The organism is Volucribacter psittacicida, assembly GCF_004339025.1.
In the GTDB taxonomy this organism is placed as follows: Bacteria; Pseudomonadota; Gammaproteobacteria; order Enterobacterales; family Pasteurellaceae; genus Volucribacter; species Volucribacter psittacicida.
The window spans coordinates 113,265-169,535 of sequence record NZ_SMFT01000004.1 but is presented as its reverse complement, the minus strand read 5'-3'; the positions used below and the strand labels follow the sequence as shown (position 1 = coordinate 169,535).

Annotated in this window: 42 protein-coding genes and 3 pseudogenes (1 of these 45 cut by a window edge); 29 read left to right on the top strand and 16 right to left on the bottom strand. The window is 38.0% G+C overall.

What is annotated here, in order from left to right; translation table 11 throughout:
• The first annotated feature begins 314 nt into the window (after positions 1-314).
• Together EV694_RS08840 and sodA are read left to right on the top strand one after the other, a co-directional pair.
• Complete coding sequence (locus EV694_RS08840) at positions 315-2,582, top strand: NADP-dependent malic enzyme (protein WP_132691633.1); 2,268 nt, start codon at positions 315-317, stop codon at positions 2,580-2,582.
• A gap of 160 nt (positions 2,583-2,742) precedes the next feature.
• Positions 2,743-3,378 carry a superoxide dismutase [Mn] gene (gene sodA / locus EV694_RS08835; protein WP_132691631.1) on the top strand — a complete coding sequence of 212 codons (636 nt, stop codon included), beginning with the start codon at positions 2,743-2,745 and terminating at the stop codon, positions 3,376-3,378.
• Positions 3,379-3,581: 203 nt separating this feature from the next.
• On the opposite strand, the pseudogene EV694_RS08830 reads toward sodA, so the two are convergent.
• Together EV694_RS08830 and EV694_RS08825 are read right to left on the bottom strand one after the other, a co-directional pair.
• A pseudogene (locus EV694_RS08830) lies at positions 3,582-3,659 on the bottom strand (IS1595 family transposase); the annotation flags it as partial.
• An 80-nt stretch (positions 3,660-3,739) separates the two neighbouring features.
• A complete protein-coding gene (locus tag EV694_RS08825) occupies positions 3,740-4,480 on the bottom strand; it encodes an MIP/aquaporin family protein (protein ID WP_132691629.1) in 741 nt (246 codons plus the stop codon).
• 383 nt (positions 4,481-4,863) lie between these two features.
• Between EV694_RS08825 and glpK the strand changes: the two genes are divergently transcribed.
• A complete protein-coding gene (gene glpK, locus EV694_RS08820; RefSeq protein ID WP_132691627.1) occupies positions 4,864-6,384 on the top strand; it encodes a glycerol kinase GlpK in 1,521 nt (506 codons plus the stop codon).
• A gap of 151 nt (positions 6,385-6,535) precedes the next feature.
• Here the strand turns inward: glpK and hldE are convergent, their stop codons facing one another.
• A complete protein-coding gene (gene hldE, locus EV694_RS08815) occupies positions 6,536-7,963 on the bottom strand; it encodes a bifunctional D-glycero-beta-D-manno-heptose-7-phosphate kinase/D-glycero-beta-D-manno-heptose 1-phosphate adenylyltransferase HldE (protein ID WP_132691625.1) in 1,428 nt (475 codons plus the stop codon).
• A gap of 126 nt (positions 7,964-8,089) precedes the next feature.
• Here hldE and lpxL point away from each other — a divergent pair, with 126 nt between their 5' ends.
• Both lpxL and EV694_RS08805 read left to right on the top strand, forming a co-directional pair.
• Positions 8,090-9,037, top strand: coding sequence for an LpxL/LpxP family Kdo(2)-lipid IV(A) lauroyl/palmitoleoyl acyltransferase (gene lpxL, locus EV694_RS08810; protein WP_132691623.1), 948 nt, complete (start codon positions 8,090-8,092; stop codon positions 9,035-9,037).
• An 84-nt stretch (positions 9,038-9,121) separates the two neighbouring features.
• Complete coding sequence (locus EV694_RS08805) at positions 9,122-10,327, top strand: aspartate aminotransferase family protein (RefSeq protein WP_132691621.1); 1,206 nt, start codon at positions 9,122-9,124, stop codon at positions 10,325-10,327.
• 155 nt (positions 10,328-10,482) lie between these two features.
• On the opposite strand, the gene EV694_RS08800 is transcribed toward EV694_RS08805, so the two are convergent.
• On the bottom strand, positions 10,483-12,906 hold the full coding sequence (locus EV694_RS08800) for a tetratricopeptide repeat protein (RefSeq protein WP_132691619.1): 2,424 nt from the start codon (positions 12,904-12,906) through the stop codon (positions 10,483-10,485).
• Positions 12,907-12,944: 38 nt separating this feature from the next.
• On the bottom strand, positions 12,945-13,487 hold the full coding sequence (gene yjgA / locus EV694_RS08795) for a ribosome biogenesis factor YjgA (protein ID WP_132691617.1): 543 nt from the start codon (positions 13,485-13,487) through the stop codon (positions 12,945-12,947).
• A gap of 208 nt (positions 13,488-13,695) precedes the next feature.
• Between yjgA and pmbA the strand changes: the two genes are divergently transcribed.
• From pmbA to EV694_RS08780, 3 genes are all read left to right on the top strand, one after another.
• Positions 13,696-15,045: a metalloprotease PmbA gene (gene pmbA / locus EV694_RS08790; protein WP_132691615.1), complete on the top strand. Its 1,350-nt coding sequence runs from the start codon at positions 13,696-13,698 to the stop codon at positions 15,043-15,045.
• A 256-nt stretch (positions 15,046-15,301) separates the two neighbouring features.
• Positions 15,302-15,841, top strand: coding sequence for a hypoxanthine phosphoribosyltransferase (gene hpt / locus EV694_RS08785; protein WP_132691613.1), 540 nt, complete (start codon positions 15,302-15,304; stop codon positions 15,839-15,841).
• Positions 15,842-16,139: 298 nt separating this feature from the next.
• Entirely contained in the window at positions 16,140-17,129 is a 990-nt protein-coding gene (locus tag EV694_RS08780) for an amidohydrolase family protein (RefSeq protein ID WP_132691611.1), read from the top strand.
• A gap of 78 nt (positions 17,130-17,207) precedes the next feature.
• Here EV694_RS08780 and EV694_RS08775 read toward each other — a convergent pair whose 3' ends face one another.
• Genes EV694_RS08775 through ydiJ form a run of 4 tightly spaced genes read right to left on the bottom strand, consistent with a single transcriptional unit; the run spans position 17,208 to position 22,360 of the window.
• On the bottom strand, positions 17,208-17,891 hold the full coding sequence (locus tag EV694_RS08775; RefSeq protein WP_132691609.1) for a YoaK family protein: 684 nt from the start codon (positions 17,889-17,891) through the stop codon (positions 17,208-17,210).
• Positions 17,892-17,895: 4 nt separating this feature from the next.
• Positions 17,896-18,858 (bottom strand): ferrochelatase, encoded by a 963-nt coding sequence (gene hemH / locus EV694_RS08770; RefSeq protein WP_132691607.1) that lies wholly within the window; start codon positions 18,856-18,858, stop codon positions 17,896-17,898.
• Complete coding sequence (locus EV694_RS08765) at positions 18,855-19,274, bottom strand: hotdog fold thioesterase (RefSeq protein ID WP_132691605.1); 420 nt, start codon at positions 19,272-19,274, stop codon at positions 18,855-18,857. The genes hemH and EV694_RS08765 overlap by 4 nt, the downstream gene beginning before the upstream one ends.
• Positions 19,271-22,360 carry a D-2-hydroxyglutarate dehydrogenase YdiJ gene (gene ydiJ / locus EV694_RS08760; protein ID WP_132691603.1) on the bottom strand — a complete coding sequence of 1,030 codons (3,090 nt, stop codon included), beginning with the start codon at positions 22,358-22,360 and terminating at the stop codon, positions 19,271-19,273. Before ydiJ ends, EV694_RS08765 begins: the two co-directional genes overlap by 4 nt.
• Positions 22,361-22,873: 513 nt before the next feature.
• On the opposite strand from ydiJ, the gene ompA reads away from it, so the two are divergent.
• Positions 22,874-23,932 (top strand): porin OmpA, encoded by a 1,059-nt coding sequence (gene ompA, locus EV694_RS08755; RefSeq protein WP_132691601.1) that lies wholly within the window; start codon positions 22,874-22,876, stop codon positions 23,930-23,932.
• A 68-nt stretch (positions 23,933-24,000) separates the two neighbouring features.
• Here ompA and EV694_RS08750 read toward each other — a convergent pair whose 3' ends face one another.
• Positions 24,001-25,185, bottom strand: coding sequence for a pyridoxal phosphate-dependent aminotransferase (locus EV694_RS08750; RefSeq protein WP_132691599.1), 1,185 nt, complete (start codon positions 25,183-25,185; stop codon positions 24,001-24,003).
• A 277-nt stretch (positions 25,186-25,462) separates the two neighbouring features.
• Here EV694_RS08750 and EV694_RS08745 point away from each other — a divergent pair, with 277 nt between their 5' ends.
• The 16 genes from EV694_RS08745 to dnaE all read left to right on the top strand — a co-directional run bounded on the left by EV694_RS08745 (position 25,463) and on the right by dnaE (position 45,910).
• On the top strand, positions 25,463-26,290 hold the full coding sequence (locus EV694_RS08745) for an SDR family oxidoreductase (protein WP_132691597.1): 828 nt from the start codon (positions 25,463-25,465) through the stop codon (positions 26,288-26,290).
• Between the two features lie 176 nt (positions 26,291-26,466).
• A complete protein-coding gene (locus EV694_RS08740) occupies positions 26,467-27,795 on the top strand; it encodes an NAD(P)/FAD-dependent oxidoreductase (protein ID WP_132691595.1) in 1,329 nt (442 codons plus the stop codon).
• Positions 27,796-27,919: 124 nt separating this feature from the next.
• On the top strand, positions 27,920-29,254 hold the full coding sequence (gene argG, locus EV694_RS08735; protein ID WP_132691593.1) for an argininosuccinate synthase: 1,335 nt from the start codon (positions 27,920-27,922) through the stop codon (positions 29,252-29,254).
• Between the two features lie 95 nt (positions 29,255-29,349).
• Entirely contained in the window at positions 29,350-30,501 is a 1,152-nt protein-coding gene (locus tag EV694_RS08730; protein WP_132691591.1) for a 5-methyltetrahydropteroyltriglutamate--homocysteine S-methyltransferase, read from the top strand.
• 299 nt (positions 30,502-30,800) lie between these two features.
• Positions 30,801-31,763 (top strand): TAXI family TRAP transporter solute-binding subunit, encoded by a 963-nt coding sequence (locus EV694_RS08725; RefSeq protein WP_132691589.1) that lies wholly within the window; start codon positions 30,801-30,803, stop codon positions 31,761-31,763.
• 110 nt (positions 31,764-31,873) lie between these two features.
• Entirely contained in the window at positions 31,874-34,513 is a 2,640-nt protein-coding gene (locus tag EV694_RS08720) for a TRAP transporter permease (protein ID WP_132691587.1), read from the top strand.
• 81 nt (positions 34,514-34,594) lie between these two features.
• A complete protein-coding gene (locus tag EV694_RS08715) occupies positions 34,595-35,020 on the top strand; it encodes a universal stress protein (RefSeq protein ID WP_132691585.1) in 426 nt (141 codons plus the stop codon).
• Positions 35,021-35,202: 182 nt separating this feature from the next.
• Complete coding sequence (gene cmk / locus EV694_RS08710; protein ID WP_132691583.1) at positions 35,203-35,874, top strand: (d)CMP kinase; 672 nt, start codon at positions 35,203-35,205, stop codon at positions 35,872-35,874.
• 101 nt (positions 35,875-35,975) lie between these two features.
• Positions 35,976-37,622 (top strand): 30S ribosomal protein S1, encoded by a 1,647-nt coding sequence (gene rpsA, locus EV694_RS08705; protein ID WP_132691581.1) that lies wholly within the window; start codon positions 35,976-35,978, stop codon positions 37,620-37,622.
• Positions 37,623-37,813: 191 nt separating this feature from the next.
• Positions 37,814-38,092 (top strand): integration host factor subunit beta, encoded by a 279-nt coding sequence (locus EV694_RS08700; RefSeq protein ID WP_132691579.1) that lies wholly within the window; start codon positions 37,814-37,816, stop codon positions 38,090-38,092.
• 121 nt (positions 38,093-38,213) lie between these two features.
• Positions 38,214-38,504, top strand: a complete 291-nt coding sequence (locus tag EV694_RS08695) for a LapA family protein (RefSeq protein WP_132691577.1) — start codon at positions 38,214-38,216, stop codon at positions 38,502-38,504.
• Position 38,505: 1 nt separating this feature from the next.
• The gene (gene lapB, locus EV694_RS08690; RefSeq protein WP_132691575.1) at positions 38,506-39,693 is read left to right on the top strand and encodes a lipopolysaccharide assembly protein LapB; all 1,188 of its coding nucleotides are present in this window, start codon (positions 38,506-38,508) and stop codon (positions 39,691-39,693) included.
• Positions 39,694-39,714: 21 nt separating this feature from the next.
• A complete protein-coding gene (gene pyrF, locus EV694_RS08685; RefSeq protein ID WP_132691573.1) occupies positions 39,715-40,422 on the top strand; it encodes an orotidine-5'-phosphate decarboxylase in 708 nt (235 codons plus the stop codon).
• A gap of 106 nt (positions 40,423-40,528) precedes the next feature.
• Entirely contained in the window at positions 40,529-40,849 is a 321-nt protein-coding gene (yciH, locus tag EV694_RS08680) for a stress response translation initiation inhibitor YciH (RefSeq protein WP_207859816.1), read from the top strand.
• Positions 40,850-41,063: 214 nt separating this feature from the next.
• The gene (gene rho / locus EV694_RS08675) at positions 41,064-42,326 is read left to right on the top strand and encodes a transcription termination factor Rho (protein ID WP_132691569.1); all 1,263 of its coding nucleotides are present in this window, start codon (positions 41,064-41,066) and stop codon (positions 42,324-42,326) included.
• A 107-nt stretch (positions 42,327-42,433) separates the two neighbouring features.
• On the top strand, positions 42,434-45,910 hold the full coding sequence (dnaE, locus tag EV694_RS08670; protein ID WP_132691567.1) for a DNA polymerase III subunit alpha: 3,477 nt from the start codon (positions 42,434-42,436) through the stop codon (positions 45,908-45,910).
• A 144-nt stretch (positions 45,911-46,054) separates the two neighbouring features.
• Here dnaE and EV694_RS08665 read toward each other — a convergent pair whose 3' ends face one another.
• The 4 genes from EV694_RS08665 to pdxS form a co-directional block, all read right to left on the bottom strand.
• Complete coding sequence (locus EV694_RS08665; RefSeq protein ID WP_132691565.1) at positions 46,055-46,894, bottom strand: class II glutamine amidotransferase; 840 nt, start codon at positions 46,892-46,894, stop codon at positions 46,055-46,057.
• 139 nt (positions 46,895-47,033) lie between these two features.
• On the bottom strand, positions 47,034-47,960 hold the full coding sequence (locus EV694_RS08660) for a mechanosensitive ion channel family protein (RefSeq protein ID WP_132691563.1): 927 nt from the start codon (positions 47,958-47,960) through the stop codon (positions 47,034-47,036).
• A gap of 180 nt (positions 47,961-48,140) precedes the next feature.
• On the bottom strand, positions 48,141-48,728 hold the full coding sequence (gene pdxT, locus EV694_RS08655; RefSeq protein WP_132691561.1) for a pyridoxal 5'-phosphate synthase glutaminase subunit PdxT: 588 nt from the start codon (positions 48,726-48,728) through the stop codon (positions 48,141-48,143).
• 1 nt (position 48,729) lies between these two features.
• Positions 48,730-49,617 carry a pyridoxal 5'-phosphate synthase lyase subunit PdxS gene (pdxS, locus tag EV694_RS08650; protein WP_132691559.1) on the bottom strand — a complete coding sequence of 296 codons (888 nt, stop codon included), beginning with the start codon at positions 49,615-49,617 and terminating at the stop codon, positions 48,730-48,732.
• 101 nt (positions 49,618-49,718) lie between these two features.
• On the opposite strand from pdxS, the gene pdxR reads away from it, so the two are divergent.
• Positions 49,719-51,122 carry a MocR-like pyridoxine biosynthesis transcription factor PdxR gene (gene pdxR / locus EV694_RS08645; RefSeq protein ID WP_132691557.1) on the top strand — a complete coding sequence of 468 codons (1,404 nt, stop codon included), beginning with the start codon at positions 49,719-49,721 and terminating at the stop codon, positions 51,120-51,122.
• Between the two features lie 59 nt (positions 51,123-51,181).
• Here the strand turns inward: pdxR and EV694_RS08640 are convergent, their stop codons facing one another.
• Entirely contained in the window at positions 51,182-52,387 is a 1,206-nt protein-coding gene (locus tag EV694_RS08640; protein WP_243646016.1) for a type II toxin-antitoxin system HipA family toxin, read from the bottom strand.
• Positions 52,388-52,458: 71 nt separating this feature from the next.
• Positions 52,459-52,653, bottom strand: a pseudogene (locus EV694_RS08635) (helix-turn-helix domain-containing protein); the annotation flags it as partial.
• Positions 52,654-52,700: 47 nt separating this feature from the next.
• Here EV694_RS08635 and EV694_RS08630 point away from each other — a divergent pair.
• The 3 genes and pseudogenes from EV694_RS08630 to EV694_RS08620 form a co-directional block, all read left to right on the top strand.
• Positions 52,701-53,325 (top strand): annotated as a pseudogene (locus EV694_RS08630) (IS1595 family transposase).
• Positions 53,326-53,433: 108 nt separating this feature from the next.
• A complete protein-coding gene (locus tag EV694_RS08625) occupies positions 53,434-55,458 on the top strand; it encodes an HsdM family class I SAM-dependent methyltransferase (RefSeq protein WP_132691553.1) in 2,025 nt (674 codons plus the stop codon).
• A 17-nt stretch (positions 55,459-55,475) separates the two neighbouring features.
• Positions 55,476-56,271, top strand: partial view of a restriction endonuclease subunit S gene (locus EV694_RS08620; protein ID WP_132691551.1) — the 5' portion only. Its footprint extends 353 nt past the window's final position; only the first 796 of its 1,149 coding nucleotides appear in the window; the start codon lies at positions 55,476-55,478; its stop codon lies off the right edge, out of view.

Here is a 56,271-nt window from a genome sequence, read left to right as displayed (position 1 = left end):
GGGTCTCCCCATGTGAGAGTAGGTCACCGCCAGGTTATTAAATTGAAGAGACCCCTGTTGTTAGGCAACAGGGGTTTTTTGTTATCTAATTTATACTTTTTTTCATAAAAATTCTCAAGACGCACCGCACTTTGTTAACTACTTAGCTTTGTCTAATTCATAACCATTTACCACTGCAACCAGTAAGCTATACCAATATTGTGGCGTATATCACAAATTCTTTTTAAAATCAGTTTATAATAGTAAGGTTTCAATGTAAGAAATGGCATTGAATCGCAGATTATTCAATATTACACAAAAGAGAGGATTATTTTATGGATGAACAGTTACGTCAAGCTGCTCTTGATTTTCACGAGTTTCCTAAACCAGGAAAAATTGAAGTTACCCCTACAAAATCTTTAGCAACACAACGAGATCTTGCACTTGCTTATTCTCCCGGTGTGGCTGTTCCTTGTTTAGAGATACAAAAAGATCCATTATTAGCACATAAATATACCGCCAAAGGGAATTTAGTTGCGGTAATTTCTAATGGAAGTGCGGTGCTTGGATTAGGCAATATTGGTGCTTTAGCAGGCAAACCCGTTATGGAAGGAAAGGGCGTTTTATTCAAAAAGTTTGCTGGCGTTGATGTTTTTGATATTGAAATTGATGAGCATGATCCAGATAAGTTGGTGGATATTATCGCCGCCCTAGAACCCACTTTTGGGGGAATTAATTTAGAAGATATTAAAGCGCCAGAATGTTTTTATATTGAACAAAAATTGCGTGAACGCATGAATATCCCTGTTTTTCATGATGATCAACATGGTACCGCGATTATTAGTGCCGCAGCTATTTTAAATGGTTTACGCATTGTAAATAAAAAAATAGAAGATGTACGTTTAGTGGCTTCGGGAGCTGGTGCGGCTTCTATTGCTTGCCTAAATTTATTAGTGAGTTTAGGTATGAAGAAAGAAAATATTACGGTGTGTGATTCCAAAGGTGTGATTTATAAAAATCGAGATGAACGACTAGATGATACTAAAAAACACTATGCGATTGATGATAATGGACAACGTAGTTTAGCAGATGCAATACCTAATGCTGATATTTTCCTTGGTTGTTCAGCGGCGGGCGCATTAACGCAAGATATGGTGAAAACCATGGCGGCTAGCCCATTAATTTTAGCATTAGCCAATCCAGATCCTGAAATAACGCCACCGGAAGCGAAAGTCGCGCGTGCTGATGCGATAGTGTGTACAGGACGTTCAGATTATCCTAATCAAGTGAACAATGTGTTGTGTTTTCCATTTATTTTCCGAGGAGCCTTAGATGTAGGTGCGACAACCATTAATGAAGAAATGAAAATGGCTGCGGTATATGCAATTGCTGATTTGGCGTTAGCGGAACAGAGTGAAGTTGTTTCATCGGCTTATGGTGAAAGCGAACTTTCTTTTGGACCAGATTATGTCATTCCTAAGCCTTTTGACCCGCGTTTAATTATTAAAATTGCCCCTGCTGTGGCAAAAGCGGCAATGGATAGTGGTGTTGCAACACGCCCAATTAATGATTTTGATGCTTATATTGAACGTCTAACCCAGTTTGTTTATAAAACCAATCTCTTTATGAAGCCTGTCTTTGCACAAGCCAAAATGGATAGAAAACGTGTTTTACTTACCGATGGGGAAGAGCCACGGGTTTTACATGCGGTACAAGAAATTGCGTCTTTAGGCATTGCGGATCCAGTCCTAATTGGGCGATCATCCGTTATTGCTGAAAGAGCGAAATCCTTAGGGTTAAAAATTCAGCAAGGACAAGATTATGAAGTGATTAATATTGAAGATAATCCTTATCATGAACAATGCTGGAAAACCTATTACGAGTTACAAAAACGCCATGGTGTTACGCCTGTTTCTGCACAAAGAGAGCTACGCACTAATCCAACCATTATTGGGGCAACTTTATTGCAATTAGGTAAAGTTGATGCCATGTTATGTGGTTTATTAGGAAATTATGCTTCTCACTTAGATATTTTAAGAAATATTATAGGGATTAAATCAGATGTTTCCACCTTAGCGACAGTGAATGGACTTGTGTTAGCGAAGTCTAATTTATTTTTAGCGGATACCTTTGTTAATTTAGATCCAACGGCGGAACAATTAGCTGAAATTACATTGATGGCTGCGAAACAAGTGCGTGATTTTGGTATTGAACCGCAAGTCGCGTTGGTTTCAAGCTCTAATTATGGCAGTTCAGATACACCAAACGCCTTAAAAATGCGTCAGGTCTTAGCATTAGTTCAGCAACAAGATCCCGATTTAATTATTGACGGAGAAATGCATTGTGATGTCGCCTTATCACAGGCGTTACGTCAAGAAATTATGCCAGATAGCCCAATCAAAGGTGCGGCAAATTTATTAGTATTCCCTTCAATGGAGTCCGCACGAATTAGTTTAAATCTATTACAAGGGACAGCAACCCCAAGCACAATAGGTCCTTTACTTATGGGATTAAACAAATCGGCACATATTTTGACGCCTGTGGCTTCGGTACGCCGTATTATTAATATGGTTGCGGTTGCCGCTGTTAAGGCGCAGCATTAAGTTGTAATTGAGCGGAAAATTTTAATAAAAAATGGACCGCTCTTTTTAGGTAAAGTATTTATTTGTGTAATATTTAAACTATTGATTAATTTTAATGATATTAATCAAAATTTTTGCTAAACTATCCACGATTTTTAACCCTCAACAAAAGGAATTTATTATGGCTTATACTCTACCAGAATTAGGTTATGCTTATGATGCGTTAGAACCACATTTTGATGCTCAAACAATGGAAATTCATCATAGTAAACATCATCAGGCTTATATTAATAACGCCAATGCAATCTTAGAAACCTCGCCTGAATTAACTGCGTTGGCAGAAGCAGGATGTCCAGGATCTTTCTTACGTAATTTAGATAAAGTACCTGCGGATAAATTAACCGCATTACGTAACAATGTTGGTGGTCATGCTAATCATACATTGTTTTGGAAAAGTTTGAAAAAAGGGACAACCTTACAAGGGGATTTAAAAGCAGCCATTGAACGTGATTTTGGCTCCGTTGATGCTTTTAAAGCTGAATTTGAAAAAGCAGCGGCTACACGTTTTGGTTCTGGTTGGGCCTGGTTAGTTTATGAAAATGGAAAATTAGCAGTTGTTTCTACTGCGAACCAAGATTCTCCATTAATGGGGAAAGAGATTGCGGGCTGTTCAGGTTTTCCAATTTTTGGTTTAGATGTATGGGAACACGCTTATTACTTAAAATTCCAAAATCGCCGTCCAGACTATATTAAAGAATTTTGGAACGTTGTAAACTGGGACTTCGCGGCAGAGCGTTTTGCTAAAGCGATTGGTTAATTATTTTGGATTGATTCAGCCCTTAACTGAAAAATCTATATAGAATTATCTAGTTAATGGGGATTTTGGGTGTAATGGATAAAAATGTGGGAAAAAAGTGGGTTAAGACCTTATACTACCGGTATTATGTAGCAATTGCACAAAGTTAAAATTACCCATCAACTGTTAAAAATAAAAGCCTTTAGCGCAATAATATGCTAAAGGCTTTTCTTTACCGCAAAATGCGTTTGATGATTAATCCGATAATGTTTAAACTCACTCACATCAAGAACATCATAACTGCTAATCTATTTTAGCCCTTAATTTATTTTTTAAGGCTAAGAAAAATTCTTAGCCTTATTTTAAAGAGGAGCGACGATAATTACATAACAATATTATAGCCAATGACAGCAATAATAGCCCCTAAAACTGGACCTAATACGGGAATCCAAGCATAAGACCAATCTGGCGAGGTATTAAGTTTTTTACTGAGTAAGGCTAAGACAATACGAGGCCCTAAATCACGAGCAGGGTTGATAGCGTAGCCTGTTGTACCTCCAAGACTTAATCCTATTGCCCATACAAGTAATGCAACAGGTAAAGCTCCAATTGAACCCAAGCCAATAGGCGTAACACCAGTTGTGCCAGGAATAATGATTTCACCAGCAGTAATATAGAAAATAACAGACACTAATACTGTTGTTCCTATAATTTCACAGATTAAATTGCTCGAATAACGCCGAATAGCGGGTTCTGTACAAAAACAAGCACGTTTTGCGCCAGTATCTTCTGTAATTTGGAAGTGATCTCGGTAAAAGAGATAGACAATAAAACCACCAAGTATTCCTCCTATCAATTGTGCAATGATGTACCCGGGCACGAGCATCCAATTAAAGGCGCCATTGAGAGCAAGCCCTATTGTAACGGCAGGATTGAGATGTGCACCACTATATGGACCTGTAGCGACAACGGCAACATAGACAGCAAAAGCCCAGGCTGATGTAATAACTATCCAACCTGAATTATTTCCTTTGGTTTGCTTTAAGCACACATTAGCAACCACGCCATTTCCCATTAGAATTAATAAGGCTGTACCTAAAAATTCAGCGATATAAGCGTTCATAGTGATTCTCCTATGCAAATTAATTTAGTGCAATATTATGTTGTAAACATAATCTAAGCGAAAGTTGACTTGTGATGAGTTCGTTTAAATCGCAATAAATTCTTTTGATTGGAGTAGAAATATTACATTTAATATTATTATCTCCAAGATATAAAAATGCAATGTAGAATGAAAATGAATTTTTACTTTGTGAGCAAGTTCAAATAATCACATAAAAACTAGGGATATTTTTTGAAGTTCGTCAAATAATTGAAAAAATATATTTGTTACCTTGAGCGTTTTTGGTTATGTTATCGCCGTGATTTGTTCGTTTTTACTCAATAAATATTCTATTTGAATAATTTGGAGTATTTTATCAACCATACTTTCTTAGGGGGAAGTTTATGACACAGAAAAAATATATTATCGCTTTGGATCAAGGTACAACGAGTTCGAGAGCAGTTTTATTAGATCATGATGCGAATGTTGTGGAGATAGCTCAACGAGAGTTTACTCAGATTTACCCACAAGCAGGTTGGGTAGAACATAATCCTATGGAAATTTGGTCAAGCCAAAGCTCAACATTAAATGAAGTGGTTGCTAAAGCGGGGATTAGCTCAGATCAGATTGCCGCCATAGGGATTACTAATCAGCGAGAAACGACAATTGTGTGGGATAAAGCCACAGGAAAGCCTATTTATAATGCGATTGTTTGGCAATGTAGACGTACATCCGATATTACAGATCAGCTTAAAGCAGATGGGTATGAGGATTATATTCGTAAAACCACTGGATTAGTGGTAGATCCTTATTTTTCTGGTACAAAAGTAAAATGGATTTTGGATCATGTGGAAGGGGCTAGAGAAAGAGCGAAGAAAGGGGAGTTATTATTTGGGACAGTAGATACTTGGTTAGTTTGGAAACTAACTCAAGGGCGTGTACATGTTACAGATTATACAAATGCCTCACGTACAATGTTGTTTAATATTCATACTTTGCAATGGGATGATAAAATGCTAGAAATTTTAGATATTCCAAAGCAAATGTTACCAGAAGTTCGTAATTCTTCCGAAATTTATGGTAAGACCAATATTGGTGGTAAAGGAGGAGTACGAATTCCAGTCGCAGGAATTGCGGGCGATCAACAAGCCGCACTTTATGGGCATTTATGTGTTAATGCAGGACAAGCTAAAAATACCTATGGCACAGGTTGTTTTATGTTAATGCATACGGGAGATAAAGCCATTCAATCAGAAAATGGTTTGTTAACGACCATTGCTTGTAATGCCAAAGGCGAACCTGCTTATGCCTTAGAAGGCGCGGTATTTATTGGTGGCGCATCGATACAATGGTTACGCGATGAAATGAAAATTGTACATGATAGTTCAGATTCAGAATACTTTGCACAAAAAGTAAAAGATTGTAATGGTATTTATGTGGTGCCTGCTTTTGCAGGATTAGGTGCACCATATTGGGATCCTTATGCAAGAGGTGCGATTTTTGGCTTAACCCGAGGCGCAAATCGTAATCATATAGTGCGTGCAACATTAGAATCTATCGCTTATCAAACTCGTGATGTATTAGAAGCGATGCAAACTGATTCAGGACAAACATTGAAATCATTACGAGTAGATGGTGGTGCCACCGCAAATAATTTCTTAATGCAATTTCAAGCGGATATTTTAGCAACATCAGTTGAACGTCCTGTTGTTAAAGAGGTTACGGCACTTGGTGCAGCTTATTTAGCAGGACTTGCTACAGGGTTTTGGCAAAATCTTGATGAATTACGTAATAAAGCTGAAATTGAAAAGACCTTTATACCAGATGGCGATGAGCAAAAACGCGCGAGACGTTATAAAGGCTGGCGTAAAGCAGTGAAGCGTTCATTACAATGGGCTAAAGAAGATTTAGATGAAGAAGACTAGTTCATATCTTGATTAATAGAACTCGTGGAAAATGCCAGCAAATGCTGGCATTTTTGTAATACAGTAATTTCTCTGTTCTCAATAGTAGATTTAGATGAGGTCATTATCCATTAAGCAAAATAACATTCTATGCTTTTTCCTTAAAATTCAATTAGTTAAGCTCTTGAATTTTTTTTATCACATTAGTAGTTGAGCAGCCATTTTCAAAGTTTAGTACTTTTACTTCGCCGCCATTCGCCCAAACTTCTTGGCTACCTGCAATTTGCTCTGGGCGATAATCGCCACCTTTTACCAATAAATCAGGTAAAATCTCGCCAATAAGGCGTTGTGGCGTATCTTCCTCAAAGGCAACTAGCCAATCCACCGAACGTAAACCTGCTAATACGGCTAAACGAGTGTGTAAATCATTAATTGGGCGATTATCCCCTTTAAGGCGTTTTACAGAATCATCGCTATTTACCGCCACAATTAATCGATCACCCAGTTTGCGAGCATTGTCTAAATAAGAAACATGACCAGGGTGTAAAATATCAAAACAACCGTTGGTCATCACAATTTTTTCGCCACGATTTTTGGCTAATTGCACCGCTTGTTTTAATTGGCTTTCAGTCATAATACCAAAGCCATTTTCACAATGTCCATGAATGGCATTTTCGAGTTCGCTATTGGATACGGTGGAAGTGCCGAGTTTACCTACTACGATACCTGCCGCCACATTGGCTAAATAACAGGCTTCTTCAAGGGAGCGTTGATCGGCAAGAGCAGTAGCGAGGACGCTAATTACTGTATCGCCAGCCCCTGTTACATCAAAGACTTCTTTGGCTTGGGTAGGTAAATGATAAGCAGGATAATGAGGGCGTAACAAGGTCATTCCTTTTTCCGAACGGGTAACTAATAATGCCTCAAGGTCAAAATCTGCAATTAATTTTAGCCCTTTATCAATTAATTCTTGTTCAGTATGACAAGTCCCCACAACGGCTTCAAATTCGGCAAGATTTGGGGTTAATAAGGTCGCCCCACGATAACGCTCAAAATCTGTGCCTTTGGGATCGATTAGCACAGGCACTTGCACCGCGCGAGCTAATTGGATCATTTGTTGCACTTGGTTAAGCGTGCCTTTGCCATAGTCTGATAAAATTAACGCCCCATAATCACTGAGTGCTTGCTGGAGCTTATCCAATAAAGGAGAGCAATCTACTTGATGAAAATTTTCCTCAAAATCCAAGCGTAATAATTGTTGATGACGAGAAAGAATTCGCAATTTGGTTATTGTTGGGTGGCTTGCCAATTCCACAAAATCACAATCAATATTTTGTTCACTTAATAACTGCGATAAGGCTTGTCCTGTTTCATCTTGCCCTATTAAACCTAATAATTTAACAGGCACATTTAACGCACTGATATTCATAGCCACATTAGCCGCACCGCCTGCCCGTTGTTCATTTTGTTGTACTTTTACCACAGGAACAGGGGCTTCTGGCGAGATGCGATTGGTCGCACCGAACCAATAACGATCCAGCATTACATCACCTAACACTAACACTTTTGCCTGATTAAATTGAGCAGAATATTGCGACATTGCAGTTCTCCGAAAAAATAGTTTGGGCTATTTTAGCATATCCAATAATTTTCAAAATGCCATTTGCATAAAATTCCGTTAAACTATGGGGCATTTGTTTGGCTAAAAATAGTGATATTGTTAAGTATGAGCAATCTAAAAAATAAACTTCTAACATTTCGATGGACATTTTTAAAACCTAAATATTGGGGATTATGGTTAGCTTTAGCCCTTTGGCGATTATTATTATTGTTGCCCTATCCTTTATTATTAAAAGTGGGGCAAGGGCTAGGTTGGCTATTCGCCCATTTAAAGGTAGGCAAACGCCGTCAGCAAATTGCTCGACGTAATTTGCAATTATGTTTTCCTGATTATAGCCCACAGCAAATTGAACAAATTTTGCAGGAAAACTTAAAAGCAACAGGTATGGCGATTATTGAAACAGGTATGGCGTGGTTTTGGTCGGATAAACGGATCAAAAAATGGTCAAAAATTGAGGGGTTAGAACATCTCAATAAACAAGATCAGCAAGGCATTATTTTTGTGGGGGTGCATTTTTTAACCTTAGAATTAGGGGCAAGAATAGTGGGGATTGCCCATTCTGGGGTAGGGGTTTATCGCCCTAATGATAATCCCTTGTTAGATTGGTTACAAATGCGTGGGCGTTTACGTTCTAACAAAGCAATGCTTGATCGTAAAGATCTACGAGGAATGATGAAAGCCTTACGGCGTGGCGAAACCATTTGGTATGCCCCTGATCACGATTATGGACGGCGTAATGCGGTGTTTGTGCCGTTTTTTGCAGTGCCTGATGCCTGTACTACCACAGGATCTTATTATTTACTCAAAGCTGCTCCACAAGCAAAAGTCGTGCCTTTTGCCCCTTTGCGTAACGCCGATGGTTCGGGCTATACCGTTAGCATTTCGCCACCAGTGGATTTTAGCGATTTAAATGATGAAGTGGCAGTGGCTACACGTATGAATCAAGTGGTGGAACAAGAAATTAGCAAAGGCATTAGCCAATATATGTGGCTACATCGCCGTTTTAAAACACGCCCAGAACAGGATAGCCCTGATTTATACCAAAATAAATGAATATAAATTCGTTTTTATTGACTAATTATTCATATTTATTTATGCTCTAGGCAATGTTGAGCTATAAAGAAAAAGGATAAGATAATGACAAACTATCATCGCCAATTATTTGATCAAGTCATGGTACAAAATTATGCCCCTGCTCAAATGATTCCAGTGCAAGGCAAAGGGAGCCGAGTATGGGATCAAGCTGGGAACGAATATATTGATTTTACCAGTGGCATTGCGGTAAACGCCCTAGGGCATTGCCCTGAGGAGATTGTGGAGGTTTTAACTGAGCAAGGGCAAAAATTATGGCATTCCAGTAACTGGTTTACCAGCGAACCTGCTTTAGCACTTGCCAGCCAATTAGTACAGCATACCTTTGCCCAACGGGTAATGTTTGCTAATTCTGGTGCCGAGGCGAATGAGGCAGCCCTTAAATTAGCACGCCGTTATGCCTTAGATCATTTTGGTTACCAAAAAAACAAAATTATTTCCTTTAAACAAAGTTTTCATGGACGCACCTTTTTTACCGTCAGCGTAGGGGGGCAAGCCAAATATTCAGACGGTTTCGGGCCAAAACCTGCCGAGATTATCCACGTTCCTTTTAATGATTTAGCCGCAGTGCGTGCGGTAATGGACGAGCAAGTCTGTGCGATTATTGTTGAACCAATTCAAGGGGAAAGCGGTATTTTACCTGCGGAAAAATCTTTCTTGCAGGGATTAAGAGCCTTATGTGATGAATATCAAGCTTTGCTTATTTTTGATGAAGTGCAAACAGGGGTTGGACGTACAGGCTATTTATACGCTTATATGTATTATCAAGTACAACCCGATATTTTAACCACCGCCAAAGCCTTAGGTAACGGCTTTCCTATTAGCGCAATGCTGACCACTGACCATATTGCCAAAAGTTTCTCGCTAGGTGTACATGGCACAACCTTTGGTGGCAATCCCTTAGCCTGTGCCGTTGCCAATAAAGTGCTAGAAATTATTCGCCAACCTGACTTTTTAGCCAATGTCCAACATACCTCACAACAATTTACCCAAACCTTAAGCGAAATTAACCAAGAGCTTGGCATATTTAAACAAATTCGTGGTATGGGATTATTAATTGGGGCAGAGCTAAACGACAAATGGCAAGGCAAAGTCGCCCAATTTGTTACCCAAGCCTTAGATCAAGGCGTGATGATTTTACAAGCAGGTCCAAACGTCCTACGTTTCGCCCCAGCGTTAAATATTAAACCTGAAGAAGTCAGCGAGGGGTTAGCAAGATTGCGCAAAGGGTTGCTGAGTTTTTGTGGTTAGCTGTTAAGTGCGGTGGGGTTTTAAGTTTTTTTGTTATTTGGTTTTGCTAAGGATTTTGTTGTTCTTTCAAAGAGAAAATACCGCATAAAGTAAGTGAAAAAGCTTAGCAAAAGTATTTCTGACTTTTGCTAAGCATAACTGATAAATTTTGTCTATTATTTTTTCTTATAATAATTAATAGGCAAAGAGGATTGAATAACGTTAATAGGATTTTCTCCATATCTTTCTTTCATCTTTTGGTCTATTTGATATCTCAGATATTCTACTTTCCGACCTTTTTCGGTATTTTCATAATTAGTACCTACAATAATCTCATCCACACAAGAAGTAATATCGCCATATTCTATATAGAGTTGTTGTGTATTTTCGCAATATTTTACCCCATCATAGTTATCTTGTACTTTTAATAAACGAAACTCATCTTCATCTCTAAAGGCATAATCTTTAAATAAATAGCGGATATATTCTAAGTCATTTATATTTTTAATATTTTCCTTAATTAATTTATTAAGTGCGCTCTTAAATTTTTTCTTTCTCTTGTCATTTAAGTATTTACTATTATATATGTCACTAAAATATATACCAAATTTAAAATTTTCATTACTAAGTAATTTATCTTTATTCTTTAACGATTTGTCTTCGTTATCGTTAGGTAGGGGTAATTTAAAATTAAAATTATGATATTTATTATATTCATCAAGGTAAGCAATATAGGCAACTTGATAAATAGGTAGATATTTATTCTGATTGTTAAAATCATTTTTATCTATATTGGTGCTGTTATTAAAAGAAAATGTATTTATATTAGATACATCATTATCTTTTCTAGTATGAGGTATAGATGGGGGAATGCTTTTATTAACATCCTGATAAATTATCCAAAATGGTTTTTTATCAAATACTAAACAGCAACCAGATGCTTCAATATTATCTTCTTTGCCATATAATCTAAATTGGTTAAGATCATTGACACGTTTAGAGAAACAAGTAATAAATGTATTATATTCTGAGTTCTTTTTAATATTTTCTATTTCGAGTTCTTGTTGATGAACTAAATCTAATAATGCTTTTCCCTCATAGGGATCATTCATATAAGTTATACTATTCATTCTCATAATGGGAATATTATTTGAATTTATTCCGAATAGTTTTTCACAAACATTTGGGGTCGTATAATGAGATAGTTTAATATATTCTAGTTCACAAGGCATTATATATAAAATGGCCAAAATATCTAAAATGAGAGGATCTATATCATTTTCTTGATTCAAACTTATAAACTCTTTTTTCTTTTCAAGAAACTTATTAAAGGCTTCTTTTTTATTACTGGTATTTATTGCCCATTTAAAATAGTAGTGAGATAACATTAATAAACTAGTTTTTAAGATATATTCATTATTAAATAATTTTCCGAGATTATATATTTCTTCTAAATATGAAATTGAAGCATTAAAAAGCTCAGTAACCTCTTTAGTAACTTTCTTACTTTGTTCTAGCTTTTTTAAGGCGTGCTCAAAATAACAACGACTAATTTCTAGTTTTCCATTATATTCTGCTTCTATTTCTTGTGAATAAGAAAAGAATTCTTTTTTATGATCGAAAGAATTTTTTAAATAATTAATTGCTTTATTAAACATTTCATCATAATTTTCTGTAATTATTAATGCATATTTGAAATAACATAGACCAATACCATATTCTGTATCACTTCGTTCTTTATCAGTAAGCTTTTTAATTTTATGTGCTAGACTAAGGTCATCAATTGCTTGTCTCAGAAGTTCAATAGCTTCACTTTGTTTTTCAATGTTTTCTGCCTTTACAAAATGACAGCGTCCTAACATATACTGTGCCATATATTGTTGGTATATATCTTTAACAACTTTAAGTACGTGCTGAAAATGATTAATCGCTTCGCCAAGGAATTTGTTTGCTTTATCTTGAGGTTGAGCTCTTAATGCTTGTTGGAAATAACAAAAACCAATACCTAATATGGCTGAATTTTTCCCATCAATATCACTTTGTTCTGTAAATTCCGATGCATCTTTAAAGTATTTGATTGCTCTTTCAAAATATTTAATAGCAGTATTTTGATTGTCTGCTTCTATTGCTTGCTGAAAATAGCACTTTCCAAGCATAAACCTATTATTGTTTCTGTTATCTGCAGCAGTTAATGTAAGAGCGTATTTAAAGTGTTTAATTGCATTGTTAAGGCATTCGTTTGCTTTATCTTGAGATTGAAGTCTTAATGCTTGTTCAAAATAACATTCTCCGATTGCAAATTGTGTATCATGCTGTTTTTGAATATTGTTCTGTATGAGATTGAAAGCATATTCAAGATGCTTAATTGCCTTTTGGAAGTATTCTACGGATTGATTTTGATTTTGGGTTTCTGATGCTTGTTTAAAATAACAATGTCCAAGACCAAACTGAGCATAATTTTGTTTTTGTATTTTTTCTTGTGGATCTACGATAGCTTCAGTTAGTTTTAAATATTGTTCTAATTGTTTAATGGCTTCTAAATATTTTCCTGTAGAGAAAAGTATCTGAATCTTATGTTCTAATCCTTTTAAATTATGCATATTTTCCTCCTTTTAATATTATTTACAATTCTATACTTTTATTTTAATTTAGTCAACACCAACAATTTCAACTGTTGATAAATCTCTCGATAGGCTTTAGGAGGCTTGTTTTGTTGTTGTTCTTTTTGTGCGGAGCGGATTAGATTGCGTAGCTGTTGGCGATCTGCCTGTGGATATTGTTGTAGTAGATCGTTGAGGGCTTGATCCCCTTGTTGGATAAGCTGATCTCGCCATAATTCCAATTTATGTAGCATTGCTTGTTGTTGATTATGCTTATTCTCTAATTTAGCTAAGGCTTCTTGAATTGGTTCAGGATCGGTGGTACGGAGCAGTTTACCTATATATTGTAATTGGCGGCGACGTGCTTCTTTTTGTAAGCGTTGAGCCAGTTCAATGGCAGCTAATAGATTTTCTTCTAGGGGAATTTTTTCCAGTTTCGCTGGGGTTAATTGCGTGAGTTTTTCGCCTAATTTTTTTAATTCTTCTGCATCTCGTTTAATTTCACTTTTGCTGACCCAAATAATTTCTTCTTGTTCTTCATCTAGCCAATCTAATTCTGCTTGTTTGTTTTTTCTTGCCATTTTTTCTTCCTTTTATCATCCTGTTAAATTTGGGCGACAATATCATCAAAATTTTTGGTATTTTATCACAATGGGATAGAATATATAGGATTAAAGTGGAAGGATAGCCGTCCTCTTTAAAATGATACAGCGTTGGTACGCCTTGCCGTACAGCTTTGTCTTAGTTTAAATTGAAACGGCAATAATATTGACAGAAAAAGGTTAAAAAATGGATCAAAATCAGACCGCACTTTTGCGACAACAACAAACAGAATTATGTGAGGCGGTGAGTTATGCCGTTGAGTTAGCAACACAAGCAGGGGCAACGGCGGAAGTGGCGGTAACGAAAGTGAGTGGCTTATCCGTATCAGCCCGTTTGCGAGAAGTGGAAAATGTGGAATTTAATAATGACGGAGCATTGGGCATTTCGGTGTATTTAGGGCAACAAAAGGGCAATGCTTCCACTTCGGATTTAAGCCCAACGGCGATTAAAAGTGCCGTAGAAGCGGCGTTAGCCATTGCGAAATATACTTCGCCTGATCCTTGTACAGGTTTAGCGGATAAAGCCTTAATGGCATTTGATGCGCCTGATTTAGATTTATATCATCAAGCGGATATTGATGTGGATCAGGCGTTAGCACTGGCTTTGCAAGCGGAACAATCGGCGTTAGATTATGATCCGCGTATTGTTAATTCAGAGGGAGCAAGTTTTAATTCCCATTGTGGGATTCGTGTGTATGGTAATAGCTATGGTATGTTGCAAAGCTATTTATCAAGCCGTTATTCTTTGTCTTGTTCTATGATTGCGGCAACGGATAATCAATTGGAGCGTGATTATGAATATACGGTGGCACGCAATATTAATGAATTGGCTGATCCTACTTGGGTAGGCGAGCATTGTGCCAGCAAAACCTTGGCGAGATTACAACCTCGCAAAATTGCTACTCAACAAGTACCAGTCATTTTTGCTAATGATGTGGCAACAGGCTTAATTTCTCATTTGACCGCCGCAATCAGCGGTGGCAGTTTATATCGTAAATCCAGCTTTTTATTGGATCATTTGGGTAAACAAGTGTTGCCCGATTGGTTTCAAATTAGCGAACGTCCCCATCTAAAAGGGCGTTTAGCTTCCACACCATTTGACAGCGAGGGCGTACGGACACAGGCAAGAGAAATTATTGAGCAAGGTATTTTACAAACCTATTTGCTTACCAGTTATAGTGGTAAAAAATTAGGTATGGCAAGTACAGGGCATGCGGGCGGTATCCATAATTGGTTGGTTAAACCTAATTTAAACGGAAAACTGACCGCACTTTTACGCCAAATGGGGACAGGATTATTGGTTACCGAAGTCATGGGGCAAGGTGTCAATTTAGTAACTGGCGATTATTCTCGAGGGGCTGCTGGCTTTTGGGTAGAAAATGGCGAAATTCAATACCCTGTTTCAGAAATTACCATTGCGGGGCAATTAAAGGATATGTTGCGTCATATTGTGGCAGTGGCTGATGATGTAGAACATCGCTCAAATATTCAAACGGGATCGATTTTGCTAGAGAGTATGAAAATCTCTGGTAATTAGATCTAAATGATAATAATTCTTATTGACAAGGTTTTTTTATTTGTTAATATAGCTCCCATCCTGTTGGGAAGTGCGGTAGAAAATACAATATTTTTTATTTTGCATAGAGAGATTCCAATTAACAGGTAGAGTAGAAAGTAAATTCGTTAGGGTTAATGAAAGGTCGGGACTATCCCGACTTTTTTTTGACTATAGGTTTGTGGAGATAATGCTATAATAGCCACCAATTAGCGCTTTATTCAATTAAGGAATAATAATGAAAAAACATCATGTAGAAACATTAATTACACAAGCCGATGTGGCTTCACGCATTAGCGAATTAGGGCATGAAATTAGCCAATATTACCAACATCAGCAAGCGGAAAAATTGATTGTGGTTGGTTTACTCAAGGGATCTTTTATGTTTATGGCAGATTTAGTGCGTGAACTTCAAGTACCTGTGATCGTAGATTTTATGACCACTTCCAGTTATGGCTCAGGTATGACCAGTAACCATGATGTCCGTATCGCTAAGGATTTGGAAGGAGATATAAAAGGGGAGCATGTGTTAATTGTGGAAGATATTATTGATACAGGTTATACCTTGCAAAAAGTGCGAGAGATTTTAAATTTGCGTGAACCAAAATCCTTAAGCATTTGTACCTTATTAGATAAACCATCACGTCGAGAGGTAGAAGTGCCAGTAGATTGGATTGGCTTTTCAATTCCTGACGAATTTGTGGTGGGCTATGGCATTGATTATGCTCAACATTATCGCCATTTGGGTTATATTGGTAAGGTGGTGTTGGAGGAGTGAGATAGATGTTTTCTGTGGATTTAGTTTAAATAAATAGTTAAAAGCAATTATATTTTTATTCGCTAAGTCTTTATACTATTCGCCTAGTGCCAACCTAGGACTAGATAAATGTTATTAATTAAAAATCAGAGAATTTTTCATAACATTCCCTACCTACTGCACAAGAATTTTCCTTATTTTTTACGGAGGATTTTTTGTGTGGTTTATTCGTTTTTGATTAATCTTACTACATTCTCTCTATTGGTTTTCCTATCTTTTGGCGGTCTTTTCCCTTTAATTTCAGTATATCGAGGCTAATATGAGTAGTTTAATCCCTACATTAAAATCTTATATCAGAGATGAAATCATTAAAAAAGGTGGGTGGGTAAATGCCCATGCTCACGCGGATCGTGCCTTTACTATGACGCCAGATAATATTCATATTTATCGTACGGCAAATTTACAGCAAAAATGGGATTTGGTTGATGAAATTAAGCGTCATTCAAGTGTAGAGGATTATTATGCACGTTTTAGCCAAGCCATTGAGTTGATGATTTCACAAGGGGTAACGGCGTTTGGTACTTTTGTGGATATTGATCCTGTGTGTGAGGATCGGGCGATTATTGCGGCACATCGGGCAAGGGAAGTGTATAAGAACGATATTGTGCTTAAATTTGCCAATCAAACCTTAAAAGGTGTGATTGATCCTGTGGCAAAGCAGTGGTTTGATATTGGTGCGGATATGGTGGATATGATCGGTGGTTTGCCTTATCGTGATGAATTAGATTATGGTAAGGGATTAGAGGCAATGGATATTTTACTTGATGCGGCTAAATCTCGCGGAATTATGTGCCATGTTCATGTGGATCAATTTAATACGCCAACGGAAAAAGAAACGGAGCAGCTTTGTGATAAAACCATTGAGCATGGTATGCAAGGTAGGGTAGTGGCAATTCATGGGATTTCTATTGGTTCTCATAACAAGGATTATCGTTATGCCTTATATGAGAAAATGCGACAAGCTAAAATGATGATGATTGCTTGTCCAATGGCATGGATTGATAGTAACCGAAAAGAGGAATTAATGCCTTTTCATAATGCATTGACCCCGGCGGACGAGATGATTCCTGAGGGCATTACGGTGGCGATTGGGACAGATAATATTTGCGATTATATGGTGCCGTTGTGCGAGGGCGATATGTGGCAAGAATTAAGTTTGTTATCCGCAGGCTGTCGTTTTCCTGATTTAGATGCTATGGTAGAAATCGCCAGCACCAATGGACGTAAAGTGTTGGGGTTAGAGGTTTAAGTGAGAAAAGACGGCGTATGATTTATACGCCGTTTTTGTCTTCCTTGCTTCATTTTTTATTGAAACAACGATACTGAGTTATTTATTCTTTTGCGCTAACTGGTATCGCCAAACTGTCCAACTATAAACCGCTAAGATAATTAAAACCACGATAGATATAAGCCAGATGGCATATTGTTGGAATATTTTGCAAGCGATTACGCTAATGATGACGCCACAAATAAAGCTGATAATCAAGGCACTATAATTGATTGCAATATGCTTTAAATTGGCGTTTTTCTCTTGATGATAGGTATACCAGCTATTTAGCATTTTGCGATAATTTCCTGATGCGACCATAACCGTATAGGGCTTATCCTCAATTTTACCGTCATTAAAGGTTTGCATAATTAATCCTGTGCCAAAAGCCAATAAAGCCACTTGGATAAATTGAAAGCCTGTGAGCAGTGGCACACCTAAGCTAAATAACAAAAAGAGGGCGATAGTATAACTACGCCAATAAGCGGTTTTCGCACGCTGTTTTACCCTTGCCCCATAAACAAAACCTAGGGTAAAAAATAGCAATGATTGTGCCTTGGCAAGCAATTCAGGAAAATTACCATTTAATAAATCATTTGCCATTAAAATAAAATTGCCCGTTTGGGTTGCCACTAATGATTGAAATTGTGAGTGGCTATACACATCAGCCGCTCCACTAATAAAAGCAAGCAAAACCGCAATAAGGCGACTATTTTGCGGCATAATTCTTAATGGATTTTGCATATTACTATTTGATTTTTGTCAGGATTAAGTGGCTCAATAATGTAATATGCTCAGCACGACTGTTTAAGGCTGGAATATAATGATAATTTTCGCCCCCAGCTTGTAGGAAGATTTCACGATTTTCTACGGCAATTTCTTCCAAGGTTTCTAAGCAATCTGTGGCAAATCCTGCACAAATCACTTGAATGGCTTTAATGCCTTGTTGTGGCGCTTGTTGTAAAAATTCATCGGTATAGGGTTGTAACCAAGGTTCTTTGCCAAAACGAGATTGGAAACTCACTTGCCATTGATCATTAGCAAGTTGAAGTTTATCAGCTACGGCTTGGGCTGTGGCTAAACAATGTTGGCGGTAATAATCGCCCTCTTGTTCATAACGCACAGGAATGCCATGGAAAGAAAATAATAAGAAATCCTTTAAACCTGTTTGGCTTACGCTATCCGCTAAGGCTTGAATATATTGGGGTTCAAGGTGATAAGAATGAATAAAATCAAAAGGGGGAATATAGCGGTGTGCTTGTAAACTTTGTGCAAAAGCATCAAAGACCGAGGCGGTTGTGGTGCTGCTATATTGAGGATAAAGAGGAAGCACAATGATTTGATCCACTTTTTGTTGTATTAGATTATCTACGCCTTGTTGCATACTAGGTTCGCCATAGGTCATTACCAGTTCCACTTGAGCCTGAATACCTTGTTCAATTAGGGCTTGTTGTAATAAGGTTTGTTGCTGGCGACCTATTGCCAATAAAGGCGATCCCTCTGGTGTCCAGATACTTTGGTAATTTTGGGCTACCCATTTGCTTCGTCTTGGTAGGATAAGCCCTTTCAAGATAGGGAGCCATTTCCACCTTGGTAGATCGATAACACGAGGATCACTAAGAAATTGTTGTAAATAACGGCTAACCGCTTTGGCTGTGGGTTGAGCTGGGGTGCCGAGGTTGGCTAATAAAATTCCGATTTTTTTTGTCATACTTTTTTGATTATTGAAAGGGTTAAACGTGCGACACAACAACGTTGTTGTTGTTCATCATAAACATCAATATGCCAAACCTGTTGATGATTACCTAAACGAATAGGACTAGCAGTGGCAGTAACGATGCCTGATTTTACGGGGCGTAAATGGCTGGCATTGATTTCACTGCCTACAGCGATCTTATCTTCGGCAACACAGCAAAATCCCGCCATTGATCCCACCGTTTCAGCCAGAGCAACCGTCAATCCACCGTGTAATACGCCAAAAGGTTGTTTGGTATGTTGATTTACCGGCATGGTGGCAGTTAAGCTGTTATCATCTTTATGGCTAAAACAAATGCCTAAATGGCTGACGGCACAATGTTGATTAAATTGATTTATTTGCTCAAGGCTATAATTTTTTTGCCAAATCATTGTGTTACCTCAAATAAACTGAGCAAGGCTTGCACAGGGTGTTTAGGTTGCCAATGTGCCATACGTTTTACTTGACTACGACAGGAATAGCCTGTTGCCAAGCAATAAGCGGGATCTTTATCGGCAAGTTTATTTGCCCAAGAGGATTGGTAAATTTGTTTTGACATATTGATATGTTGGGTTTCATGCCCAAACGTCCCCGCCATACCGCAACAACCGACCTTTTCGGTATTAAGTTGCTGATTAAATAAGGCAAAAATATCTTGCCATTCTTTGGGGCTATTTGGCATTGCGGTACTTTCCGTACAATGAGGGAAAAGATACCAAGTGTGTGGCGTAAAAGTGCGGTGGTTTTTTAATTTATTTTTAAGTTCGCCATTATTCAGCTGGGTTTTGAGCCATTCGTGGGCGGTTAATACATGAAAATCGCCGCGTTTATCGCCAAGAATTTCTTTATATTCATCACGATAAGATAACACTATGGCAGGATCAACCCCCACTAGAGGTACGCCAAAACTTGCCATTCTATTAAGAAAATCCGCTTGATTTTGGGCTGTTTTGGCAAAGCGAGTAAGAAAGCCTTTAATATGCTGTGCTTTGCCATTTGGTTTAAAAGGCAATACCACAGGTTTAAAGCCAAGCTGTTGGCAAAGTTGTACAAAATCGGCGACCACTTTGGCATCATAATAAGAGGTAAAGGGATCTTGCACCACAAATAAAATTTTTTGTTTTTCTACCGCACTTAATTGCTCAAGCTGTTCAAGGGATAAACCTTGATAATGGATATTCACTAATTGTTGTTGCAATGAGGGCGTGGAAAGTAAGGGTAAATCCACCATACCTAAGACTTTTTCCGCCAAGGGGGCTACAAATTTTGCCCCTGTTAGTAAATTAAATAATTTCGCTTGTTTTGCCATTAAGGGAGCAACATATTCTACATTGGACACCACATAATCTTTCACAGGGCGTAAATAACGGCTGTGATAAAAATGGAAAAATTTCGCTCGGAAACTTGGCACATCAATCTTAATTGGGCATTGACTGGCACAGGCTTTACAAGCCAAACAAGTATCCATAGCTTGTTTTACTTCGTGGGAAAAATCATATTGTCCTCGCCATTTTTGCAGAGAGTTACGCACTTTTTTGACTAAATCGGTAAGTTTCACTTCTGTATTGGCAAAGTCTAATTGTTCAGGACGCACTTGCTGATTTGCCATAAGACGCAACCATTCTCGCGTGATTGCCGCTCGTCCTTTGGGCGAATAAAGACGATTTTTACTCACTTTCATTGAGGGACACATAGCACTATGTACATCAAAATTAAAGCATAATCCATTGCCATTACAATTCATTGCGCCACGAAATTCTTGCTTCATTTGGATCGGAATTTGCCGATCATAATCAGCTCGCATTGGCGAAAGAATAGAATAAAGCGCATCGGCGTTATCTAATGGGGTACAGATCTTACCAGGGTTTAAACGGTTATGGGGATCGAATAGGGTCTTAATATAGCGAAGTTCTTGCCATAATTCAGGGGTAAAATAGCGATCGCTATATTGGGAGCGCACACCTTTACCATGCTCACCCCAAATCAAACCGCCATATTTCAAGGTCAGTTCAACCACTTGATCGGAAATCTGTTTAAACAGTTGTACCTGTTGTTTATCGCATAAATCAAGGGCGGGACGAACGTGCAACACCCCAGCGTCCACATGCCCAAACATACCATAATCTAATTGATGTTGATCCAATAAGGCACGAAATTCCGCAATATAATCCGCTAAATTTTCTGGCGGTACACAGGTATCCTCTACAAAAGGAATAGGTTTGGCTTCTCCTTTCGCGTTACCCAGCAAGCCCACCGCTTTTTTTCGCATCGCATAAATGCGTTCAATTGAGGTAAGATCAGAACACACTTGATAGCCGATAATATCATCTTGTTGCTGAGCGATTTTTTGTTCTAACTGCTGACATAAATGCTTAGCTTGTTTTTCTAATAAGGCTTGGTTATTGCCGGCATATTCCACAATATTTAAGCCTAAAATGGGATCTTGAGGATCTTCTTGTAATAATTGTTCCACCGAATGCCAAATAATATCCTCTTTGGCTAAATTTAATACCTTAGAATCCACCGTTTCTACGGATAACGCATTGGCTTTCACCATAAAAGGGGCGTTGCGTAAAGCAGAATCAAAAGAACGATATTTAATATTAATCAGCGTACGATATTTGGGAATTGGCGTAAGATTAAGGGTTGCTTCAGCAATAAAGGCTAATGAACCTTCTGAGCCTGTTAAAATACGGGTTAAATTAAATTCGCTTTCATCATGATTAAACACATTTTTTAGATCATAACCTGTTAAAAAGCGATTTAATTGAGGTAAATCTCGCAAAATTTGTGAGCGTTTTTGTTTGCAATGCTGATAGACTTCTTGGTGTAAATGTTTGCCATAATGGGAAAGGGGGCTTTGCTCAAGTGCGGTGTGAAAATCCTCTGTTTTTAGTGCTTGAGTTTGTAATACTTCGCCATTCATTAGCACCGCTTTAAGGGCTAAAATATGATCCGAGGTTTTACCATATTGTAATGATCCCTGCCCAGAGGCGTCAGTATTAATCATACCGCCAATGGTGGCACGATTACTGGTAGAAAGTTCGGGCGAAAAAAATAAACCATAGGGTTTAAGAAATTGATTGAGTTGATCTTTGACGACCCCAGCTTGTACACGCACCCAACGCTGTTCAACATTAAGCTCAAGAATATTCGTCATATGACGAGATAAATCAATAATAATATTCTTGTTGAGGGCTTGCCCGTTAGTGCCTGTTCCTCCTCCTCTTGGCGTAAAGGTTAAAGATTGATAATCCTCTTTTTGTGCCAGTTTAGTGATAATGACGAGATCGGCGACGGATTTGGGGAATAAGATAGCCTGTGGTAATTGTTGATACACGCTGTTATCCGTCGCTAGGCTTAAACGATCCGAATATCGCGTAGCAATATCTCCACCAAAATGTTGAGCGGATAAATCAGTTAAATAACGATCAACTAAGGGAGATAATTGAGGAACATCTTGTAAACAGGGGATCATAATGATTACTCTAGCAATTTAATGATAATGATAAACAAGGGTTTAAGCATTCTATCATAGGATTTTAGTTTTAAAATGCTAATTTATAAGATTGATGCAAAGAAAATGGAGCAGACTATAATTTATGATTTAAATGAATAATGAAATGAATGGATTTTTATGGAAGAAAATTAAGTGATTTTTCCATTTTAAATAGTTTTCTATACAAAAGAATACAATAATTTTCAAATATTGATTTAAAAAAATTGATTTTCTGTTTGGTACAGGGGATAATAGGCGCTAACTTTTTGAAGTAGTACTTTTAGTTTTTTAGACTTTAAAGTTACTTATTAATTTCAAAAGGCAAAGGGAATCCGATTCAAATGATTAGAGTGGGGTTTGTTAATAAAGTTCAATTTATTACTAGCTTACTTGAAAAATTGATGAGGATGCACAATCAATCGGTTGTGTTTAGGTTTAGCTAATCTCAGCTGATACTTTAAATTTTAGATGACTAATTAAGAGGAACATCAAATGAAAAAAACTGCAATCGCATTAGCCGTTGCTGGTTTAGCAGTAGCATCTGTGGCTCAAGCTGCGCCACAAGCAAATACTTTTTATGTAGGTGCCAAAGCAGGTTGGGCATCTTTCCACGATGGTTTAGAGCAATTCGAAGATCGTGAAGCAGCTTTCGGTACTAAACGTAATTCTGTAACCTATGGTGTATTTGGGGGTTATCAAATTACTGATAACTTCGCGGTAGAAGTAGGTTATGATGATTTTGGTCGCGCTAAATTCACTACTCGTAGTCAAGTGGATTCTAAACACACTAACCATGGTGCGCATGTTAGCTTAAAAGCAAGTTATCCTGTTCTTGAAGGTTTAGATGTTTATGCTCGAGTTGGTGCGGCATTAGTACGTTCAGACTACAAAATTTCTAAAGGGTTTGAAAATGCAGCTGCTTGGGACTATCGTCAACATAGCTTAAGAACTTCTGCAGTATTTGCAGGTGGTTTAGAGTATAATTTACCATCATTACCACAATTAGCATTACGTGTTGAATATCAATGGTTAAATAATGTAGGTAAATTGAAAGATGAAGATGGTAATCGTGTAGATTATCGTCCAGATATCGGTTCTGTAACTGCAGGTTTATCTTACCGTTTCGGTCAAACTCAACAAGCTGTTGCACCTGAAATCGTAACCAAAACTTTTGCGTTTGATTCAGATGTATTATTTGCATTCGGTAAAGCAGACTTAAAAGATAGCTCAGCATCTTCTCTTGACGGTGTTTACAGCGAAATCGCTAAATTCAATGCACCAGTGGTAAATGTTGCTGGTTATACAGACCGTATCGGTTCTGATGCTTATAACTTAAAATTATCACAACAACGTGCTGAAACTGTGGCTAACTACTTAGTATCTAAAGGTGTTGCACCACAAACTATCAGCGCTACTGGTTATGGTAAAGCTAACCCTGTAACTGGCAACACTTGTGATGCCGTTAAAGGTCGTAAAGCATTAATCGCTTGTTTAGCACCAGACCGTCGTGTTGAAGTTTCTGTACAGGGATCTCAAACTGTTGTTATGTAATAACGTTTAGGTCGTAAAAATCCCAGCTTAGGCTGGGATTTTTCATTTCATTGCTTTGTTCTATTTTATTAGAGCCAACCTTTTTGGCGAAATTCTCTTAGTTTATTTGAAACATAAATCATTTCATCGGTAGTACCTACTGAAACTCGGCACCAATCGTTGGCAGGAGGAAATGGACGACCAACTTTAATATTTTCTTCCAACATACGTTGTCTAAACGCTTCAATATCGCCTTTAATTTTATGGAAAACAAAGTTTGTTTCAGATGGAAGGTATTCAATATTTAACTCTTGCAAGGTATTGAGATAAATTTCTCTTGCGCTGTCATTACTTTTTTTACTATAAGCTAAAAAGTCTTTGTCCTGTATAGAGGCTGTTGCAGCTTGAATAGATGGATTAGAAAGGGTTAAAGAATCTAACTCTACATGATCTTGTAGTTGCTTGATTTTATCAGCGACAGCGACTGTATAACCCACACGCATACCTGCCATGGCGTGAATTTTAGAGAAAGTTTTTAGTAGCACCACATTATCCGCCCCTTGTGCAATAAGATAATCAACAGAGCGATAATCTGGGCTATTGACATATTCAGCATAGGCTTCATCTAAGATAAATAAGGTGTCTTTAGGTTTACTGTTAATCCAAGTTTCAATTTCATTTGATTTAATGATTGTTGAAGTTGGATTATTTGGATTTACTAAATAAACAATACTTGGTCCTTGATATTTTGCTACTGCTTCTTGCATACCTTTAAGGTCAATAGACCAGTCTTGAGGATTTGATTTAATTTTAGCAATCTTTAAATTATAGGCCTTAGCAAAATCTTCGCCGTCCCCATAGGTTAATTCTGGAACAACAAATTGCGTACCAGGTGTTGCGTGAGCGGCTATGGCAATGCGAATCGCATCAGAAGAGCCAGCACTAAATAAAATATTTTCCTCTTTTACATTATGACTTTGAGCAATTAAAGCACGCAATGGTTCCGCTTCGGTAAAGCGATAACGGTTACCCGTATTGAGAGCTTCTATTGCGGCGGATTTTGCTTTCGGCGACATTCCTATGGCATTTTCATTATAATGTAACTCTAATAATTTTTGTGGCGTGGGAGGGACAAAGTTTTCACTTAATACCGTTAAGTTATCGTTAATCACTTTATTTGCACTTACTAATGAAGCCACTGAGAGTCCAGCTAATCCTGCTAAACTACTACGTAAAAAATGACGTCGGTTATGATTAAAAGTTTTGTTTTGCATATATTTTTTCCTAAAAGTGAAATATTTATAGTCGTCTCACTTTAAAATAATACAGTCTTGGTGCATTCTGTCTTATTTTAAATTGGAAACGATATTTATCGTTTGAATAACCCTATTGTGTTATCGAAATAAATATTATTTAGATTTTTCTTAAAAGAAAAGCCTTTTTTATTTATTTTCATTCATTGATATGAAATATAAACAAATTCCCTATATTGTTTATTGACCTATAAGAAAGAGAAAGTTACCCTTATGACAAAATATTGGGGAGAAAACTATGAATAAATCCGTATCTATTGTTGGCTTAGGTTGGTTAGGTTTACCTTTAGCGAAACATTTACAGCATTTAGGCTGGCAAGTGAAGGGAAGTAAACGTACCCATGAAGGTGTGGAAGCGATGCGGTTGTTACGCTTAGAAACTTATCATTTAGAGTTAATGCCAGAGATTAATGCAGCACCTGATGATTTGACCCATTTATTTTCTGTGGATGCTTTGGTAATTAATATTCCTCCAAGCCAATATTTTTTTGATATTCAGCAATATGTTATTGGCGTAGAAAATGTGATTCAAGAAGCGGTATTATGCGGAGTACAACATATTATCTTTATCAGCTCCACCTCTGTTTTTCCTAATAAGGCTGGGCGATTTGACGAAAGTATTATGCCTATGCCTGATTCAGAAATTGCCAAAGGGTTACTTGAGATAGAACAACGCTTGCTCAGTTTCCAAAATATTGATGTGGATATTATTCGCTTAGCTGGATTAGTGGGAACAGATCGCCACCCAGTACACAGTTTAAGCCAACGAGAACAAATTAAGCAAGGCAATCAACCTGTGAATTTAGTGCATTTAGATGATTGTGCAAGAGCCATTCAACTATTGTTAGAAACCCCAAGCTATCAACGTTTATATCATTTGGTTGCTCCGATTCATCCTACCAAACAGGCTTATTATCAATATGCCGCACAAAAATTTGGTATAAACTTACCGCCCTTTGTTTGTTCAGCGCAAGATCCACAACGTATTATTGTGGGAGATAAAATTTGCCAAGAGTTAGATTTTGTTTATCAATATCCTGATCCTTATCTTATGATTAGTTGTTAGTAATAAGACTCATTTCACCGCTTATTGGGCGATTTTTAACGTTTCTTTTGTATAAAAAGTAAACTCTCTCGCCATATTGTTATTTTTTACTATAATAGCTCGCCATTGTTATATATAATTCTCGCTATTGTTATAGAATTATCATTTTTTTGTAAAATCAAACTTAGGAAAGCAATATGAAAAATATCGTTGTTGTTGGTGGAGGAGCAGGCGGTTTAGAGCTTGTGACCTTTCTAGGCGATAAACTTGGTGCGAAATCTCGTGCTAATGTTACGCTTATTGATAAAAATTCGACACATCTTTGGAAACCCTTGTTACACGAAGTGGCATCAGGTTCACTTGATGAAGGGGTTGATGCTTTAAGCTATCGGGCTCATGCAAAAAATCACAGTTTTAATTTTGAACAAGGTTCGATCATGAGTATTAATCGTGAGAAAAAATATGTTGAGCTTGCTCCAGTCTATGGTATGGACGGCGATATGATTGTGATTGCACGTCGTATTCCTTATGATTATTTAGTCTTAGCCATTGGTAGTAAATCCAATGATTTCAATACCAAAGGTGTTGAGGAAAATTGTATTTTCCTTGATGGACAAGAACAGGCTTTACGCTTTCAACACAAAATGCTCGAACTTTTCTTAAAATTCTCAGAAAATCGTGCTTTAGATGATATTGGAGAAAGTGAAAGTAAACAACGTTTAGTGGAAGAGGGTAAAGTCAATATTGCCATTGTAGGAGGCGGAGCAACAGGCGTGGAGCTTTGTGCTGAACTTTATCATGCCGCACAGGATTTATCATCTTATGGTTATGGCAAAATTAATAGTGATTGTTTACAGGTTACCTTAGTTGAGGCAGGCAGTCGTTTATTGCCTGCCTTGCCTGAACGTATTTCTCAATCCGTTTTAGCCCAATTAGAGGGCTTAGGGGCGATTGTTAAATTAAATACGATGATTACCGAAGCCAGTGCGAATCAACTTACCACGCGTGATGGCGAAGAGATTAAAGCGGATTTAATTGTTTGGGCGGCGGGGGTAAAAGTGTCTTCGGTTTCGCAACAATTTGATGGCTTAGAGCTTAATCGTATCAATCAAATCCATGTTAAAGACACCTTACAAACCACCGTTGATGACAGTATTTTTGCTATCGGCGATTGTGCGTTCTTAGTGCAAGCAAACGGCAAGCCAGTGCCACCAAGAGCGCAAGCGGCACACCAAATGGCAAAACGTTGTTATAAAAATATTGTGGCATTATTTGATAACAAGAGCTTAAAACCTTTTGTTTACAATGATAAGGGTTCTTTGGTGTCCCTATCTAAGTTTACTGCATTAGGTAATATTGGTAAGGAAGATAAGTCTATGGTGATTGAGGGTAAATTAGCACGTATTGCTTATATTTCCCTTTATCGTATGCACCATCATGCCTTACATGGCTGTTTAAAAACGGGCGTGATGATCTTAATTCGCCGTATTAATCGTTTTATTAAACCAGCCTTAAAATTACATTAATCTCTAATCCTTAAAAGTGCGGTAGACTTTACCGCACTTTTCATTGATAATAAACTCCCTATGCTTAATCGTAAGCAAACGATTGCTTTATGTATTCTTTGATCACTTAATAATAGGAATGAGTATGTCAAACACAATTTTACAACATCTACCGAAAGGACAAAAAGTGGGTATTGCTTTCTCTGGTGGTTTAGATACCAGTGCCGCATTGTTATGGATGAAACAAAAAGGAGCATTACCTTATGCTTATACAGCAAATTTAGGGCAGCCTGATGAAGAAGATTACAATGCCATTCCTCGTAAAGCTATGGAATATGGGGCAGAGAATGCACGCTTAATTGATTGTCGTGCGCAATTAGCACATGAAGGGATCGCCGCTATTCAATGTGGCGCTTTTCATATTTCTACTGGCGGAGCAACCTATTTTAATACCACCCCATTAGGGCGAGCGGTAACAGGAACAATGCTGGTCGCCGCAATGAAAGAAGACGATGTCCATATTTGGGGCGATGGCTCAACCTTTAAAGGTAATGATATTGAACGTTTTTATCGCTATGGCTTATTAACCAATCCTGCATTAAAAATTTATAAACCTTGGCTTGATCAGCAATTTATTGATGAATTAGGCGGACGTTTTGAAATGTCGCAATTTTTAATTGCGAATGGCTTTGATTATAAAATGTCAGTGGAAAAAGCCTATTCTACCGATTCTAATATGCTGGGTGCGACTCACGAGGCGAAAGATCTGGAAGAATTAAGCACAGGTATCAAAATTGTTAAGCCAATTATGGGCGTCGCATTCTGGGACGAAAATGTGCAAATTGAGGCAGAAACCGTTACAGTTCGCTTTGAAGAAGGCGTACCAGTGGCATTAAATGGTAAAACCTTTAGCGACCACGTAGCATTATTTTTAGAGGCAAATCACATTGGTGGTCGCCATGGCTTGGGTATGTCTGACCAAATTGAAAACCGTATCATTGAAGCAAAATCACGGGGTATTTATGAAGCCCCAGGAATGGCATTATTGCATATTGCCTATGAACGTTTAATCACAGGTATTCATAATGAAGATACCATTGAACAATACCGCATTAACGGCTTGCGTTTAGGACGTTTATTGTATCAAGGACGTTGGTTTGATCCACAAGCATTAATGTTGCGTGAATCCACTCAACGTTGGGTCGCGAAAGCAATTACTGGCGAAGTAACCTTAGAATTACGCCGTGGTAATGATTATTCCATTTTAAATACCGAATCTCCTAACCTCACTTACGCCTCAGAGCGTTTAAGTATGGAAAAAGTGGAAGATGCACCATTTGATCCTCTTGATCGTATCGGGCAATTAACCATGCGTAATTTAGATATTGTTGATACTCGTGGCAAATTAGGCATTTATTCGCAAGTGGGATTATTAACCAGCGATAAAGACAGCATCTTGCCAAAATTAGAAAGTAAATAAAAAATGATTTAAAAATAGACCGCACTTATACTTAGCCTAGTAAAGTGCGGTTTGTTTTAGCAAAATTTTTAACCTTATTAATCATCGGAGTGAAAATGACAACCTTATTTGAACAGGCAAAACCTCGAACTAAAGCCCCTTACCGTTTTGACATTGTCGGCAGTTTTTTGCGCCCAGAAGCGATTAAACAAGCCCGCCAACAATGTGCTTGTGGTGATATTTCTTGCTCAGAATTGACAGATATTGAAGATAAAGAAATTGCCAAACTCGTTGAAAAACAAAAGCAAGTGGGCTTACATGCGGTTACCGATGGCGAATTTCGCCGCACCTTTTGGCATATGGATTTTTTAGCGGCATTAAGTGGCGTAGAAGAAATTGAGGCAGAAAAATTTTCAGTACAATTTAAACATCATAGTGTCAGACCCAAAACCCTAAAAATTGTAGATAAAGTGGCTTTTCCTGATGATCACCCATTTTTAGCCCATTACCGTTCATTACAGCAAATTGCCGGGGATTATCCTGTTAAATTTACCATTCCTTCCCCTTCTATGTTGCACCTTATTTGTACAGTGAGAGAAACGGATTATCAACCCATTGCACGCTATGCGGACAATCATCAACAGTTATTAACGGATATTGCTGAAAGTTATAAAGTAGCGATCCAAAAGTTTTATGAGCTAGGTTGTCGCAATTTACAGCTTGATGATACCAGCTGGGGCGAATTGTGTTCCGAAGAGAAAAGAGCAGCTTATCAGCAACGAGGCATTGATTTAGACCAATTAGCTAAGGACTATGTGGCAATGGTTAATCAAGCCATTGCGGATCGCCCAGCGGATATGGCGATTACCATGCATATTTGCCGTGGTAATTTCCGCTCCACTTGGTTTTCTTCTGGTGGCTATGAGCCAGTGGCAGAGCAGTTATTTGGGCATTGTGATGTAGATGGCTTTTTCTTAGAGTACGACAGCGACCGTTCTGGCGACTTTAAACCGCTACGTTTCATTAAAAATCAACAAGTAGTATTAGGTTTAGTGACCTCAAAAAGCGGTGAGTTAGAAGATAAAGCCGAAATTATTAAGCGCATCAAAGAAGCAGCACAATATGTGGATATTAATCAACTTTGTTTAAGCCCACAATGCGGCTTTGCCTCCACCGAAGAAGGCAATATCCTAACGGAACAGCAACAATGGGATAAATTAAACTTTATTCGAGAAATCGCCGAAGAAGTGTGGGGAAAAAACGCATAGAAAAAACAAAACGTGGCTTTAATGCCACGTTTTTTGTTTGTTATGGTTGTTTTGCTTTAAACTAATATGTGTTGACATACCTCGCCGTATTTTTTGTACAGTACTCAGCGTTCTGTTCTCCCTTGAATTCTTTCAAATGGAAGAAGCCTTGTATTGTAAATAAGAGTAAATCTTTCACTTTTTTTCTCAGATCTCATTGTGTAAGTCATAAAAGTTGAGTATATGTTAATTCTCCCTAGAGGAGATTTAGGGATAACACAACATCATTAACAATAACTCAAAATGTAAGGGGATTATTTATGAAAAAATTATTTAAATATACCTTAGTGTCGGCATTAGCTATGGGAGCGTTGTCTGTGCAGGCTCAAGAGAAATTTATTACCATTGGGACTGGTGGGCAAACAGGGGTGTATTATGTGGTTGGGCAATCTATTTGCCAGTTGGTTAATCGTGATACAGCAAAAACGCAAGTAAAATGTAATGCACCATCTACCGGGGGATCGGTAGGGAATTTAAATTCTATTGCCGCTCAACAAATGGATATGGGGATTGCACAATCGGATTGGCAATATCATGCTTATCATGGTACAAGTTCCTTTGAAGGCAAGAAAAATGATAAGTTGCGTGCGATCTTTTCGTTACATGCAGAACCTTTTACCTTGATGGCTCGTGATGATGCGGGTATTCAATCTTTTGATGATTTAAAAGGTAAACGTGTGAATGTGGGCGATCCTGGTTCAGGTACGAGAGCAACCATGAATGTGATTCTTGCGGCAAAAGGCTGGACTGATAAAGAGTTTAAAGTTGCTTCTGAATTGAAACCAGCGGAAATGGCTTCGGTTATGTGTGATAACAATTTAGATGCTATTACCTATAATGTGGGGCATCCAAATGGTGCATTAAAAGAAGCAGCCGCTTCTTGTGATGTGCATTTGGTGCCTGTGACTGGCGAGGCTATTGATAAATTAGTTGCGGATCATTCTTATTATGCGAAAGCCATTATTCCTGGTGGATTATATAAGGGAAGTGATGAGCCTGTTGAGAGTTTTGGGGTGTATGCCACATTAGTGACTTCTGCTGATGTTGATGATGATAAAGTTTATGCGGTGGTTAAGGCGGTATTTGATAACTTTGATCGTTTTAAACGTTTGCACCCCGCTTTTGCTCATTTAAAAGAGCAAGATATGATTAAGAATGCCTTATCTGCCCCGCTACATGATGGTGCAGTGCGTTATTATAAAGAACGTGGTTGGATTCAATAATTCTTTTTCCTCGTGATCAAAGGCAGTTTGTCTGCCTTATTTCATTATTTTATTAATATTCTTATGAATTATGATAATTCATTGCGTTAGATTATTTTGTCGGAGGAAATATGTCGGCAACAACGAAAAAAGTTGATTATGATGATTTACAAGATATGGTGGCTTCAAATGATTCAGGTGGGCGTAATCCTACGGGGTTAAGCAAAAGAATTATTGTTGTTACTGCAATATTATGGTCAATTTTTCAACTTTATTATACTTCACCTTTCCCTTTTTGGTTGCAAGAGGTGCTAAGAGATTGGGGCATTAATTTAAATGTGGTCATTGATGATACCAAAGCACGTTCTATTCATCTTGCTTTTGCGTTATTTCTTGCTTACCTTTCTTTTCCCGCCTTTGCTACCTCGCCTAAACATCGTGTTCCTTATCAAGATTGGTTATTTGCCACCTTAGGGGCATTTTTAGGGGCTTATTATATTTTCTTCTATGAAGGGCTAGTTACTCGTTTTGGTGCACCTAATACACAGGATATTTTAGCGGGCTGTTTAGGTATTATTTTATTACTTGAGGCTTGTCGCCGCAGTTTAGGATTGCCTTTAGTGATTATTGCCTCAGTTTTCTTACTCTATAACTTTTTTGGGCAATATTTACCCACTAACTGGTTGATAAGCCATCGTTCGGGATCTTTGTCACAAATTATTAATCAGCAATGGATAACGACCGAAGGGGTGTTTGGTGTTGCTTTGGGCGTATCTACCAAATATGTTTTCCTTTTTGTGCTATTTGGTGCTTTATTGGATAAAGCGGGAGCGGGAAATTATTTTATTAAGACTGCTTTTGCTTATTTAGGGCATTTAAGTGGTGGGCCGGCAAAAGCGGCGGTGGTTTCTTCTGCATTGACTGGGCTGGTATCAGGATCTTCCATTGCCAATGTGGTAACCACAGGGACTTTTACCATTCCTATGATGAAACGGGTCGGCTTTACCCCAGAAAAAGCAGGGGCAGTGGAAGTGGCTTCCTCGGTGAATGGGCAAATTATGCCACCTGTTATGGGGGCAGCGGCATTTTTGATGATTGAATATGTCAATATGCCTTATAGCCAATTAATTACTCACGCTTTTTTACCTGCGTTTATTTCTTATCTTGCCTTGGTGTATATTGTGCATTTAGAGGCTTGTAAAATGGGATTAAGAGGTTTGGAGCGTACTGATCCGCCTCGTCCAATGTTAGTAATGTTGATCCGTACCTTGGCGAATTTCTTAATTATTTGTGTGTTGTATTTTGCCCTTGAGTTTACCTTGGGCTGGATAAAACAGTTTTTCCCTGATTTTTCTTTTGCCATTGTTTGTATCTTATTGGCACTTGTCTATTTATTATTATTACGTCGAGTAGCCAGCTTCCCTGACTTAGAACCTGATGATCCTAATGCAAAAATCGTGAAATTACCTTCCGCCAAACCAACGGTAAATGCAGGCTTACATTATCTCTTACCTGTGGTGGTTTTACTTTGGTGTTTAATGATTGAACGTATGTCGCCGGGCTTATCTGCTTTCTGGGGAACAATGGCGTTAATGGTTATTTTACTTACTCAGCGTCCATTATTAAGTTTTTTCCGTCAAGATCAAACCGATAAAAGCCAATTATTTAAACAAGGCGTAACGGAATTTATTGATGGTTTAGAGGCTGGTGCGAGAAATATGATCGGTATTGGTATCGCCACCGCAACCGCTGGGATTATTGTGGGCGTGGTTGCTTTGACAGGTTTCGGCGTTCAGCTATCAGGCATTATTGAAATGTTATCAATGGGTAATATTTTATTAATGTTAATCTTGGTTGCCGTTTTTAGTTTGATTTTAGGTATGGGCTTGCCAACAACCGCCAATTATATTGTGGTGTCTTCCTTAATGGCATTGGTTATTGTGGAAGTAGGTCGCCAAAACGGATTAATTGTGCCACTCATTGCTGTGCATTTATTTGTCTTCTATTTTGGCATTATGGCAGATGTAACGCCACCAGTGGGGCTTGCCTCTTTTGCGGCAGCGGCTATTTCTGGCGGTAGCCCGATAAAAACAGGGGTAGAAGCGTTTTATTATAGCCTAAGAACCGCTATTTTACCTTTCTTGTTTATTTTTAATACAGATCTATTGCTGATTGATGTTGGTTGGGCAAAAGGTATTTTAGTCTTTATTACGGCGACAGCAGGAATATTAGTCTTTACCGCCGCAACAATGCGATATTTCTTCACCAAAAATAAACTTTGGGAAACATTGGTACTTATTGTGGCTGCTTTTATGTTATTCCGCCCAGGCTTCTTTATGGAATATATTTCGCCATCAGAACGTCATATTGAGCCGATCCAATTTGAACAAGAATTGGCGACGTTACCTGTGGGAGAGCAAATTAAGCTGGAAGTATCAGGTTTAAATCCTTATGGTAAAGAAATCACTTTCTATACCCAATTAGCTGTACCTAAAGGAGAAAATGCGGAACAGCGTTTACAAGCCTTAGGCTTAATGTTGTTAGATACGGGCGAGAAAATAACGGTTGAGGGTAAATCCATAGAAAAGATCTTAATTGATAATGTAGAAATTGATTCCCCAGCGGCTAAAGCAGGCTTAAACTGGGATCAAACTATTCTTGATGTGGCGTTACCACAACCAGCCTTGGCGAAAGAATGGATATTTATTCCAGCATTCTTATTGGTTGCTGGTGTTATGCTAAATCAACGCCGTAGAATAAAAGGCAAATAAGTGAAAGTGCGGTTATTTTTCAGAAAATTTTATTAAAAATGACCGCACTTTTCCCATTTTGATCACAAAGGATAAATCATTATGTACCGCAAATTATTACTCGTGATTGATTTAAACAATCAAGATACCGCAAAATATGTGGTGGATACCGCTTTACAATTAACAGAAAAAGTCGCTGATCCTATTTTTCGTGTGGTAACCATTGTAGAGCCTGTTGATGATAGTTTTATTTCGGCATTTTTACCGAAAAATTTTGATAAATCTTTAGTAGAAGAAGTCAATAAGGCATTACACCAATTTACTCAGCAACATTTTCCAGCGCAAGCGAAAGTGCAGCATATTGTTGCCCATGGCACCATTTATGAAGAAATTAACCGTATTGCGGAAGAAAAAGATATTGAATTAATCTTAATGTTAGCCAGTAGCCAACCTGATATGGCAGGGTTAAGCAGTAATACGAGGCGTGTAGCCAAATATGGTAATAAGCCCGTATTAATCCTGAAATAAATGGGTGTCGTGATAATAAACAGAACCTAAAATAGCGTATAATATAGTCGTTCCACTTTAAAATAATACAGCGTTGGCACGCCTCGCCGTACTAATTGTACTGTCTTCGGCGTGCCGCCTTGTCTTATTTTAAATTGAAATGACTACAATGCAGTTTATTGATAAATTAAGGATTAATTGACATGAATAACATTATTACGGTAGATGGTCCGAGCGGTGCTGGAAAAGGGACATTATGTTATGCCTTAGCACAAAAATTAGGCTTTGCCTTGTTAGATAGCGGAGCGATTTATCGTGTTACGGCGTTAGCCGCATTAAAAAAAGCCATTGATCTTGCCGATGAAACACAGCTGGCACAGTTAGCCAGTGAGCTAGATATTCAATTTTTAGCGGAGCAAGGGGAAGTTAAAGTCTTACTTGATGGGCAAGATGTCAGTGCAGAAATTCGCACGCAACCTGTGGCGGAAGCGGCATCAAAAGTGGCGGTTTTTGCACAAGTTCGGGCGGCATTATTGCAACGACAACGCGATTTTGCTCGTAATAACGGGCTTATTGCCGATGGGCGTGATATGGGAACAGTGGTTTTTCCAGAAGCCTCTGTGAAATTGTTTTTGGACGCAAGTGCGGAAGAAAGGGCGAAAAGACGCCTTAAACAGTTGCAAAGTAAAGGAATTAATGGTAACTTTAGCCAGATTTTAGCCGAGATAAAAGAACGTGATTTGCGTGATAGAAATCGGGCGGTTGCACCGCTTATCCCTGCGCAAGACGCTTTGTTGCTAGATTCAACAACCTTATCTATAGAACAAGTTGTTGAACAAGCCTTAGCCTATATTGCTCAGAAGCTAAAATTATAATAGGGTTTTGTTTATTCAAGGAATGAATAAACGATTGTGATCAACCCCACTTTTAAGGGAATTAAAGTGGTCGTTATTTGTATAAATTTAGAAGATTAATTATGTCAGAATCTTTTGCTCAACTATTTGAAGAATCATTAAAAGAACTTGAAACTCGTCAAGGTTCAATCGTTAGCGGTACTGTTGTTGCTATTCAAAAAGGCTTTGTGCTTGTTGACGCAGGTTTAAAATCTGAATCAGCGATCCCTGTAGAAGAGTTTTTAAATGCTCAAGGTGAATTAGAAGTTCAAGTGGGCGATGTGGTCAATGTGGCTTTAGACGCTGTGGAAGATGGTTTCGGTGAAACTAAACTTTCTCGTGAAAAAGCCGTACGCCATGAGTCTTGGATTGAATTAGAAAAAGCATACGAAGAACAGGCTACTGTTGTCGGTTTAATCAACGGTAAAGTGAAAGGTGGTTTCACAGTTGAGCTAAACGGTGTGCGTGCATTCTTACCGGGTTCATTAGTTGATACACGTCCAGTGCGTGATACCTTACATTTAGAAGGTAAAGAATTAGAATTCAAAGTTATCAAACTTGATCAAAAACGTAACAATGTTGTTGTTTCTCGTCGTGCAGTGATCGAGTCTGAAAATAGCCAAGATCGTGAAGAAGTATTAGCGAGCCTAGCGGAAGGTGCAGAAGTTAAGGGTACAGTGAAAAACTTAACAGATTACGGTGCTTTCGTTGATTTAGGTGGCGTTGATGGTTTATTACATATCACAGATATGGCTTGGAAACGTGTTAAACATCCAAGTGAAATCGTTAATGTTGGCGATGAAATTACTGTTAAAGTATTAAAATTTGACAAAGATCGTACTCGTGTTTCTTTAGGCTTAAAACAATTAGGTCAAGATCCTTGGATTGCGATTGCAGAAAATCACCCAGTTGGTAGCAAATTAACAGGTAAAGTTACTAACTTAACCGATTATGGTTGTTTCGTAGAAATTTTAGACGGTGTTGAAGGTTTAGTTCACGTGTCTGAAATGGATTGGACAAACAAAAACATTCACCCATCTAAAGTGGTTAGCTTAGGTGATGAAGTTGAAGTGATGGTATTGGAAATCGATGAAGAGCGTCGTCGTATTTCTTTAGGTTTAAAACAATGCAAACCAAATCCATGGCAACAATTCGCTGAAACCCATAATAAAGGCGATAAAGTTGAAGGAAAAATTAAATCTATCACTGACTTCGGTATCTTTATCGGCTTAGAAGGCGGTATTGATGGTTTAGTACATTTATCTGATATTTCTTGGAATGTACCAGGCGAAGAAGCTGTTCGTAACTACAAAAAAGGCGATGAAGTTGCCGCTGTTGTGTTACAAGTTGATGCAGTGAAAGAGCGTATTTCTTTAGGTATTAAACAGCTTGAAGAAGATCCATTTAATAACTTTGTTGCAGCTAACAAAAAAGGTGCAGTATTAACGGCAAAAGTTGTTGAAGCCGATGCTAAAGGTGCTAAAGTTGAATTAGAAGGTGGCGTAGAAGGTTATATTCGTGCGGCTGACTTAACTAGCGAAGTAAATGCTGGTGATGAAGTTGAAGCGAAATATACTGGTCTTGATCGTAAAGCAAGAATCGTTCACTTATCTGTTCGTGCTAAAGATCAAGCGGAAGAAGCGGCAGCAGTTGCTAATGTGAATAAGCAAGAAGATGTTGCTATTCCAAATGCAATGGCTGAAGCCTTTAAAGCAGCGAAAGGCGAATAATTTTTAGCGAAATATGGTGAGAGTTTTCTCACCATATTTATTTTTATAATAAGGTTTATAGTTTTTTGGCTTAATTATGTTTTACTGGTTAAAATAATACCGTCTTGTCTTATCTTGTTTTAGCTTAATAATAAAAGCGTAGTTAATCTAAATGGCTATTTGCCTCGTTTAAAAAATAGTAGGGGATCATTATGACCAAATCAGAACTTATAGCAAATTTAATTGATAAAAACCCAGAGATCAATATGAAAGATGTTGAATTATCCGTTAAGGAAATGGTTGATCAAATGGCAGCGGCATTAGAAAAGGGAAATCGTATTGAAATTCGTGGATTTGGGAGTTTTTCCTTACATTTTCGTCAACCTCGCATTGGACGAAACCCAAAAACAGGTGAACAAGTTAAATTAGAGTCTAAATATGTTCCTCATTTCAAAGCTGGAAAAGAGTTAAGGGAACGTGTTGATTTATAATTTTTTAATTTAAACGACACTTTTATGTGTCGTTTTGTTTTTCTAAAAATTTTGCTATAACCCATTGGGGATTTTTGGCATAATGGACAGTGCAATTTGGGATTAAAGAGGTAAAGAACCAATGTTAAAGTATATTTTAGGCTTGATTATTGTTTTAGGTATCGTTTTAGTGGCTGTCACTATCGGTGCGAATAATGATCAAATTATTACGTTTAATTATTTAATCGCACAACAACAATTTCAATTATCCACATTAGTTGCAATATTATTTGGCTTTGGATTAATTCTTGGTTGGTTAATTACAGGCTTTTTCTATCTAAAATTAAAGTTCAAAAATCTTACCCTACAACGTCAAGTCAAACGTCAAGCACAACAAATTAGTGAATTAACAGCAGTACGTAAGGCTGAATAAGATGCTTGAATTACTGTTTCTGCTTTTGCCGATAGCGGTTGCCTATGGTTGGTATATGGGGCATCGTAGTGCAAAAAAAGATCAGGAAGATATGAGTAATAAAATCTCTCGTGATTATGTTACGGGAGTCAATCTTTTACTTTCAAACCAGCAGGAAAAGGCAGTCGATCTCTTTTTAGCAATGTTGCAAAAGCAACAATCAGAAAATGAAATTGATACAGGTTCCCGCTTTGAGGCGGAATTGACGTTAGGTAATCTGTTTCGTTCTCGCGGTGAAGTGGATCGTGCTTTACGTATTCATCAAGCCTTAGATCGTAGTCCGGATTATAGTTTTGAACAAAAACTACTTGCCAAACAACAGCTTGCAAAGGATTTTCTTACTGTCGGTTTTTATGATCGTGCGGAAAACCTCTATATTTTATTGGTTGATGAGCCTGAGTTTGCAGAGGGGGCATTACAACAATTAGCCCGTATTTATCAAAAAACCAAAGAATGGAAAAAAGCCATTAATGTGGCAGAAAAACTTGCTGTACTTGTCCCAAAAACGAATAATATTGAACTTGCTCATTATTATTGTGAATACGCATTTAGTTTATTTGAACAGCAACCAAAACAGGCTGAGCAGTTATTGCAATCGGCCTTGCAGGTATCAAAGTCTTGTGCCAGAGCATCAATGTTATTAGCCAAATTGGCGATTAATCGACAAGATTATCAAAGTGCGGTGCAATATTTAGAAAATATTTTGTCGCAAAATGCGGATTATATTGGTGAAGCATTAAATGATCTAAAATATTGTTATCAACAATTACAACAAATGGAAAATTTTGAATTATTCCTTATTCGAGCAAGTCAGCAATGTGCAAATAGCGAGGTAATACTTGCTTTGACGGATTTAATTGAAGAAAAAGATGGCAAATCGGCTGCCCAAGCAAAACTTTATCAACAACTTAATCGTTTACCTAGTATGAATTTATTTTACCGCTTTATCCAATATCAAATTGATGAAGCAGAAGCGGGAAGCGGGAAGGAAAGTTTAATTTTATTACATAATATGGTCAACGAACGCATTAAACAGAACTTTGCTTATCATTGTACAAATTGCGGTTATCGTAGCCATAAATTAATGTGGTACTGCCCATCTTGTCGCCAATGGGAAAGCATTAAACCAATACAAACTATAGAAAATTAGTCTTAAATTCAGGGGTAAATTATGACGAGCAAAATTATCGTAGCACTCGATTATGAAACAGAGCGTGAAGCCTTAACGCTTGTGGATCAAATTGATCCAAGTTTATGTCGTTTAAAAGTTGGCAAAGAAATGTTTACCACTTTAGGTACCGATTTTATTAAGCAATTACATAAACGCCATTTTCAAGTTTTTCTTGATCTCAAATACCACGATATTCCAAATACAGTAGCAAGAGCGGTACGCTCTGCCGCAGATTTGGGGGTCTGGATGGTGGATTTACACGCCAGCGGTGGTTTGCGTATGATGGAAACCGCTAAACAAATTTTAGAACCTTATGGCAAAGATGCGCCTTTATTAATTGCGGTAACGGTATTAACCAGTATGGAAGATGTGGATTTATTGCAAATTGGTATCAATACTTCACCAATGGAACAAGTCATTCGCTTAGCCAGATTATGCCAGCGAGCAGAATTAGATGGCGTAGTTTGTTCGCCACAAGAAGTCGCCATTTTGCGTGAACAATGCGGTGCTGATTTTAAATTGGTTACACCGGGAATTCGCCCAGAAGGCAGTGATGTTGCCGATCAACGTCGTGTGATGACGCCTAAAGAGGCTGTTCAAGCGGGATCAGATTATTTAGTTATTGGACGTCCTATTACCCAATCAGCGGATCCTGTTGCAGTATTGAAGAAAATTAATCAATCATTAAATGATAGTTGCTCACTTTAAAATGATACGGCGTTAGCACGCCTTGTTGTACTCTTTGTACAGTTTTCGGCGTGCTATCTTGCCTATTTAAAATTGGAAAGGCGATAATAGTCTATATAAAGGGATAATGATGACAAATGAACTCGTTTATTCTACGGAAATCGGCAGGATAAAAACACAAAAACCTCAACCAGAAAGACCAAAGACAGATGGCATTGTACGAATTCAACGCCAAGTTAGTGGGCGAAAAGGCAATGGGGTGAGTGTGATTACAGGGCTTGATCTAACAGAAAGCGAGCTACAAAAACTTGCTTCAGAGCTAAAGAAACGTTGTGGCTGCGGAGGGGCGGTAAAAGGTTTTAACATTGAAATTCAAGGTGAAAAACGTGAACTTTTAAAGCAACTTTTGGAACAAAAAGGCTTTAAGGTAAAATTAGCAGGGGGTTAATTATATTCCCCTTTATTGATTAAATCATATTTAATTTTTTGTTTTTATTTTGTTCAAGTTACTGATTTTGATTAATTTAGGGTAATATTTTATCTTTTCCTATGATAAAAACTAGACAGCGTCAGTAATTAATGGTAACTTTAGCCCAGTTAAAAACTTACCTAACCAATTCTTTAATATTAACAATCATTAATCAACTCAATAATCCTCAATTATGAATCTTACAGAATTAAAAAATACACCAGTTCCAGAGCTTGTGAAAATTGGTGAAGAACAAATGGGCTTGGAAAACTTAGCTCGTTTACGTAAACAAGACATTATTTTTGCAATTTTAAAACAGCACGCTCAAAGTGGTGAAGATATTTTTGGGCAAGGGGTGTTGGAAATTTTACCTGATGGTTTTGGTTTCTTACGTTCAAGCGATAGCTCTTATTTGGCTGGCCCTGATGATATTTATGTATCGCCGAGCCAAATTCGTCGTTTTAATTTGCGTACTGGCGACACCATTGAGGGCAAAATTCGTCCGCCGAAAGAGGGAGAGCGTTATTTTGCTTTATTAAAAGTAGATCGGGTCAATGATGACCGTCCAGAAGTTTCTCGTAGTAAAATCCTTTTTGAAAACTTAACACCATTACACGCCAATGATCGTTTGCGTATGGAGCGTGGTAATGGTTCAACAGAAGATTTAACCGCACGTATTTTAGATTTAGCTTCGCCGATTGGTAAAGGACAGCGTGGTTTGATTGTGGCACCGCCGAAAGCGGGGAAAACCATGTTAATTCAAAATATTGCCCAAAGCATTACCCATAATTACCCTGAATGTGTGTTAATGGTCTTACTCATTGATGAACGTCCTGAGGAAGTAACTGAAATGCAACGCTCAGTGAAAGGGGAGGTGATTGCTTCAACCTTTGATGAGCCTGCATCTCGCCATGTTCAAGTCGCCGAAATGGTGATTGAGAAAGCCAAGCGTTTGGTGGAGCATAAGAAAGATGTTGTGATTTTGTTGGATTCTATTACGCGTTTAGCTCGTGCTTATAATACGGTAACACCAGCCTCGGGAAAAATTTTATCAGGGGGGGTTGATGCCAATGCCTTACATCGTCCTAAGCGTTTCTTTGGGGCGGCTCGTAATGTGGAAGAGGGCGGTAGCTTGACCATTATTGCCACTGCCTTAGTGGATACAGGATCAAAAATGGACGAAGTGATCTTTGAAGAGTTTAAAGGTACAGGGAATATGGAATTACATCTTTCTCGTAAAATCGCAGAAAAACGTGTGTTCCCTGCTATTGACTTTAATCCATCAGGTACTCGTAAAGAGGATCTGCTTACTACGCCAGAAGAATTACAAAAAATGTGGATCTTGCGTAAAATTCTTAATCCTATGGGTGAAGTGGAAGCCATTGAGTTCTTAATTGACAAGTTAATGATGGCGAAAACCAATGATGAATTTTTTGAGATTATGAAACGTTCTTAACTTCTCTTCTTTGATGGGCGAGCTTCTCGCCCATTTTTGTTTCGCTTTTTTGTTATAAAAAATTTCGCTAAAATAGACCGCACTTTTTTATTTATCAAGGATTTGTTATGGCTCAACCGCGTTTTGTTCATTTGCGTGTACATAGTGATTTTTCTATGGTTAATGGCATTACCAAAGTAAAACCTTTGGTGAAAACCTGTGTAGAAAATAATATGGTGGCAATGGCATTAACGGATTTTACCAATTTTTGTGGTTTGGTTCGCTTTTATGGCGAGGCATTATCCGCAGGGATTAAACCCATTATTGGTACGGATGTGTTGGTTAAAAGTGAATTATTGGGCGATGAGCTATTTGAATTAACCTTGTTGGCGAAAAATAATCAGGGTTATCACAATATTATTATGTTGTTGTCTAAGGCTTATCAACGTGGTTATACGGATTTGCCTTATATTGATCAGCAATGGCTGGTGGAACATCGTGAGGGGATTATTATTCTCTCTGGTGGACGTATGGGCGATGTGGGCAAGAAATTATTAAAAAATAATTTGCAAGATGTACAAAGTGCGGTGCGTTTTTATCAAGAATTTTTTCCTGATCATTTTTATTTGAGCCTTAGCCGTACAGGTCGCCCAGAAGAAGAAATCTATATCCAAGAGGCGTTAGCCTTAGCCAAGCAACATCAATTACCTGTGGTGGCAACCAATGATGTGTGCTTTTTGCAATCGGAGGATTTTGAGGCACATGAAATTCGGGTGGCGATTCACGATGGTTTTACCCTTGATGATCCTAAACGTCCTAAATTATACAGTAATCAACAATATTTCCGTTCAGAACAGGAAATGTGCCAGCTTTTTGCCGATATACCTTCGGCGTTAGAAAATACCTTGTTAATTGCTCAACGCTGTAATGTGACTATTCGTTTAGGAGAATATTTTTTACCTCAATTCCCTACAGGCGAGCTGACAACGGAAGACTTTTTGATTAAGAAATCTCGTGAAGGCTTGGAAGAACGTTTAGCCTTTTTATTTCCTGATGAAAAAGAGCGGTTAGCAAAACGAAAAGATTATGATGATCGCTTACAAGTAGAACTTGATGTGATCAACCAAATGGGCTTTCCGGGTTACTTTTTGATTGTAATGGAGTTTATTCAATGGTCAAAAGATAACCATATCCCTGTTGGTCCTGGGCGTGGTTCGGGGGCGGGTTCCTTGGTAGCTTATGCCTTAAAAATTACTGATTTAGATCCCCTAGAATTTGATTTGCTTTTTGAGCGTTTCTTAAATCCTGAGCGGGTTTCTATGCCCGATTTTGATGTAGATTTCTGTATGGACGGGCGGGATAGGGTTATTGAGCACGTTGCAGAAATGTATGGACGTGATGCGGTATCGCAAATTATTACTTTTGGTACAATGGCGGCAAAAGCGGTAATTCGTGATGTGGGGCGAGTATTAAGCCATCCTTATGGTTTTGTGGATCGTATTGCAAAATTAGTGCCAGCCGATCCCGGTATGACCTTAGCTAAAGCCTTTGAGGCAGAGCCACAGTTACAAGTGGTCTATGATTCTGACGAGGAAATCAAAGAATTAATTGATATGGCGAGAAAGCTCGAGGGGGTCGTGCGTAATGCGGGTAAACACGCAGGGGGCGTGGTAATTTCACCAACGACCATTACTGATTTCTCGCCAATCTATTGCGATGCGGAGGGAAAACACCCCGTTACCCATTTTGATAAAAATGATGTGGAATATGCGGGATTAGTGAAGTTTGACTTCTTGGGCTTGCGTACCTTAACCATTATCAAATGGGCATTGGATATGGTCAACGAACGTTTAAGCAAAGAGGGCAAGCCCTTAGTGGATATTAATGCCATTGCGTTAGATGATGAAGCCTCGTTTAAGCTATTATTAAATGCAGAAACAACGGCGGTATTCCAGCTAGAATCTCGAGGTATGAAAGATTTGATTAAGCGGTTAAAACCCGACTGCTTTGAGGATATTATCGCTTTGGTGGCGTTATTCCGTCCCGGTCCTTTGCAATCAGGTATGGTGGATAATTTTATTCGTCGCAAACATGGCGAGGAAGAAATTTCTTATCCTGATGCGGAATACCAACACCCATCATTACAGCCCATTCTTGAACCCACTTATGGCATTATTTTATATCAAGAGCAAGTGATGCAAATTGCTCAGGTGCTAGCAGGTTATACCCTTGGTGGTGCGGATTTATTACGTCGTGCTATGGGGAAGAAAAAGCCTGAAGAAATGGCAAAACAGCGTTCTGTTTTTGAAGCTGGGGCGATCAAGAATGGGATTGATGGCAACCTTGCCATGAAAATCTTTGACTTAGTGGAGAAATTTGCCGGCTATGGCTTTAATAAATCCCACTCAGCAGCTTATGCTCTGGTCTCTTACCAAACCTTATGGCTCAAAGCCCATTATCCTGCGGAGTTTATGGCGGCGGTAATGACCTCGGAAATGCACAATACCGAAAAAATTGTGGGGTTATATGATGAATGTTTGCGAATGAAACTCAAGGTGTTACCGCCGGATATTAATCGTGGTAAATACCATTTTAGTGTCAATGATAATGGCGAAATTGTCTATGGTATTGGGGCGATTAAGGGGGTTGGCGAAGGGCCTATTGAAGAGCTTATTACCGCACGAGAAAAGGGCGGTGTATTTAAGGATTTATTTGATCTTTGTGCCAGAATTGACCTAAGAAAAATCAATCGTCGCACCTTTGAAAATCTTATTTTAGCGGGGGCGTTTGATAAACTTGGCCCACATCGTGCCGCCCTATCCAAAAATCTGGAAGATGCGTTAAAAGCCTCCGATCAGCATGCTAAAGATGCAGCCATTGGGCAACAGGATATGTTTGGTGTATTAACGGAGTCCCCTGAGGACGTAGAAATTGCTTATGCACATACGCCAAAATGGTCGGAAAAAGTGATTTTAGATGGAGAACGAGAAACCTTAGGGCTATATTTTACGAATCATCCCATTAGCCGTTTGCTCAAAGAACTTTCCCATTATAGCCCTGTGCGCCTAAAAGATTTAGCACCGAATTATCGTGGACAATTAACTACTGTCAGTGGCTTGTTAGTGAATGTTCGCTTTGCGGTTACGAAAAAAGGCAACCGATTAGGAATTGCCACCCTTGATGACCGTTCAGGACGGTTAGATATTACCCTCTTTGGCGAAGCCCTAGATAATTTTGCCGAGAAGTTGCAAAAGGATACGGTGGTAATTGCCACAGGGCAAGTGAGCTTTGACGAATTTACCCAAGGGCTAAAAATGACGGTACGAGAATTAATGACCCTCGATGAAGCCCGTAGCCGTTACGCAAAAAGTTTAGCCATCTGCCTTACTGAACAGCAAATTACCCCAGCGTTTATTAAGCAATTTAAGCCCATTATTCAACCTTATAGCGAAGGAACATTACCTATCCATATTTATTATCAAAGTTCACAGGGGCGAGCATTAATCAAATTAGGTATTCAATGGTATATTCGCCCTACTGATGAATTATTGACACAGTTAGAAAATATGCTGGGAGAAAATGCCGTTGAGTTGGAGTTTGAATAGTATAGTTGTTCCAATTAAAAATAGGATAAAGAGGTATGTTGATATTGTTAAAGTGCGGTGGGTTTTTGAATTATAATTTCCCTACTCTAAAACGCTAAGGCGTGCCATTATTGACACGCCTTAATGATTATTCTGACAAAAGTATTAAGCAAAACAAGGCGTTACCCCAGCACAACCTAATGTGCCATCGTCTTCTAATTCTTTTTCAATGCCTTCAACTTCTCGGATTTTTTCGCCATCTTTAAAAAACACGAAACCGCCGTGTTTCATTTTGGTCCAAGTTTCATTTTTAGTTAGTGGAAAGGTAGAAATAATGGTGACTTTATCCCCCTCCTTGGCATAATCATTAAAATCAATGACACCATCATCATCAATGCGTTGTGCCTTACCAAAAGGGGCTTGGCGAGTAATATAATGCAAGTTGGTTGAGCAATGAGCAATTAGCCATTCGCCATTAGAAAGCATAAAGTTAAAGGTGCCACGATGCACTAACTCTTGGGTAATCTCCTGAATTGCCTGAAAAATCTCTTCTTCGCTTGGCTTTTTACGATAGCGTTTTTTTAATTCCTCGGCGATATAACAAAAGGCGGTTTCGGAATCCGTTGTGCCAATGGGTTGGCATAAACTTTCGCTCATATCGGGTAAACTTTTTAAATTACCATTATGAGCAAACACCCAGTTTTCGCCCCAGATTTCACGAATAAAAGGATGGGTATTTTCTAAATTTACATCGCCTTGGGTGGCTTTACGAATATGGGCAATCACATTTAAAGATTTAATATGATATTGCTTTACACAATCTGCAATGGGTGAATTATGCCCCGGTTTATCATCACGGAAAACACGCACACCTTTACCTTCAAAAAAAGCGATCCCAAAACCATCGGAGTGGGTATCAGTTAGCCCCGCACGACGACGAAAGCCCTCAAAGGAAAAGACAATATCCGTTGGCGTATTACAATTCATTCCTAATAATTGACACATAATAGACCTAAATAAATAACCACATAATTATTGTTGATTTAACACGATAATTTCATTAATTTCAATATTTATTCGCATAATTTTTAGATAGAAATGCTACATTACATAACCAAATTAACTATAGCTGTCCCATAAGATCTTATTCTGTTTTGTCATTTTGATGATTTGATGTTAAGGTTTCAACTTTTATCGTTTGATCAAATAAATTCACACCGCCTTTTACCCCAAAATCAAGGGTAGTCACATTATAGGCTAAGCTAATATTTTGTTCATCAAAACAGCGTTTTAACTGCATAATTGCTTGGCTTTTTATTTCCAAATATTCTTCGTAACCGTTAAAATCCGCCCAAAAATCCAGCATAAAATTAAAGGTTGAGCTGCCGATATCGGTAAAATAAAAATGAATGTCTTTTTTGTTAATCACAAAATCCCAACGATTGGCTAGAGCGAGCGCTGTTGATTTTACTTTTTCTAGGTCATCGCCATAGGACACACCACTACGAATAACCACACGCTTTTTCTTTAAATTGGAATAGTTAAAAAATTCGCCGCTGTAGATTAATTGGTTAGGAATTAAGGCGGTTTCGCCCTCAAGGGTTTCAAGGCTTACGGTGACTAAGCCAACATTACGCACTTTGCCAATCGTGCCTTTAATATTGACCCAATCGTGAATTTTAAAGGGTTGTTCCGATTTTATTAATAAGCCGGAAAAGGCATTGGAAGCAATATCTTTAAAGGCAAAACCAGCGATAATGCCCACAATGCCTGCCCCAGCTAATAAATGGGTAAGAAAAGAGGCGAGATGTAAAATTTCTAACGCAAGCAAAATCCCCATAAACCAGATAAAACTAAATACCGCCATAGAAAAGAGTTGAGCCAAGCGTTGATTTTTTGGGAAAAAACGTTGATAGAATAAGATACTGGCACGGCGTAAGGTGCGCGCCAATAGCCCAAATAAGAGGAGGACTAAAATGGCGGCCACAAAATTGGGCAACATACTAATTGCCCAAATTTTCCAGCCAGCAAGGTTGTTACTGATTAAGGCTAAGGATTGTTCGGAAAACATAGTTACCTCAATGGGGGTAAGATAGTTGATTGATGTTATAGCTGTTTCATCTTTTGATGATCAGCGTTGGTATAGCATACTGAGATTTATGAAAAAATAAAGAAAAAAGCACCGCACTTTTGTGAAGCGCGGGGAGATTTCGCTCTTATTATCCTCTCCCCATTTTAAATGAATCCCCTTTTATTTTGTTAGCATATTGAGAAATAATTGCAGAATGTTGAGATCGGACGTTAATTCAGGGTGGAAAGCACAGGCTAATAGCTTGCCTTGTTTAGCTAAAACAGGATTTCCCTCAAATTCCGCTAAAATTTCTACCTTATTCTTATCAAGGCTTTTAATGTAAGGAGCACGGATAAATACCGCAGGCACAGGCTGAGAAAGCCCCTTGACCCTAAGATCCGTTTGAAAGCTGTCCACTTGTCGTCCAAAACCATTGCGTTGTACCACAATATCCATCAAATTAAGATGACTTGGTTCATCGTTCATCAGCTGTTTCGCTAGCAGGATCATACCGGCACAAGTGCCGAAAATCCCCTTGCCCTGATGAGCAAATTGTTGAATGGCTTCAATAAAACCATATTGACGCATTAAGCGACCAATGGCGGTACTTTCGCCGCCAGGTAATACCAATCCATCAAGTGCGGTCAGGTTTTCCACTGTTTTTACGGCAATGGCATTGGCTCCAAGTTGTTGAATTTGTTGTAAATGTTCACTTACAGCGCCTTGCAATGCTAAGACGCCAATGGTGAGTTGTGCATTTGTTTTCATTTTACCAACCACGCTCTTGCATACGTTCATTCGCGGCTAATTGTGAAATGTCTAAACCTCGCATAGGTTCGCCTAATTGTTCAGATAAGCGGGCAATCAGATCATAATCTTGGTAATGAGTTGTGGCTTGCACAATGGCTTTGGCAAATTTTTCAGGGTTTTCCGCTTTGAAAATACCAGAGCCAACAAACACACCATCAGCTCCTAATTCCATCATTAAAGCAGCATCAGCTGGGGTGGCAACGCCGCCTGCGGCAAAATTAACCACTGGCAATTTTCCTAATTCTTTGATTTCTAAAAATAATTCAAAAGGTGCACCAAGATGTTTTGCTTCGGTCATTAACTCATCAAGGCTCATTGCTACTACTTTACGCACTTGAGCATTGACTTTACGCATATGGCGTACCGCCTCAACAATATTGCCTGTGCCGGGTTCGCCTTTGGTACGCAACATTGATGCCCCCTCGCCAATACGGCGTAACGCCTCGCCTAAATCGCGACAACCACAGACAAATGGCACGGTAAATTCACTTTTGAGCAAGTGAAATTCTTCATCGGCAGGGGTTAATACTTCGCTTTCATCAATATAATCCACTCCCATTGCCTCAAGCACCCTTGCCTCAGTAATATGCCCAATACGGGCTTTTGCCATAACAGGAATGGATACCGCATTCATCACCTCTTTCACAATGCGAGGATTTGCCATTCTCGCCACGCCACCCGCCGCACGAATATCAGAGGGAACACGCTCTAAAGCCATTACTGCTACCGCTCCTGCTGCCTCAGCAATGCGTGCTTGTTCGGCATTGACTACGTCCATAATCACGCCACCTTTTTGCATTTGTGCCATACCACGTTTTACGATGTTTGAGCCTAAAATTGTTGTCATTTGGGTTTCCTTAAATTAAATAAAATAAATGAGTGGCTATTTTGTCCAATCTCAGGTAGGGTTAAAAGGGTCAAATTTTAACAAAATAATGAGGTCAGTTTATGCGGCGATTAAATTATCAACTTTATCGGCAAAGTCGTACCCCTTTATATGTCCAACTTTATCAGCAAATTCGCCAAGGGATTCACGCCGAACAACTCCAGTTTGGCGATAAATTGCCCTCTAAACGGCATTTATGTGATTATTTACAAATTAGTCAAAATACCGTTGAAAGTGCTTATGCCCAATTATTGGCGGAGGGCTATATTGAATCGCAGCCAAGACGCGGTTTTTTCGTATGTTTTCAATCGGAATTGCAATTAGCACGCCAATCGCCTCGCAAAAAAGCAACTGTCTTTCAGCCAAAAAACAATTATCTTTATGATCTTAATCCCAATGCCATTGACACCGAACATTTCCCCTTTGCCACTTGGCAAAAATGTGGGCGAGGTTTAGGGCATAAACAGCAAGCACAATTATTACGTTTAGGCGATAATCAAGGGGAATTGAGTTTACGTAATGAAATTGCCGATTATTTACTTGCCTCAAGGGGCGTTCATTGCGACCCTGCTCAAATTGTGGTGGCAGCTGGGGTGGATAGCTGTATGCAACAGCTTATTTTGCTCTTTAATCAGCTAGTGGAAAAGCCTGTTTATGCTATGGAATCTTATGGCTATACTTCGGTAAAAAAATTGCTTGCACTTTATCATAAACCCATAGTTACCTTGCCTTTGCAACAAAATAATGAGCTTGATCTTAGCCAATTAGCGCAACAATCGGTTAATATCGCCTTTGTTACCCCCTCTCATCTTTATCCCTTTGGGCAAGTATTAAGTATTGGGCAACGGCAAAATTTGTTGGAATGGGCGGATAGTGGCACACAACGTTATATTATTGAAGATGATTATGACAGCGAGTTCCGCTACAAAGGGAAACCTATACCCGCTTTACAAAGCCTTGATATGAACCAAAAAGTCATCTATCTTGGTTCATTTTCCAAGTTAATTATGCCAGCTTTGCGTATTGCCTTTATGGTGTTACCTAAATCTTTATTGCCAGCTTACCAGCAATATTGTGGCTTTCTTCATTCTTCCGTTTCACGTTTTGAGCAACAACGTTTAGCGAAATTTATGGCACAAGGTTATTTTGAACAACATATTCAGCGTATGCGTAAGCGTTACCGCAAAAAAATGGAATTACTTTGCCAATTATTAGCCCCTTACCGCCAACATTTACGTTATTACGGCGAACATTCGGGGTTTTATTTACTCATTGAAGTATTAAATAGCCGTTATGACGCCAATGAACTGGCACAACGTGCCAACGCAGTGGGCATTTTAGTCTATCCTATTGATTATCCAAATAAATGTTTATTATCCCTTGGCTTCGCCAATCTTAATGAAAACCAATTAAGCAATGCCATTGGTTTATTGTGTTTACAGTGGGGGTTGAGGGAGAGGGGATAATAATAAAGAGATATTATTATCCATTCAAAATTATATTGGTTTGGTAATCTTGTCTTATTTTAAGTTAATGATTTCATTTTATTTTCTAGCCCCTCTAAAATGGGATCAATAATATTTTGGGGCAAATATGTGGTATTAATTTCATTAATTAATGAGTAAGAGTTTATTAATTCATGTAAAATGTCTTCCACCGTTTCTGAGGAAAAATTGGCTAATTTAGCCGTATCAAAAATATGTCGTAGTTTAATTTTTTGCCATAAATAATGACGGTTTTTTCCTTGCCAAGCCATTGCCATTTTTATTTTTTGCCGTTGTAATCCGTTTGAACGGATTATAGGATAAGCCGAAATTACATCATAAAATGGGGTTAAACGATAACGATTTTGTGGTTCTAAGTACAAACTAAAATTTTTTGCATGCCCATCAATGGCACAGAGTAACCAAAACACAATTTGAGCCTTAAAAAAACGTTTACGGTCTTGGATAGGATCGGCAGATCCTTTGAGTAAATCCATAATTTTCAAAATACCAATACCGCCATCGGCTTCATATTTACGTGCAGGAGCAACTCCAAGGGCTTGACATATATCCTCTTGTGGTAAGAGGATCAACCAATTACCTTTAGATGACCAACGGCGATCAAAACGTTCAACAATCAATACTTTGGTTTCACCAAATTGTTTAATCTCGGCATGGGGGACGGATAAACCAAATTTTTGTAAAATCTGTAAGCAAAACCATTCATTTTCACAGCTATGTGATAAATCTAATTGTCCTTGTCCCACAATACCTATTGGTAATTTAAAAATATGGCTAGTTGCGGTTGCATGTAATGGGCGTTGCCATTGATTTTGATACCATAATAATGCTGTTTTTTCCTGTGCTCCCGCAAGAGAAATGCGAAAATCATCTAATTTGTCCATTCCTAGCGGTGAAGTGCGGTAGTTTTTTAATAAATTTTCAATTTCTTTCTCATTTAACGGCTGAGATTGAATTTGTTTAACTAAATGACTTTCTCCTTGATAAAGTTGAATAGCACCAACACAGTCTAGCCCTATGGCAGAAAGTAAATCAAAAGGAGACTTGGTTTTCGTTTGAAAACGTTGTTGAATACGCGAGCGAATTTGTTCATTATCGGGCAACAAATTATCAAAGAAATTATAGACCACATCACCTTTATGAGGTGTTTGGGAAAGTGGTAACGATAATGAAATCGCTCGACTGCGAGGGAATGCTAACCAAGTCTCTGCATATTGAAATTCTATTCTACCGTCCGAATATTTCCGCTATTCCCCTACGGTTTCTCCATTCATTGCAACAGTTAAAACATTAGGATTTACCATATATCCTCTGCATCATCTTGGGTTAATAATGAGATATTCTTTGGACGAGGTTGTACCACTAATTCCAATTCAAGCCCAGCTAATAATTTAAATAAGGTTTCTAATTTAGTGCTGTCTGGGGTATTTTCAAAGGCTGATACTGTCGCTTGTTTCATACCTACAATTTTGGCTAAATCTGTTTGAGATAATTTATTTGGGGCTGAAGTAGATTAGCTGTTGTGATAGATTGCAAAAAATAAAGGTAACTCATTGTAAATTAAAAGAAAAATACAGCTAAAACTCCTTGAGTTTTTTATCCTTGAAGTAACGGCTAGAGCAGCTGCTGATTTATTAGGTATTCAGCCTAATACGGCTATCTTATTTTACCGTAAAATTCGCCAAGTGATTTGCTATCATCTTGCTCTACAAGTTCATGACGTTTTTGAGGACGGAGTTGACCTAGATGAACGTTAGTAAAGAAAGGAAAACGAGGGTATGGAGAGGAGAGAAAATAGCTGTTTTCGGTATGCTAAAACACCAAGGTAAGGTTTATTACCATCGTGATTGAAAATACACGGATGAAAACCTTGCTTCCGGCTATTAAAAGAAAAATTCAGCCAGATAGTATTGTATATACGGACTATTATCGTAGTGATGATGTTCTTGATGTGAGTGAATTTGAACATTATCAGATTAATCATCAAACGCATTTTGCCGTAAAGAAAAATCATATCAATAGCATTAAAAATTTTTGGAATCAAGCCAAACGCGTATTAAGAAAATATAATGGTATTGACCGAAAATCCTTTCCTTTATTCTTGAAAGAATGCGAGTTTCGGTTTAACTTTGGGGCACCTTCTCAGCAACTTAAAATCTTGTGAAAATGGTGTGAAATTTAGGGCTAATCTACTTCAGCCCCTTAAAATAATAACTGTTTTGTTAAGATGAGTTATGTATAATGTTCAAAATTTTATCTAGGAGAAATTCATATGAGTAAAAACTGGAAACTAGAAACCGATGTAAATGATTGGATAAAAGAACAATTTGCTAAAATAGGATTAAAGAAGTTAACAGATTTTAATGAAGAATCTGCAATGTCGGGTTATCTCAAAGAAGCATTGAAAGGTTCAGCAAAAACTAAAAATAAAGCAAATTTTGGCAAACCTGATTTTCATATTGAGCAGTATGCTATTCCTGTAATTATTGAGAATAAGTTAGGGATTAAAAAGCTTAAAGCAGCTACGAAAGATGGTATTAAATTTGATGACAAATCCATCAGCAATTATGCTGTCAATGGCGCATTACATTACGCTCGTAATATGATTGCCAGTAATAAATATTCTGAAGTGATCGCTATTGGTTGTGCGGGCAATGATGAAAAAAATGTGAAAATCGAAGTTTATTATGTTTTTGGTAGTAGTGATACAGCATTCAAATATATTTCTCAAACAGAAACACTGAATTTTTTAGAAAATAAACAAACATTCAATGAGTTCTATCAAAATGCGAAATTAAGTGAAGAAGATAAGCACCTCATATTAATTACTAGTCAAGCCCAGTTAAAAAACTATTCCAAAAAGCTTAATAAATTAATGCATAGTCTAAATATTACTGCTCCTCAACGAGTTTTATACGTGTCAGGAATGTTGCTTGCAATGCAGGATATTAAAGATAAGAATGGCGAAATTTTACAGCAAGGTTTAACGCCTGAAAATTTAAAGGGCACCCAAACAGAGACACAGCGTGATGGTGTTAAAATTGTTCAGCAAATTAAAGAATATCTTAATTCAAAGCAAATTGAGTCAAAGAAAAGCGATTTAATGCTTGCTTCATTTAATGAAATTAGCAAAGATAGCCAGCGTGATGAGCTGATGGAAGTCCAAAAAGAAGCTGCTCCCCTTATTAATGGAAAAGCAAGCATAACCAAACAAATTTTTACCTTTATTTATGAACATATTTATCAGTCTATCGATGGTATGGCGGGTCATCTTGATATTATGGGCGAAATGTATTCTGAATTTCTGAAATATGCTTTAGGCGATGGAAAAGAAATAGGTATTGTGCTAACGCCACCTTATGTAACTAAAATGATGGCTCAAATTCTAGATATTGATATTGAAAGTAAAGTATTAGATTTGGCGACAGGTTCGGCTGGGTTTTTAATTAGTGCAATGGAAATAATGATCGCACAAGCCGAAAATAAATATGGCAAAAATACGACTAAAGCCAATGAGCTAATCAACAAAATAAAATCCGAACAATTACTTGGTGTAGAACTCAACGCCGAGATGTACACATTGGCGACAACCAATATGATTTTACGAGGCGATGGCTCAAGTAAAATAGAAAAAGGCAGTGCTTTTAATCGTCCGCCTAAATTATTTGAGAATTTTAAAGCGGATCGTATATTACTTAACCCACCATTCTCTTATGAAGAAAATGGCATGCCATTTATTGAGCATGGATTAAATAATTTAGAAAAAGGGGGATTAGGGGCAATTATTATTCAAGATAGTGCAGGCAGTGGCAAAGCCATTACAACGAATAAAAAGATTTTAAAAAAACATACTCTTTTAGCTAGTATTAAAATGCCTGTTGATTTATTTCAACCGATGGCTGGCGTACAAACTAGTATTTATATTTTCAAGGCTGGTAAGCCTCACGACAAAGATGTTAGCGTTAAATTTATTGATTTTCGCAATGATGGTTACAAACGCACGGAACGTAGTTTAATTGAACAAGATCAGCCTACACAACGTTATCAGGATATTATTAAAATTTACAAAGCAGGGAGAAATGCGTTAGTAAATCGTGATTTATGGAATCTTGATGAGATTTATGTAGAGGATTTTATTAGCTTAGAGGGTAATGATTGGAATTTTGATCAACATAAAAAATCAGAATTAGTCCCCACCTTATCGGATTTCAAAAAGACCGTAAGTGATTATTTAGCTTGGGAGGTCTCACAACTACTAAAGCAACAAAAGCTGGAAAATGAACAATTACTAAAGTAGATGCCCACTTGACTAATATGTTGAATAGTGTCAAGTGGGAAGAATTTGAGTTAGAAAAATTATTCATTATTGAAAATACATTATCCTTTAATAAAGATAAGTTAACAACAGGAGATGAATATGACTATGTGACGAGAACATCTCAAAACCAAGGAATATTACAGACAACAGGTTTTGTGAATACAGAAAATATTAATCCTGCAGGTAATTGGAGTTTAGGTTTATTGCAAATGGATTTTTTTTATCGCAATAAACCTTGGTATGCTGGGCAATTTGTAAGAAAAATCACACCAAAGATTGTATTACCCCCTAAAACGATTAATTTCTTTTCATCTATTTTAAATAAACAAAAACCCATTTTACTTTCGGTTCTAGTAAGAGATGTTGACGATGTTTTTCGTAATATAAAAATAAAGCTTCCAGTAAAAAAATCTAACAATAACATGGAAGGAAATATAGGAGAGATTATCGACTTTGACTTTATGCAGTCCTTTGTCGCCGAGCTTGAGGCTCAGCGAGTCGCCGAGCTTGAGGCTCAGCGAGTCGCCGAGCTCGAGGCTTACCTACTAAAAACAGGATTGTCTAATTATACTTTAACTGAAAAAGAAATGCAAGTTATTGATAATATTAATAATTCTACATTGGGGGGGGGTAAATGGCAATCCTTTAATCTAAAACAATTATTTGGTTCTGCTACACGTGGTAAACGTCTTAAAAGTGATGATCGCATTGTGGGTAATCTTCCCTTTGTTACGGCAGGGGAAGCCAATACAGGCATTTCAGCCTTTATAGGTAACCCTGTTCATATTTTTA

Bases quoted from the DNA above. Each gene is read 5' to 3' on its own strand.
- EV694_RS08840 (WP_132691633.1), top strand. From the start codon at position 315: ATGGATGAACAGTTACGTCAAGCTGCTCTTGATTTTCACGAGTTTCCT.
- sodA (WP_132691631.1), top strand. From the start codon at position 2,743: ATGGCTTATACTCTACCAGAATTAGGTTATGCTTATGATGCGTTAGAA.
- EV694_RS08825 (WP_132691629.1), bottom strand. From the start codon at position 4,480: ATGAACGCTTATATCGCTGAATTTTTAGGTACAGCCTTATTAATTCTA.
- glpK (WP_132691627.1), top strand. From the start codon at position 4,864: ATGACACAGAAAAAATATATTATCGCTTTGGATCAAGGTACAACGAGT.
- hldE (WP_132691625.1), bottom strand. From the start codon at position 7,963: ATGTCGCAATATTCTGCTCAATTTAATCAGGCAAAAGTGTTAGTGTTA.
- lpxL (WP_132691623.1), top strand. From the start codon at position 8,090: ATGAGCAATCTAAAAAATAAACTTCTAACATTTCGATGGACATTTTTA.
- EV694_RS08805 (WP_132691621.1), top strand. From the start codon at position 9,122: ATGACAAACTATCATCGCCAATTATTTGATCAAGTCATGGTACAAAAT.
- EV694_RS08800 (WP_132691619.1), bottom strand. From the start codon at position 12,906: ATGCATAATTTAAAAGGATTAGAACATAAGATTCAGATACTTTTCTCT.
- yjgA (WP_132691617.1), bottom strand. From the start codon at position 13,487: ATGGCAAGAAAAAACAAACAAGCAGAATTAGATTGGCTAGATGAAGAA.
- pmbA (WP_132691615.1), top strand. From the start codon at position 13,696: ATGGATCAAAATCAGACCGCACTTTTGCGACAACAACAAACAGAATTA.
- hpt (WP_132691613.1), top strand. From the start codon at position 15,302: ATGAAAAAACATCATGTAGAAACATTAATTACACAAGCCGATGTGGCT.
- EV694_RS08780 (WP_132691611.1), top strand. From the start codon at position 16,140: ATGAGTAGTTTAATCCCTACATTAAAATCTTATATCAGAGATGAAATC.
- EV694_RS08775 (WP_132691609.1), bottom strand. From the start codon at position 17,891: ATGCAAAATCCATTAAGAATTATGCCGCAAAATAGTCGCCTTATTGCG.
- hemH (WP_132691607.1), bottom strand. From the start codon at position 18,858: ATGACAAAAAAAATCGGAATTTTATTAGCCAACCTCGGCACCCCAGCT.
- EV694_RS08765 (WP_132691605.1), bottom strand. From the start codon at position 19,274: ATGATTTGGCAAAAAAATTATAGCCTTGAGCAAATAAATCAATTTAAT.
- ydiJ (WP_132691603.1), bottom strand. From the start codon at position 22,360: ATGATCCCCTGTTTACAAGATGTTCCTCAATTATCTCCCTTAGTTGAT.
- ompA (WP_132691601.1), top strand. From the start codon at position 22,874: ATGAAAAAAACTGCAATCGCATTAGCCGTTGCTGGTTTAGCAGTAGCA.
- EV694_RS08750 (WP_132691599.1), bottom strand. From the start codon at position 25,185: ATGCAAAACAAAACTTTTAATCATAACCGACGTCATTTTTTACGTAGT.
- EV694_RS08745 (WP_132691597.1), top strand. From the start codon at position 25,463: ATGAATAAATCCGTATCTATTGTTGGCTTAGGTTGGTTAGGTTTACCT.
- EV694_RS08740 (WP_132691595.1), top strand. From the start codon at position 26,467: ATGAAAAATATCGTTGTTGTTGGTGGAGGAGCAGGCGGTTTAGAGCTT.
- argG (WP_132691593.1), top strand. From the start codon at position 27,920: ATGTCAAACACAATTTTACAACATCTACCGAAAGGACAAAAAGTGGGT.
- EV694_RS08730 (WP_132691591.1), top strand. From the start codon at position 29,350: ATGACAACCTTATTTGAACAGGCAAAACCTCGAACTAAAGCCCCTTAC.
- EV694_RS08725 (WP_132691589.1), top strand. From the start codon at position 30,801: ATGAAAAAATTATTTAAATATACCTTAGTGTCGGCATTAGCTATGGGA.
- EV694_RS08720 (WP_132691587.1), top strand. From the start codon at position 31,874: ATGTCGGCAACAACGAAAAAAGTTGATTATGATGATTTACAAGATATG.
- EV694_RS08715 (WP_132691585.1), top strand. From the start codon at position 34,595: ATGTACCGCAAATTATTACTCGTGATTGATTTAAACAATCAAGATACC.
- cmk (WP_132691583.1), top strand. From the start codon at position 35,203: ATGAATAACATTATTACGGTAGATGGTCCGAGCGGTGCTGGAAAAGGG.
- rpsA (WP_132691581.1), top strand. From the start codon at position 35,976: ATGTCAGAATCTTTTGCTCAACTATTTGAAGAATCATTAAAAGAACTT.
- EV694_RS08700 (WP_132691579.1), top strand. From the start codon at position 37,814: ATGACCAAATCAGAACTTATAGCAAATTTAATTGATAAAAACCCAGAG.
- EV694_RS08695 (WP_132691577.1), top strand. From the start codon at position 38,214: ATGTTAAAGTATATTTTAGGCTTGATTATTGTTTTAGGTATCGTTTTA.
- lapB (WP_132691575.1), top strand. From the start codon at position 38,506: ATGCTTGAATTACTGTTTCTGCTTTTGCCGATAGCGGTTGCCTATGGT.
- pyrF (WP_132691573.1), top strand. From the start codon at position 39,715: ATGACGAGCAAAATTATCGTAGCACTCGATTATGAAACAGAGCGTGAA.
- yciH (WP_207859816.1), top strand. From the start codon at position 40,529: ATGATGACAAATGAACTCGTTTATTCTACGGAAATCGGCAGGATAAAA.
- rho (WP_132691569.1), top strand. From the start codon at position 41,064: ATGAATCTTACAGAATTAAAAAATACACCAGTTCCAGAGCTTGTGAAA.
- dnaE (WP_132691567.1), top strand. From the start codon at position 42,434: ATGGCTCAACCGCGTTTTGTTCATTTGCGTGTACATAGTGATTTTTCT.
- EV694_RS08665 (WP_132691565.1), bottom strand. From the start codon at position 46,894: ATGTGTCAATTATTAGGAATGAATTGTAATACGCCAACGGATATTGTC.
- EV694_RS08660 (WP_132691563.1), bottom strand. From the start codon at position 47,960: ATGTTTTCCGAACAATCCTTAGCCTTAATCAGTAACAACCTTGCTGGC.
- pdxT (WP_132691561.1), bottom strand. From the start codon at position 48,728: ATGAAAACAAATGCACAACTCACCATTGGCGTCTTAGCATTGCAAGGC.
- pdxS (WP_132691559.1), bottom strand. From the start codon at position 49,617: ATGACAACAATTTTAGGCTCAAACATCGTAAAACGTGGTATGGCACAA.
- pdxR (WP_132691557.1), top strand. From the start codon at position 49,719: ATGCGGCGATTAAATTATCAACTTTATCGGCAAAGTCGTACCCCTTTA.
- EV694_RS08625 (WP_132691553.1), top strand. From the start codon at position 53,434: ATGAGTAAAAACTGGAAACTAGAAACCGATGTAAATGATTGGATAAAA.